The organism is Streptomyces sp. NPDC037013, from assembly GCF_055607265.1.
Genome location: NZ_JBVJRV010000003.1, coordinates 321,451 through 377,629, shown reverse-complemented (window position 1 = coordinate 377,629; position 56,179 = coordinate 321,451). Strand labels below are relative to the sequence as shown.

Sequence of the window (56,179 nt, the reverse complement as noted above, 5' to 3'; positions counted from 1 at the left end):
CATTCGGCAACGAACGCGGCAAAGCCACCGGCCCGTGGGTCGACGACAAGGGCTTCCTCGGCAAGTCCGTCGACTCCTCCACCGGCCTGACGCACATCGGCGCACGGGAATACGAGCCGGAGAACGGACGGTTCATCACAGCCGACCCCATCGTCGACTTCAACGACCCGCAGCAGATCAACGGTTACGCGTACGCGTCCAACAATCCGGTGACGCGAAGCGACCCGTCGGGGCTCAAGGACGACGGGTGCATGCTGGTCGGTGTCCAGTGCTCGGCCGGTCGCAACGGCGGTTGGGACATCAAGGTCACCAAGACGTACTACACCTACTATCAGGTGCACTCGACGCCGGCCCAGAAGAGGGCGACCGCCGCGCGCGCAGAGGCCGACGCCCGTGAAACCCGCATGAAGCGAGCGGCCAAGGAGCTCGCCGGAATTCTCGCGGACGAACTCGGCATCACCGACGCGCTGGACTGCTTCACGACCGGCAGCCTCGGCTCGTGCGGCGCGACGATCGCCAACATCGCGACCAGCATGGCCGGCGGCATCGTCGGCAAACTCGCCAAGAAGTACGGCCTGCCCTGGAACTGGAAGAAGGGCGTGGCCCTCGCCAAGAAGGTCGGCGGCCTGGTCAAGGGGCTCTTCAAGGACTTCAAGGCCTGGAGGAAGCTGGAGAAGAAGGCAGAGAGGCTGGAAGAGGCGGCCGAAGACGCCGGCAGCGCATGTAACAGCTTCATACCGGGAACACAGGTCCTGATGGGCGATGGTACGACCAAGGCCATCAAGGACATCGAGATCGGCGACAAGGTCTTGGCGACCGACCCCAAGACCGGCAAGACCGTCGTCAAGACGGTGACGGCCGAGATCAAGGGCAAGGGCGTCAAGCACCTCGTCAAGGTCACCGTCCAAACAGCGGGCAAGAAGGGGACGAAGGGCCGGTCCGCCTCGGTCACCGCGACGGACGGGCATCCGTTCTGGGTCCCGGAGTTGGGCGAGTGGATCAAGGCCACGGAGCTGACCGCGGGCGAGTGGCTGCGCACGAGCGCCGGCACGCACGTACAGATCACCGCGGTGAAGCGGTGGACCACGCAGCAGGCCGAGGTTCGCAATCTCACTGTCGCGGATGTGCATACGTACTATGTGGTGGCAGGTGCCACTCCGGTCCTGGTTCACAATTGTGGCGGTGCAGTTACAGGACACCCCGCAGCCTGTGAATGTGCCGATGGCGGCATACCGAAGGTGCGAAATGGGAAGCTGGCGGGGGATGTTCACCCGAAGACGAATGTTCCATTTGATGAGAACGGCTTTCCCGATTTCTCGGCATGGCGTCATCCGGATGTGCCTGATGTTCGGATCGAGCTTTCCGGAAGTCGCGGAACAGATTTCGCGAGATCTAATCGCGCAGCAGGGCTCAGTGAGACACCAGATGGCTATACCTGGCACCATCATCAAGAACCTGGTCTCATGCAGCTGATCGAGACAGAGGCCCATAAACGGACAGCCCACACGGGTGGATTCTCGGGAGGGAGGTAGTTATGAATGAACTTTTTGAGGATGGGGACTTCTACACGGGTCCACCGCTGAGCGCTGACATGATCAGCAGGGCTCAGCAAGCCTTGGGCGTGCAGCTTCCGTCAAGCTACGTAGCCGCACTATCGGAAAAAAATGGTGGAGTGTTGAAGCGCCGCCGTTACCCTACCGAGTTCGCTACGTCCTGGGCTGCTGACCATTTCGATATTCGTGCACTTCTCGGAATTGGAGGGAAGTGGGGGATTGATTCCCTCTCTGGCTTGGGGAGTGCTGACCTGATCGCAGAGTGGGGGTACCCGGAAATTGGCGTGGTCATCTGCGATATGCCCTCAGGTGGGCATGATGCGGTAATGCTCGACTATTCCGAGTCCGGCCCTGATGGCGAGCCTTCTGTCGCCTACATCGACGAAGACCGCGTTCCTCGTACAGTAGCTCGATCGTTCGAGGAGTTCCTGTCTCGACTGGTTCCCTGTAGTCCACCGGTTTAAGGGGCGCGTCCTCTCCGTATGGAGAGTTCAGGGTCTCGGGGACAGAAACAAGGTCCCCTCCGCGCAGTGGTGTGGAGGGGACCTTGTTTCGTTTGACGGCAACGCTGACGGCAACGTCAGCGGACGACGGCTGTGGCGGGTGGGTCGTCGGGGGTGTCAGTCGGGTTGAGGGCAGCGCCGAGGGTGTCGATGGCCTGGCGTGGAGGCGGAGTCGGACGTGGGCGTAGACGCCAGCGGTGACGCCGATGTGGGCGTGGCCGGGGAGTTCCTTGATCACGACGAGGTCGATGCCCTGTTCCAGGAGCAGGGACGCGTGAGCGTGAGGCCACGGGCACCACATGGCAGCACAGGCCTGTGGCTGGCGTGCTGCTGGGTCGGTCGTCGGGCGGGCCAGCGGGTGCGGAGTACGGGTGTGACGGTCTCGGGGGGTTTGGAGGTTCGTCCAGGGTGGGGGGTTTGGGGGCGCAGTTGCCATGGAGGTCCGGCTCAACTTTTACAAATGCCAGCCTATTGGGCCTATCTTGGCGCATATGCAGTCCTACACGATTGGGCAGGCCGCGCGTCTGCTCGGGGTCAGTCCCGATACCGCTCGCCGTTGGGCCGATGCCGGCCGGGTGGCCACGCACCGCGACGAGGGTGGGCGGCGGCTCATCGACGGGCGGGATCTCGCCGCGTTCTCCGTCGAGGTCGCGCAGAGCGGGGGTGCGGCGGAGGAAGAGGTTCCGTACACCACCGCCCGTAACGCCTTTCCCGGCATCGTCACCGCCGTGAAGCTCGGTGACGTGGCCGCCCAGGTGGAGATCCAGGCCGGCCCGCACCGGCTGGTCTCGCTGCTGACCAGGGAAGCGGTGGAGGAGCTCGGCCTAGAGGTCGGGATGCAGGCCACCGCCCGGGTGAAGTCCACCAGCGTGCACATCGACCGCGCCTGAGCCCCGATTCGGGTGTGCCGTGTGCCGTGTGCCGGCTGCCGGGTCGGGCCGGGCCCGGGTTCCGGTTTTGGGGTCCCGGTGTGTGTCGTGTCGTCCCTCGTCGTCTTTGCTTCGCCCATCGCCAGGAGTTCGTCTCATGTTCTCGAAGTTCGCCGTTCCCACGGTCCGCCGTACCGCTGCCGCCGTCGTGACCGTCGCGCTGCTCGTTCCGCTCGCCGCCGCCTGCGGCAGTGACGACGACGGCGACGGCAAGAAGGCGGGGGGCGGGAAGGACGTGAAGCTCACCGTCCTCGCCGCCTCGTCGCTCACCGACGTCTTCGCCACCGCCGAGAAGAAATACGAGAAGGAGCACCCGGGCACCGACATCACCGTCTCCGCGGCCGGGTCGCAGGAGCTCGCCGCGCAGGTCAAGCAGGGGTCGCCCGCCGACGTGCTCGTCACCGCCGACACCAGGACCATGGACGGGCTCAAGGGCGAGACCAATGCCCCCACCGTCATCGCCAAGAACCGGCTCGTCATCGCCACCCGTGCGGGCAACCCCGAGAAGGTCAAGGAGCTCAAGGATCTCGCCGACGGCAGGCTCAAGGTCGTCCTCGCCGACGACACCGTGCCCGTCGGGCGCTACAGCAAGCAGGTCCTCGACCAGCAGGGCGTCAAGGTGAAGCCGGTCTCCAAGGAGGCCAACGTCCGCTCCGTGCTCAGCAAGGTCGAGCTCGGCGAGGCCGACGCCGGCATCGTCTACCGGACCGACGCCGCCACCGCCCCGGACAAGGTCGACGCCGTGACGATCCCCGACGCGCAGAACGCCGTCGCCTCCTACCCGGCCGCCACCCTCAAGGGTTCCGGGAACGGCTCGGCCGCGGCCGCGTTCGTGAAGTGGCTCAGCACACCGGAGGCGCAGAAGATCCTCCGCGACGCGGGCTTCCAGAAGCCGTAGCCGTCACCGTCATGGTCCGCACACGCTCACGCTCCCGCGTCCGTACGCGGCCGCCGTTCACGCTTGCCGTTCCCGCGCTGCTAGCCGTCGCGTTCCTGCTGATGCCGCTCGTCGGCATCCTCGCCCGGACCGAGTGGGGCGACCTCGGCACGCATCTGACCGCTCCCGGCGTCACGCAGGCCCTGAAGCTGTCGCTCCTCGTGTCCTTCTGGGCCCTCGGGCTCTCGCTGGTGCTCGGGGTGCCACTGGCGTGGCTGCTGGCCCGGGTGGAGTTCCCGGGGAAGGCGTTCGTACGGTCCCTCGTCCTGCTGCCCATGGTGCTGCCGCCCACCGTCGGCGGTGTCGCGCTGCTGCTCGGGTTCGGGCGGCGCGGGCTGCTCGGGCCCTGGCTGGAGAGCACCTTCGGGATCGTGCTGCCCTTCCACACGTCGGGGGCGGTGGTCGCGGCGACATTCGTCGCGATGCCGTTCCTCGTCATCAGCCTGGAGGGCGCGCTGGGCGGGCTGCGGCCCGGCTTCGAGGAGACGGCGGCGTCGCTCGGGGCCTCTCCGGTACGGGTGTTCCTCACCGTCACCCTGCCGATGGTCGCCCCCGGACTCGTCGCGGGTGCCGCGCTGACCTGGGCGCGGGCGCTGGGCGAGTTCGGGGCCACGATCACCTTCGCCGGAAACCTGCCCGGTACGACGCAGACCCTGCCGCTCCAGGTGTACCTGCTCCTCCAGGACTCGCCGGAGGCCGCCACCTCGCTGTCGCTGCTCCTGCTCGCCATCGCCATGGCCGTACTGGTGGGGCTGCGGGGGCGGTGGACGGCGGGAGCCCCGGGGGCCGCGGGGGCTGCGGGAGCCGCCGGCAGCGCGGGCAGCGCGGGCAGCGCGGGCAGCGCGGGGGACGGCTCGGTGCCGGGTACGGGGGAGGGGGCGGTGGAAGGCTCCGGGGCGGGGTCCGCCGTTCCGGTCGTGAAAGCCTTCGGCCCGGACGAGAAATGGGCGCTGCACGCCGACGTCACCGGCGCCAACCACCTCACCCTCGACGCCGAACCCGGCACCACCATCGCCGTCGTCGGGCCCAACGGCGCCGGCAAGACCACCCTGTTGCGCGCCCTGCTCGGCCTGACCCCGCGCGCCCACGCGCTGCTGCGGCTCGGCGAACGCGACGTCACCGGACTGCCCCCGCACCGCCGCTCGGTCGCCTGGGTGCCCCAGGAAGGCGCCCTCTTCCCGCACTTGACCGCGCTCGGCAACACCGCGTACGGGCTGCGCGCCCAAGGCGTCCGGCGCGCCGAGGCCCGCCGCGAGGCGCAGACGTGGCTCGACCGGCTCGGCGTCGGACACCTCGCGCACCGCAGGCCCGCCCAGCTCTCCGGCGGGCAGGCCCAACGGGTGGCGCTGGCCCGCGCGTTGGCGGCGCGGCCCCGGCTGCTGCTCCTCGACGAACCGCTCGCCGCACTCGACCAGACGACCCGCGCCCACGTCCGCCACACGCTCCGCTCGCACCTCGACGGGTTCGGCGGGGTCTGCCTCATCGTCACGCACGACCCCGTGGAGGCCGTCTCGCTGGCCGACCGGGTCCTCGTACTCGACGAAGGGCGTACGTTGCAGGACGCGCCGCCCGCCGAAGTCACCCGGCACCCGCGCTCCCCCTGGGTGGCCCGCATGCTCGGCCGCAACGCCTGGCCCGGCACTGCCGGCGCCGACGGGACGCTCGCGCTGGCGGGCGCGGGCCGCCTGGTCGTCGCCGATCCACCGCCGGCGGGTGCACGGGCGCTCGCCGTCATCGCCCCGGAAGCGGTCTCCGTGCACCGCGAGAAGCCCGGGGGCAGCCCTCGCAACGTATGGCCCGGGACGGTACGGGAGATCACCACCGCCGGCAGTCGACTGCGCGTCCTGATCGCCTCCCCGGAAGCACCCGAGCTGGTCGCGGAGATCACCCCGCAAGCCGCACTCGAACTCGGACTCACGGACGGAGCCGAGGTCTGGACGAGCGTGAAGGCGACGGAGGTGTCGGTGGTGACTCTTTGACGGTCCGCGGGGCTCCGGATCGGGCTCCGGGCTCCGGGCTCCGGGGTCGGGGGGCGGGGCCAGGTCTCGGCGGCGTGGGGCACGGGCCGGGAGGCGCCGGGCCTGGCCGACGGCCGAGGACGGTGGGTGGTGAGCAGGGGGAGGGGAAGCGGAGTGCGGGGTGAAGGGCGTGGGCCTGGAGGCGTGGGGTGCGGGCACGTCAGTCGGATCAGGATGCTCAAGCGCCGGGGCACGTCCATCGGACCAAGATGCTCAAGCGCCGGATGTCCGGCCGAGCCGGCTTCAAGCTGCTGCGCGAGCGGGTACTACGTACTACTCGCGTGAGCCCGCCGGCTGAGTTCCAGCTGCATTGCGATGATGCCGGGATGACCTGCCCGCGCCGAGGCGCCGAGCAGGAACTCGCGGAGCCGCTGGATCTCCACGCGGGGGACGGCCTCCGCCAACCTCCATCACCAACACCCGTCCGCTCATGGCCTGGCCCGGAGCCTGACAAGCCGGGACCGTCACCCTCACAGCCAGGACACCTGCGCCGGCCGTGAGATCCTCTCCGTCATGTCCGAGAGCGAGCGCAGGCAGCGGGCGACAGCGGGCGTCGAGGCCCACGTCCGCGAGTTTTTCACCGGCCACATGATCACGGTCAGCGACTACGACCTGGGACCCGGACGACGTGAAGCGGTTCCCGACCTGCGGATCCTTACCGTCGGCCCGGGACCGCGCGCCGACAGCTGGGCGTACATCACCGCCGGCTGCTGGTCCACGGTCGAGACGGACGGTCACGGCCTCGAATTCGTCCTCACCGCTCCCGTCCGCGACCAACGCTTCGCCGATCTCCTGGCCATGACCGCCTGCTACCACGCCGATCACCACCTCGGTCTCGAGCACGGCCTGCCCATCGGGGAGCCGTGGCTGCCCGGGTCCCGCTGCGATCACCTGCTGGTCAGCCTCCCCTACCTCCACGGACCCGACCTCGAGCAGTGCCCACTGCCGGACGGCGATGCCCGCATCCTCTGGGTTCTGCCGGTCACCGCGGCCGAGATGGCATACCGCCGCGAGCACGGCCACGAAGCCCTTGAACAGCTTTTCGACGAGCACGGGATCGTGCCGACCGATCCAAGGCGTCCATCCGTCGTCTGACCCTGCGAGCTTCCGGGGCGCGAGCCGCGGGCCACGAAATCTCAGGGGGCGGCCATGCGGGGGGGCGGGGGTTACAGCGGGGCCTGCCAGGTGACCGTCGTGCCTGCCTTTACGCCGTCCGTGTCGCCGTCGTCGTACACCGTCAGGCGCACCCCCTCCCGGCTGTCGGGCAGGGTCGCCTTCGCGTCGATCGCCACGTCGACCCGGGTGACGCCGGTGCGGCGTGACGCGGCGGCCAGTGCCCGGCGGAGGGCCGCGAGCAGGTGGCCCGCGGTCGGTTCCGTGATGCTGTTGTCGACCGCGCCGGCGAAGTGCACCGACGGCTGGATGCCGAGTACCGCGGCCGCGCCCGCCGTCTCGCGCAGCACCTTGCCGCGGAACGTGGCCGGGGCGTCGGCGGGCGGCTGCTGGAGCGCGAAGATGGCCGTGCGGACCTCCTGAATGGTCGACTCCAGCTCGTCCACGGCATGGTCGAGAGTGGACTCGACCGTCGTCGACCTGGCCCTGCGACGGGTCGCGTCCAGCATCATGCCGGTGGCGAAGAGCCGCTGGACCACGAGGTCGTGCAGGTCGCGCGCGATGCGGTCGCGGTCCTCGAAGACCGCGAGACGCTGCCTGCTCTGCTGGGCGTCGGCCAGTACGAGGGCCAGCGCGGCCTGCGAGGCGAACTGCGTGGCGAGCAGGCGCTCGGCCGCGGTGTAGGCGGGCGCCCCGCGTCGGCGGGGCAGGGCGAGCGTCCCGATGAGCCGGCCGCCCGCCTGGAGCGGCAGCATCATGCTGGGGCCGAAACGGACCCGTACGTGCGTCGTCATGCGGGGGTCGGTCGCCGAGTCCTCGATGAAGACGGGCTCCCCGCCGAGCAGTTGCTCCAGTACCGCGCTGCCTGGCTCGATGGTGGTGCCGATGAGGTCGTTGTGACTGGAGGTCTGCGCGGGGGCCGCCACCGCCGGGACGCCCGCGTCCCCGGTGCCAGTGGCTGTACCCGTAACGCCGTGAGGCCACGATCGGGCGTCGGCCGTCGTGCCCCAGCCGTGGGGTGCGCCGTCCGTCGCGGCCGCGACGATCCGCATTCCGCCCGCCTCCGTGGGCTGCAGGATCACGCCCGCCGCCGCGCCCGCGAGGATCCGCGCCCGCTCCGCCACCGTCATCAGCGCGTCGGCCGCCGCCTCGCCGGTGAGCAGCGCCGTGGTGACCGCCGCCGCGCCCTCGATCCAGCGTTCCCGCTGCCGGGCCGCCTCGAAGAGGCGGGCGTTGCCGATCGCGATGCCTGCCTGGCTCGCCAGGACCTTGAGGAGCTGCCGGTCCTCGTCCGTGAAGGCGCCGCCCTGCGTCTTGCGGGCGAGGAGCAGATCGCCGAACAGTTCGTCGTGGACGTGGATCGGCACGTGGACGACCATGCCGTCCGAGGTGGGCCGCACGGCCGGCACCCCGTCGGGGAAGTGCCCGGGACCGCCCGCCACGAAGAGTTCGGCGTGCCCCTCGAAGCCGGGGGCGTCGACGCCGAGCGTGCCGAGCCCCGCCCCGGTGAGCCGCGCCGCGCTGTCCACGATGTGCTGGAGCGTGGCGCGGAGTTCCAGGTCCGTGCCGACGCTGAGGACCGCCTCCAGGATCGGCTGCATCGAGGGTGGCGGCGCGTCCGCTCCTTGGGGCGTCTCGGTCACGTACTACGCACTCCGTGGTCGGTGGCGGCGGGTGCCGGTGCCCTGGTCAGCCGGACAGCGGCGCCAGGGACAGCGGCTGGATCCTGCCCTCCAGCATCGCACCGAGACCCAGTACGGAGCACACATCCGGCCTTTCAGCGATATGTACGGGCATTCCGGTTGCGTCCCGCAGCATCTGGTCGAGGCCGGGGAGCCGTGCGCTGCCGCCGACCATCATGATGCCGCGGTCCGCGAGGTCGGCCACGAGATCCGGCGGGCAGTCCCGCAGCACCTTGCCGATGCCGTCGAGCACCGCGGTCAGCGGGGTGTGGATCGCGTCGCGGACCGCGGCCGTGTCCACCTGGACGGAGCGGGCCAGGCCCGTCGCGACGTCCCTGCCGTGGATCTCCGTCGACTCCGGTCCGTGCGGCGTGAGGCCGTTGCCGCTCAGGGCGAGCTGGAGCGGGCGCACCGACTGGGAGGGCAGCATCAGCTCGTGCTGGAGACGCAGGTGCTGCACGATCGCGTTGTCGATGGCCTCGCCGCCCACCGGGATCCGCTCGGCCGTCACGATCGCGCCGAGCGAGAGCACCGCGACCTGCGTGGTGGCGGCGCCGCAGACGAGGATCATCGTCGCCTCGGGGCGCTCCACGGGCAGTCCGCAGCCGACCGCCGCCGCGATGAGCGTGTCCACCAGTTCCACGCGGCGCGCGCCGAGTCCCACCATCGTCTCGACGGCGGCCCGCTGGGCGAGCGGATCCGCGTCGTGCGGGGTGCAGGCGGCGGCGCGCAGCCGGGGCTTGCGGCGCAGGGTGCGGCGGAGCTTCTCGCCGATCAGGTGGCGCAGCATCCGCTGGGCCATCTCGATGTCGACGACGGTGCCGCCGGAGACGGGGCGGACCACCCGGATGTAGCCGGGCGTACGTCCGGTCATCTGCTCGGCGAACTGGCCGACCGCGATGAGCGCGCCGGTCCGCGTGTTCACGGCGGCGGCGCTCGGCTCGTCGACGACGAGGCCCGCGCCCTTCACGAACACCCGGGTCCTCGCGGCTCCCAGGTCGACGGCGATATGGCAGCGGCGCAACTGCTCCAGACTGACGGTCATGGCAGATCCTCCCGAGAGCGCAGACCGTACGGACCGTCGGACGGCGGTCCTTTCCCGCATCGTGCGGCGGGAAAGGACCGTCCGCGCGTTGTACTGAGCCGGGCGGGGTGCCGCCGTACGGGTGGTTTGTCCGGGGACGCGGGCGGCGCGGGGAGGCCCGCCCGGGTCAGCTGCCCGGGTCCTGGTCGCCGGTCCTCGGGGGCTGCCCCTCCGGTGACCACGTGAGGCGGACCACGAAGTGGCCCTCCGCCTGTCCCTTCACGATCACCGCGCCGGTCTCCGCGGACATCCGCACCCCGAACTCGATCTCGACGGAGTCGGGCCGCAGGCTGCCGTCGCGGAACACGCGCAGCACGGACGCGGCCGCCGCCCGCGCGCCGTCGAGCGATGCCTCGAACGTACGGGCCGCCAGCGCGGGACCGTCGCCGCGCGAGACGAGACGGGAGTCGGATCCGTCGTCCACGTCGGCGACGACCACCCGTGCGCCGTCGTCGGTCGTGAACTCCACCAAGCCGCTCATGTGACGCCCCCGTTGAGCTGTGTCGATGCCCCGTGCCCGCCAACGGCATTGTGACGGAACGGACTTGGGGCTGTCAGCCGCACCGGCACTCCGGCGGGCCCCCTCGATGACGCCCGCATGGCGGAAAGGTGTCCTGGCGGCTTTCCGCCACGTCACGCCAACTCCCTTACGCCTCAAGGAAATCGACACTCTTCGGAGTGCCCGGGCGCCACCCCCGCCCCGGGTCCGACGAAGAGAGGCAGCTCCATGACCAGAGCCCCCGTGCGGCGAAGAGCTCCGCTCGTGGCCGCCGCCGGTCTCGCGTTCGCCCTGCTCCCCGCCGGGCCGTACGCCACCGCCGACGGCACCTCCGACAGCGCCTCGCCCGGTGCCGCGGCACCCGCCACCCGTACCGCGCGTGCCGACCGGATCGACCGGACCGGCCGGACCGTCACCCTGATCACCGGGGACGAGGTCACCGTCCACCGGCTCCCCGGCGGCAAGCAGTCCGTCACCGTCGAGCGGCCCCCCGGCGCGAGCGGGGCAGTGCGCAGCCGGATCTCGGACGGGCACGTCACCGTCGTACCGGACGAGGCGCGGCCGTATCTGCGCGCCGGCACCCTCGACGAGCGGCTGTTCGACGTGACGGAGCTGATCCGGCAGGGGTTCGGCACCCCCGCCCCCGCCGGGAGAGCCGCACCGACGCTGCCGCTCATCGTCACCTACGACCAGGACCGGGACCGGGACCGGGACCGAGGCCAGGACCGAGGTGAGGACGCGACCCCCTCCACACCCCGCCCGCCGCGCGGCGCGAAGGCAGTACGTCCGCTGCCCAGCGTGCGCGGTGTCGCCGTCACCGCCGAGGAACCGGGCGCGTTCTGGCGTGCCGTGCGGGACAAGGCGTCCGGCATCGACAAGGTCTGGCTCGACGGGCGCGTCGAGGCCGACATGGCGCGGAGCAACGAGCAGATCGGCACCCCCGCGGCGTGGGAGGCCGGGCTCACCGGCAAGGGCGTGAAGGTCGCCGTGCTCGACACGGGCGTCGACCTCGGCCATCCGGACCTCAAGGGGCGGGTCGGCGAGACCAGGAGCTTCGTGCCCGGTGAGGAGGTCGCCGACCGCAACGGGCACGGCACCCACGTCGCCTCGACCGTGGGCGGCAGCGGGGCCGCGTCCGAGGGCGGGAAGGAGAAGGGTGTCGCCCCGGGTGCCTCGCTCGCCGTCGGCAAGGTGCTCGGGAACGACGGTTTCGGCAGCGAGTCGGAGATCATCGCGGGCATGGAGTGGGCCGCCGAGGACGTCGGCGCCAAGGTCGTCTCGATGAGCCTCGGTTCGCAGGAGGCGAGTGACGGCACCGACCCGATGGCCGCCGCCGTGAACACCCTCACCGAGAGGACCGGCGCCCTCTTCGTCGTCGCGGCGGGCAACACCGGCGCCCCCTCGTCCATCGGCTCGCCGGGCGCCGCCGACTCCGCGCTGACGGTCGGCGCGGTCGACTCCGCCGACGCCGCCGCGTACTTCACCGGTCAGGGGCCGCGCGCCGGTGACCACGCGCTCAAGCCCGACCTGTCGGCACCCGGAGTCGGCATCCTCGCGGCCCGCTCCCAGCTGGCGGGCGGTGAAGGCGAAGGTTTCTACACCGAGATGAGCGGTACGTCGATGGCGACCCCGCACGTCGCGGGTGTCGCCGCACTGCTCGCGGAGAAGCACCCCGGCTGGACGGCAGCGCAGCTGAAGGACGGGCTGATGTCCACGTCGAGGCAACTGGACGCCCCCGCCTATGTGCTGGGCGCCGGCCGGGTCAGCGTGCCCGACGCGGTCGGCGCGCGGGTCACCGCGACCGGCAGCGCCGACTTCGGTTTCTACGGCTGGCCGTACGACGCCGAGAAGCCGGTGGCCAAGACGCTCACTTACACCAACTGGTCCGACGAGCCAGTTGAGTTGAGCTTGTCCGTGCGCGGGGGTGCCGATGGTGTGGTCACCCTCGCCGACACCACGCTCACCGTTCCCGCGCACGGCACCGCGTCGACCACCGCCACCGGCGACGGTGCGAAGGCACCCGTGGGGAACACCAGCGGTCAAGTCGTCGCGAGCGTCGGCGGCAAGGAGGTCGCGCACACCGCGTTCGGCCTGGTCAAGGAGGAGGAGCGGTACACGCTCACCGTCCACGTCAAGGACCGGGACGGTGCCGCGACGCCCGCCGACCTCGTGGTGCAGCGGCTGGCCGCAGGCACCGACCCATTCCAGGCGGCCGTCGGCGACTCCGGCACGCTGAAGCTGCGCCTGACGCCCGGCACGTACGCCCTCACGTCCTTCCTCGACGTGCGCGGCGGCCGGGGCGCGGACTCCCTCGGCCTCGGTTTCCTCGCCGACCCGCAGATCCAGCTCGATCGCGACCGTGAAGTCACCCTCGACGGGCGGAAGTTGCGGCAGGTCAGGGCCGAGGTCGGCCGGCGCACCGAGACCCGCCAGCTCCTCATGGAGTACGACAGGAAAGCCGGCGGCGCCGATCTGATGGGCGCCGTCCAGGTGCCCGTGAAGTACGACAGCGTCTTCGCCGCGCCCACCGAGAAGGTCACGGAGGGCACCTTCGAGTACCGCACCGTCTGGCGGCTCGGCAAGCCGCTGGTGGACGTGGAGGGCGTGCGGGAGGCGGTGGCCCAGCCGGGCGGGACGATCGCGGCGGGCCGGCACACGTGGAAGCTCGTGGACGCGGGCGACGGGACCCCCGCCGCGTACGAGGGCAAGGACGTGCGCGGCAGGGCGGTCGTCGTACGGCGCACGGCCGACGTCACCCCGGAGCGGCTCGGGCAGGCCGCGCAGGACGCGGGCGCCGAGGCGCTGTTCGTGACGGACGACCGGCCGGGCCGCCTCACCGCCTGGTTCGGCACCGACGACAACGGCGTCCGGCCGTTGCAGATCGCCACGGTCGACGCGGCGGACGGGGCCCGGCTCGTCGCGGTGGCGAAGGCGGGCGGCACGGTCGAGAGCACCGGCACGATCGACACCCCGTACGTGTACGACCTCTCGAAGGGGCACAAGGGGGCCGTCCCCAGGGACCTGACGTACGCGCCGGGCAAGCGTGAACTCGCCGTGCTGGACACCGCGTTCCACGCGGTGAAGCCCGCGTCCGGTGGTGAGTTTCGCTACTCGATCACCGATGCCTTCCCCGTCGGTCTCGGCTTCCAGGAGAGGATCGGCTATCCGGCGCGGCGGACGGAGTATGTCTCCGCGGGGCGCGGCCAGCTGTGGCACGAGTCGGTGTCGACCGGGCCGGGCGCGCTGGAGGAACGCGGCGGCCTCGTCGCGTACCGGGGCGGCGAGCGGTCCGAACTCCACTGGTTCAAGCCCGTGTTGCACCCCTGGCTCGGCACCGGGCTCGGCTGGGGCCAGACCCGTACCGGCAACGACCTGGAGTTCAACGTCCCCGGCTGGGGTGACTCGGGACCCGACCACACCGGCTTCGGCGACGTCTGGAACGAGGAGTCGATGACGCAGGTCAGCGAGGTCTTCGTGGACGGCGTGAGCGCCGACCGGCGCAAGAGCTCGGGCGTGTACGTGTGGGACGCGGACCCGGCCGAGCGCACGTACAAGGTGGTGACCGACACGACGCTCGACCCGCGGCGGTGGGTGCTCGCCACGAAGGGGCACGCCGAGTGGAGCTTCAGGTCGAAGGAGACGGCGGCGGGCGTGAAGACGTTCCTGCCGCTGATCAACCTCGGCTTCGACGTCGATACGTCACTGGCGGGGAACGTCAGGGGCGGGCGGACCGTACCGGTCGGGATCTTCGCCGAGTACGTCAAGGGGGCGGCGGACACCGGCGCCATCAGGGGCGGCGCGCTCTCCGTGTCGTACGACGAGGGCGCGTCCTGGCAGCCGGTCGCTCTGGACCGGAAGGGCGGGAAGGCCTCCTGGGAGGGCGAGTTGAGGGTGCCCGCGGGCGCCGGGTCCGTGTCGCTGCGGGCCTCGGCGCGCGACGACCGGGGAGGCACCATCTCGCAGGAGATCATCCGGGCGGTGGGGGTGAGGTAGCCGCAGCACCCGCCCCGGGCAGGGCCCCGCGTCTACTGCCGACGCGGGGCCCTCGATCAGCTCTGCCCCTCAGGTGCTGGAGGCGCCGGAGCCGTCCGAGCCCAGCGCCCGCTTCATGATCTTGCCCATGTCGTTCCGGGGCAGCGCCTCCAGGTACCGCACCACCCGCGGCCGCTTGTGCGGTGCCAGGCGTGCCGCGACATGCGCCGCGAGGTCCTCCAGTGAGGGCCGTACCGCCGCGTCCGCCGGGACGATCCACGCCACGATCCGCTCGCCCAGGTCCGGGTCGGGCTCCCCGGTGACCGCGGCCTCCCGTACCCCCTCGTGTTCCAGGAGCGCGTTCTCGATCTCGCCCGCGCCGATCTTGTAGCCGCCGCTCTTGATGAGGTCGGTGGCCTTGCGGCCGACGATGCGGACGTAGCCGTCGGGGTCGCGCACGGCCATGTCGCCGGTGCGGAACCAGCCGCCCTCCGCGAAGGCCTGGGCCGTCGCGTCGGGGCGGTTCAGGTACTCGGCGAAGAGGTTCGGGCCGCGCACCTGGATCTCGCCGACCGCCTCGGGGCCGCCGTCCGCCGCGAGCTCCCCGCCCCGCTCGTCGACCAGGCGCAGCTCGACCCCGGGCAGCGGCACGCCGACCGTGCCCGCGCGGGGCTCGCCGTCCGCGCGGACGCTGGTGTTCATCAGGGTCTCCGTCATGCCGTACCGCTCGATGACCGGGCGCCCGGTGGCGGCGGTGATGCGCTCGTGGTCGTGCACCGGGAGCGCCGCCGAGCCGGAGACCAGGAGCCGCGCCCCGGCCAGCGCCTTCGCCAGCGCCGGGTCGTCCGGCAGCGCCTCGGCGATCCGGTGGTACATCGTCGGCACCCCGAACAGCATGGTCGCCCCGGCCCCGAGCTCCCGGGCCACGCCCTCCGTGGTGAACCGGCCCAGGTGCCGCACGGAGCCGCCGCGCCGCAGCGGGCCGAGCGTGCCGAGGATCAGGCCGTGCACGTGGAAGAGCGGCAGTCCGTGCACGAGGACGTCGTCGCCGGTCCACTGCCAGGCGTCCTCCAGGGCGTCCAGCGTCGCGGCGATGGCGCGGCGCGGCAGGACGGCGCCCTTGGGCGGACCCGTGGTGCCGGAGGTGTAGACGATCAGGGCGGGGGAGGCGGGGTCGGGCTCGGCGGGAAGGGTGGTGGTCCCGGCCGCGCCGTCGATCGGTGCCTCCTGCCGTACGTCGACGTCGTGCCGGTCGAGGGCGGCCAGGGCGGGCGGCAGTACGGCGCCGGGCTCGGCGAGCACCAGGGAGGGGGCGCTGTCGCGGAGGATGTGCGTCAGTTCGGAGTCACCCGACTTCGGGTTGAGCGGCACCGCCGGCACCCCGGCGAGCAGCGCGGCGACCACGGCGACGGCGGTCTCCAGGGACGGGGTGGCCCAGACGGCGACCCGTCCCGCGCCGTCCAGGCGCGCCGCCAACGCACCGGCGTTCGCCGCGAGTCCGGCGTACGAGAGGGAGCGCTCGCCGAAGCGGAGCGCCTCGCCGCGCGGGGCCGTCAGAGCCGGGAAGAGGGGATCCACGTGTCGTACTCCTCGCAGTCTGCTGTCCGGTCTGTTCTCTCCGGTCCGTTCGATGCACTGGTCGTGAGGGTACTTCGCCGCCGATGGCATGCGCCGCCGGGACCGCACACGGCGGCGCCGCCTCCTGTGGGACAGGGGAGGCGGCGCCGCTGCGGACTGCCGGGTGACGTCAGACGAGCCAGCCCAGGAAGTGGGCGAGACCGGCGACGACGTCAGTGATGAGGTTCATGGTGGTGCTTCTCCTTGTGGGACTTTCAGGAAGGCCGGACCCGTCGGGCGGGGCCGGATCCCCGGACCTGTATGGGACATGGGCCGGGGGCTCGGTGACGGTCTGCAGCCCGTCGCTCGCGCACCGTAAGCATCGTCAATCACGGGCGTCGCGCGCAATCCCTGGCGTGACGATCACCTGTTCCAGGGAACAACTGCCCGGCCGTTCGCATCGGTTGTTCGCATCTTCGTCGTCCGGTGCTGCGCGTCGCGCTGCCCCGCCGGTAGTGCCTCAGTACGTCAGCACCACGCCCACGTACGAGATCCCAGCGATCACGCCCCAGGAGAGGAGCCCGAGCGCCGCCACCCGGCCCCCGGTGCGGGTCAGGGACGGCAGGTCCACCGCGCTGCCCAGGCCGAACAGGGCGGCGGCAAGCAGGAGTTCCTGCACCGTCTGCGCCGCGTCGATCGCCGTGCCGGGCAGCAGACCGGTGGTGCGCAGGGCCACCATGGCGAGGAAGCCGACGACGAAGAGCGGCACCAGGGGCGGCCGTTTGGTGGTAGCGGCCCCCTCGGCCGTCCCGTGCGCCCGCCGCCGCGCCCGAACCGAGAGCGCCACCGCGGCGACCAGCGGCGCGAGCAGCGCGACCCGCATCAGCTTCACCAGGACCGCGTCGCCGAGCGCCCCCGGGCCCGCGGTCTGCGCGGTCGCCACGACCTGGCCGACGTCGTGCACGCTCGCCCCCACCCAGCGCCCGAACTCCGCGTCGCCGAGCCCCAACGGGTGCTGCAGCAGCGGCAGTACGGCGATGGCGAGGGTGCCGCACAGGGTCACCAGCGCCACCGAGGTGGCGGTGTCGCGCTCGTCGCTCTCGGAGACCTCGCTGACCGCGCCGATCGCGGAGGCGCCGCAGATCGAGTAGCCGGTGGCGATCAGCAGCGGCTGGTCGCCGCGCAGCCCCATGCGGCGGCCGAGCCACCAGGTGCCGGAGAAGGTGACGCCCACCACGCACAGGACCATCGCGACCGAGGCCCAGCCGAGCCCCAGTACGTCGTCCAGGCCCAGCTTCAGGCCGAGCAGCACGACGCCGGCCCGCATCAGCCGCTTCCCGGCGAACGTCAGGCCTGTCCTGGCGGGCCCGCGCACGAACGTCCGCGCGGCGCCCGGCAGATGGGCCGCCACGATGCCGAGCACCACGGCGGCGGTGAGCATCGGCACACCGGGCACGAGCCGGTGCACGCCCCAGGCGACGGCGACGCCGGACCCGGCGAGCACCAGGCCGGGCACCTTGCCCGGCGGACGGACGGCAGGCGAAGTCGCCTGCCGCGTACGGGCCTTGGGGCGTTCCCCGAGCAGCGCCATTACCGATCGGCCGGGAGTTCGTACACGCGGCGGACGCTGCTGCCCAGGCGGGCTATGTCCGCGCCGTAGATGTGGAGGGATATCGCGCGGGTGCCGCACGCGTTCCACACCCGGTGGATGTCGCCGGGCGGCGCGAACCCGCAGACCGAGCCCTGCGGGTTGACGACGTCCTCCGTGGCGACGAGCCGGGCGGTGCCCCCGGGCCCGGCGGCGGGCACGAGACGGTAGCGGCGCTCCTGCTCCTCGCCCTCGTGCACCCCGGTCACACACCACGACACGTGGTCGTGGACGGAGGTGCGCTGCCCCGGCAGCCACACGAGCGCCACGATCGAGAAACTGCCGTCCTGCTCGGCGTGGAGGACGTGCTGGCGGTAGCGGTCGGGGTCGCCCTCGCACTGCTCGTCGGTGAGCAGATCGGCGGAGCCGAGGTGCGGGGCGAGCCGCTCACCGACCAGATACGCGGTCAGGTCGGGAGGCAGGCCGCGCCCCACCGCCTCGCGCACGTCGGCGACGAGGGTGTCGAGGCGCTCTGTGGTCCGGGCGGCCCGGTACGCGGTCGGAGTGCTCATGACCGCAGCGTCGCGCCGCCCGATCCATCACGTCCAACGACAGTTCTTTGGCCTCCCCCCAAATCCCGCTTATGGACGGTACGGGGCGGGCGCTCAGCAGCCGACGCGGTTGGCGGCCACCGTCCGCAGTTCGTCCAGGACCAGGGCGGTGGCCGGGATCCGCAGATGGTCCTTGAGGACGTACGCCGACACCTGGCGCCGCGACGCCGGGTCCAGGGCGCGGCCCGTCACCTTGCGGTGGCAGAGGAAGTTCAGGACGAGCCCCGGCATCATCGCGATGCCCAGCCCCTCTGCGACCAGACTCTGCACCACCAGATTGTCGTCCGTGGTGAAGGCGATCTCCGGCGCGAAGCCGAGCTCGGCGCATTCGTGCAGGAAATTGGCGCGGCAGCGCGGGCAGCCCGCGATCCACCGCTCCTCGGCAAGCTCGGCGAGTTTCACCGACCGCTGGCGCGCCATCCGGTGGCCGGAGGGCAGCAGCACGGTCAGCTGGTCCTCCATCAGCCGGATCTCCGCCAGCTCCTCCGGCACCTCGTCGTGCAGGCCGGGATAGGTGAAGGCGAGCGTGATGTCGCACTCGCCGCGCACCACCCGCCGCAGCGACTCGGGCGGCTCGTCCTCCAGGAGCTCCACGCGCACCCCCGGATGGCCGGAGGCGAGCCGGGCCAGGGCCTCCGGGATGAGGGTCGCGTTGGCGCTGGGGAACGCGCAGAGCCGTACCCGGCCCGAGCGCAGCCGGGTGATGGCGTTCATCTGCTGCTGGGCGGCGGAGATGTCGTCCAGGATGATCCCCGCGTGCCGGGACAGCGCCTCGCCGGCCTCGGTCAGCCGCATGCGGCGGCCGACGCGGGTGAACAGCGGAGTGCCCACGGACCGTTCGAGGGCCTTCATCTGCTGGGTGATCGCCGGCTGTGTATAGCCGAGGGAGCGGGCGGCCGCCGAGTACGAACCGGCGCGGACCACCTCGTGGAACGTCTTGATGTGCCGTGAATCGAACACCGCTGAATCATAAGCAGATGTTGGAGGCCGCGAACAAGACCGGGTCCGGGCTTTTGCCTCCGGGGCACGGCGGGAGGCCCGCACCGCCCGTGACCGGAACGCCCAAGGCCGGTTGTTAGCCTGCGGGGGCCCTGACCGCGCACGGAAGAAGGAATCCCTGTGGCACGCCCCCGCATCGCGCTGGTCACCCGGCGGCCGAGGCCGGAGCACGACACCGACCTGCCCGCCCTCGCGCGGGCCCTCGACGAGGCGGGCGCCGAGGCCCGCGTCGTCGGCTGGGACGACCCGGATGCCGACTGGTCCGGTTACGACCTGGCGGTGATCAGGTCGACGTGGGACTACAGCTGGCGTGCCGGGGAGTACGTGGCGTGGGCCGAGCGGTGCGCCCGGCTCACCCGGCTCGCCAACCCCGTCGACGTGATCCGCTGGAACACCGACAAGCGCTATCTGGGCGAGCTGGCCGCGGCCGGCGTGCCGGTCGTGCCGACGCACTACAGCGCGCCGGGCGGCCGCTCCGAACTCCCGGCGTTCGACGGCGAGTTCGTCGTCAAGCCGACCTCCGGCGCCGGGTCGCGGAACGTCGGCCGCCACCGTGCCGACGAGCGGGAAGCGGCGACGGCACACATCGCGCACCTGCACGAGGAGGGCCTCACCGCCATGGTGCAGCCCTACATGGAGCACATAGACGTCACCGGCGAGCGTGCCCTCGTCTTCTTCGGCGGACAATTCCTGCACGCCATCCGCAAGGGTGCCGTCCTCGCGCCCGGCGCGGCGTACGACGCCGAAAGGACGGCGCACCCCGACCCGCGCCCCTGGCACCCCACCGACGCCGAACTGGCCGTAGCCGAGCAGGCGTTGGCCGCCGTGCCGGGCGCGCCCGATCTGCTGTACGCGCGCGTGGACCTGGTCGACGGGCCCGACGGCGAGCCCCGCGTCATGGAACTCGAACTCGTCGAACCCAACCTCTTCCTCGGCCCGCACCCCGGCTCACCCGCCCGCGTCGCCGAACTCATCCTCAAAGCCGTGCGCTAGCCCCGACCCAGGGAGTCCCGCAGGCCCACCCGTTGCAGCAGTCCCCAGGTGAACTCCGCCACGCAGGGCCGCCGTTCACCCGCCGCGTCCGGCGCATCGAACGCCAGGCCCCACCGCGTCGGCGCCGTCCCCTCCATGGGCCGCACCGGGGCGAAGGCGCGCGCCACCTCGTCGACCGTGGCCGACCACGGGACGAGGTCGTCGAGCGTGCGCAGGTCGGGCCCTGGTGCCCCGGGCGCGCGCACCAGCCACTCGTTCCACACTCCGCCACCCGGCGCGAGCAGCACCTCGAAGCGCAGCCCGGGCCAGAGCGGCACGGGCCAGAGCAGCGCCTCGCACTCCATGTCGCCGATGGTGCGGCGGGCGGTCGTCTCCGGCGGCCCGAGGACGGAGCGGTAGCGGGCGGCGGCACCCCGTGAGCGCGGCGAGCGCGTCATCGCCTGCCAGCGGCGGTTGGCCTCGCGCATCCCGGCGGTGGAGACGCCCAGCTCGCGGCGGGCGCCGTCCACCAGGTCGGGCTGGTGGTCGGCCATCCTGCGCAGCAGGACGAGCTGGAAGTCGAGCGCGGTGAACGGGCCGGGGGAGGAGGCCGGGCTAGCGGGCATGCACCCCATCGTCGCGCACCGCGGGCGCTCCGGGGCGGCGGCCGTCGGGGAGGAACAGCACCGAGTTGACGTACCGCGGGCGTCCCGGCGTGAGCACCCGGCGCAGCAGGCCCTGCGAGACCACGTACGACGTGTCGGCCTGGTGCGCCTCCAGGTCGAAGGAGGACAGGGGCAGCCAGGTGTCGTGCGGCAGGACCCAGCCCCGGTAGCCGTGGCCGGTCAGGAGCTCCACGATCGGGGCGATCGGCTGGATGCGGGACTCCAGCTCGACGAAGAGCGCCGGGCGGTCGCGGGCGATCAGCTCGCGCGCGCCGTGCAGCACCCGCATCTCGTTGCCGTCCACGTCGATCTTGATGAAGTCGACGTCCCGCAGGCCGAGCCCGTCCAGGGTCAGACACGGCACGTCGACGGCGGTGGCGTGGATGTCGCGGCGGACCAGCGACGACACGCCCCGCTCGCCGCGGTCGCCCGGCGGCAGCCAGAGCCGGGCCGTACCGGGGCGGTCCGTCGCCGCGGCCTGGACCACCCGGACGTTGCCGGGGGTGCCGGCGGCGAGCAGCCGCGCCAGGTGCGGCACCGGCTCGACGGCCACTACACGCCGCGCGCGCGAGGCGAGCCGGCGTGACCACGGGCCGTACCAGCCGCCGACGTCCACGGCGGTGCCGCAGCCCGGCGGGCAGAGGTCGCCGAGGCGGGCCAGCTCGGGCTCGAAGCGGGGGTAGACGAGCCGGGCCAGGGCGGCGATCAGCCGGTCGGGGAGGTGGGGCGCCACGCGGGCGGCGAGCGTCATGGGCATTCCCTCGTCGTCATGGGCCTCACCCGTCACGGGGACATTCGCTTGAGGAGCTGCTCGTGCTCGTCCTCGGGGACCTGTTCCCCGGAGGACGGCAGCAGCTGCGGTATGCCGTCGATCACCGGATAGCGGCGGCGCAGCCGCGGGTTGTACAGGGACTCCTCCGGTACGAGGGGCTCCTCCGGGGCCAGCAGGTGCAGCGGCCCCTTGTCGAGCGGGCAGGCGAGGATCTTCAGCAGCGGGTCGTCGGGGTTCATCCGCTGGTCAACTCCTTGGGTGTGGGGGCGGGGGCGGGCGCGGTCCCGTCGTGCTTCGGCATGGCGATCAGGACACCGACGGCCAGGACCGTGCCCGCGATCCGCAGGCCGAGCCGGACCGGCTCGTGCGGCAGCGCCTCGCCGAACGCCAGCGTGCCGAGGACCGCCGTGAACAGTGACGTCACCGTCGTGCACACCGGCACGATCAGGGAGGCCCGGCAGCGCTGCAGGGCCGCCTGCGACATGACCAGGCCGAACGCGCCGGTGAACAGCAGCAGGTACGGGTAGGGGGAGCGCAGCAGATGGCCGAGGGCGCCGCCGATGTCCCGCGTCGTCAGGTAGCTGGAGACGCCCTTGATGGCCAGCGAGCTGACCCCGTAGAGCAGGCCCACCGCGACGCCGTACTCGACGCCCGCCGTCGGCATGCGGTGCCGGTGCCTGGAGCGGCGCTCCGCGGAGCCGTACAGCCAGACGCCCGCGGCGAGCGAGGGCAGGCAGACCGTGAGGATCAGCGGCACGGGCGCGCCGTGGCCGACCGTGTCGCTGTCCTCGCTGAGCGAGAGGACCACCATGAGCAGCGCGACCAGGATCGCCCCGACCGCGTACCGCTCGCGGCCCGTGGTCCGCTCGCCGAGCAGCACCGAGGAGAGCAGCAGGAGCAGCACCAGACCGGAGACGAAGATGCCCTGCGCGGCGGCGATCGGCAGCGTGCGGTAGACGGCCAGCTGGGCGGCGAAGCCCGCCGCGAGGGAGAGCGAGCCGCCGATCCACAGCGGGCTGCCGATGACCTGCCGCAGGAGCCGGGCGGGGTTGCGGACACTGACCGACGGCATGGCGGTCAACGCCCGTTTCTCCAGCACGAATCCGGTGCTGTAGAGCAGGTTCGCGAAGAGCGCCGCGGCCACGCCCCACCACACGGGGCTCAGACCTTTCGGGCGTGCAGCAGGAGGATCGAGGCGGCGGCCGGCACGGCGCACGCCAGCCGGTCCAGGGCGCGCAGCGGACGCGGCACGCCGTGGAAGGGCGCGCCGGACAGGCCCACCACCTCGAAGCCGGCGGCGGCCACGAACTCCCGCAGCGCGCGGGCCGTGTAGAGCCGCAGGTGCCCGACGACCTCCTTGCCGGGGCGGCCGTGGACGGCGCGCAGGCTCACCTCGGAGAAGACGGGCTGCACACCGGCGAGGAGCAGACCGCGGTTGTACCAGGCGGCGAGGTTGGGGGTGGAGATCATCAGGTGGCCGCCGGGCGCGAGGACCCGCCGCAGCTCGTCGAGGGCGCTGTCCGGGTCGACGAGGTGCTCGATGACCTCGCTGAACAGCACGGCGTCGGCGGCGCCTTCGGCGAACGGCAGCCCGCCGTCGGTGAGTTCGCCCCGCACGACGTACGGGAGGCGGGTGTGGGCGCGCCGCAGGGCGTCCTGCGACCAGTCCACGCCGACGACGCGGTGGCCCGCGAGGAGCGGTGCCGCGGTCGCCGCGGCCGTGCCGTCGCCGCAGCCGATGTCGAGGACCGTCGCGGTGCGGGTGGTGGCGGGGCCGAGGGCGGCGGCGAGGATCCGGGCCTGGCGGAGGCTGCGGGCGTCGCCCGAGGCGACCGGGACGGCCGGGTTCTCGTAGAAGTCCCGCAGCCCCGCGGGGCGTTCGGGCCTGGTGGTCGCGGTGGTCACTTGGGCCCCCCGTGGGTCTGGTGGGGTTCGGTGTGTTCCGTCGCATGGAGGTACTGCTCGAACAGGTCGCGCAGATGGGCCCCGTCGCCGTGGCTGAGCAGCGTCTTCGACCAGCGCAGGGCCAGGTGGAGGCGGCTCGCCGTGGACGCGGTGGTCACGGTGAGGCCGCGGGGCAGGCGGGCGGGCGCGGAGAACCAGACGGCGTGCGCGCGCCCCGCGTCGCCGAAGTCCAGTGCGTAGGGAATGCGGCCGATGTTGCTCAGGAGCGTGGTCGACGTCCAGGGCGCGGCGGCCCTGCGCAGGCCGCGGGTGACGGCGGCCCGCAGGGTGACGGGCAGGACGGGCGCGGTCAGGAGGGCGGCCCCGTGACCGAGCTGGGGGCGGGAGAGCGCCTTCAGGGTGCGGGTGCGGTCACAGGTGCGGCGCAGCAGGTCGTGGATCTGCTCCGGGCTCCACTCCTCGCGCCCCAACTCATCTGCGCTGAAAGGGACTTCGACGAGTCGCGTGCCGTTGCCGATCGGCATGCTCGCGTCGCGCGGGCGGTCGTCCACCGGCATCGTGATGCGGAACGGGCGGGGCCGGGCGCCGTGTTCCCGGTTCCAGTGGGCGATCATCAGCGCGGTCGCCACCATCAGCTGGTCGTTGACGGTGAACGGGGAGCCCTTGGGGCGGCGCGGGACCGGCAGCTCCGCCACGAGCATGCCGTTGCCGGGGGAGGGCTCGGGCGCGCCCTTCGCGACCCGGGCCGGAGGCGCCCAGCCGGAGGGGGCCTCGGGCACGGGCTCGGGCGCGGCCCCGGGCGCGGCGGGGGCACGGGAGGGGGGCGCCGCAGGGGAGTTGTCCCGGCCGCCGTAGAGCTCGGCGGCCGTGGCGAGGACGCGGAGGCAGGCGGGGCCGTCCAGCGCGGTGTGGTTGATGGTGAGGAAGAGGACGCAGCCGTCACCGCCGGCCGGCGGATCCTGCGCCACCACCTCGAGGCGGATGGGCGGGGACGCCGTGAGCGGCGGCGCGTCGGACAGCGCCCGCTCACGGGCCCGTTCGAGGGCGTCCGGTTCCGGCGCGGGGAACGACACGACGTCCACGTCGGGCTCCGCCGTCAGCTCCCACTCGTAGCGGCGCCGGTACCAGGGGCCCCGCGCCTCCCGCATCAGGATGCGGGGGTGGCGGCGCAGGGCCTCGCCGAACGCGGCGCGCAGCCGCTCCCGGTCCGGGGTGCCCGGCAGATGCACCTCGATGTGCACGGTCTCCGGCTCCTCCTCCTGGAGGCAGTGCCGGGAGACCTCGTCGACGACGGGGAACGGTACGCGGGCGGGCGGCCGCCCGGGACCGTCCGCGCGGCGTGCCGGGTGTTCCAGTGCGGTCATCGCTGGGCGCCCTCTCCTGTCGTGGCCGTACGCCCGCGTCGCGCGAAGCGCGCCGCTCCGCGTCCCGGCGGCGGGGGTTCGGGCTGCGCCGACGCCGGGCCGCGGGCCGAGACGGTCGGGCCCGCGTCGCGGGGCGGCGCCTTGGGCGGGAGCCCCGGCTCCGGGCCGCGCGTGCGGCGGGGCAGCGGCGGTGTCGCCGGGTCGTGGCCCGGCGGGGGCGTGTGCGGCGGGAGCGGGCCGTACTCCAACGTGTCCCCGGCACGCGGCGGTGTCTCCCGTACCGACACCAGAGCCGCGAACAGCGCGATGAGGGCGAGGAGTTGGGCCGGACGCCCGAACGCCCCCTCGTCCGCCGTCAGGGACTCGCCCGCACCCGTCGCCGCCGCGATGCCCGCCCCCGCCATCGCCAGGAACGCGATCGGCACCAGCAGCGCGTGCCGCCGCCGGGCGAGCAGCGCGAGCACGGGCACCAGCAGCGCGAAGAGACCCGCGATCACGGCGGCCACCAGGGTGAGCGCCACCGTGCCGAGGACGAAGCCCGGGGCGGGCGGCGCGGGGGCCGGGGCGTCCGGGTCCGTCTCGCGCCGCCACAGCACGGCGAGCGCGATCAGGGCCAGTACCCCGACGCCGGCCAGGATCAGCCCGATCTCGTAGATCTGCGACGGCTCGTAGGACAGCTTGACCGTGCCGCCCTCGCCCGCCGGCACCAGCCAGCCCTGCTGCCAGCCGTCGAGCCGCACCGAGGTCAGCTCCTTGCCGTTCAGCGTGGCCTTCCACCCGTCGTTCACGTTCTCGTACGTCGTCAGGTACGAGGCCGCGCCCGCGCCGACCGACACCTCGCGGCGGTCGCCCAGCCAGTCCCTGACCTTCAGCTCACGGGAGGCCTTGTCGACCGTGCCCGCGTCGCCGGTGGTCAGCGACGCGTCCATGACGGCGAGCGGGCCCGCGTCACCCGTCTCCACGTGGTGCGCGCCCGCCTCGAGGCGGACGTCGGGCGCCTTCTCGCCGCGCAGGCAGAGCGTGATGTCGACCGGGCGCCGCTCGGTGAGGTCACGCACCCTGCCCTTGGCGCTCGTCTCGAACAGCTCGCCGTCGATCGACATCGTCGGGCCCTGCCCGCACGGCAGCGTAAAGCGCTCCGAGGCGGCGGGCCGCGGAGTGCGGTACTTGTCGAGCGCCGGGATGTAGGCCTCGGTCAGGCCCACGGGGAGCCGCAGGTCGCTGTCGGCCACCGGGTTGTGCACCGTCAGCGGCGCCGTCTCCGTGATGGTGATGTCCATCTCGTCGGTGGTGATCGGGGCGAAGCGGGCGTTGCCGTTCTCGTCGACGCCCGCGGTCGCCGCGCCGTCCGGCGAACTGATCTCGATCTTCACGGGGCGGGTCGAAAGACCGCCCGCCGGGGGCAGCACGATCTCGCCGACCGGCTGCTTGTCCGGCCACTTGAGGTGGATCACCGGCCGGTCGGTGGAGCCCGCGATCCACGCCGTCGTCAGATCGCCGTCCGTGAGGTTGCGCGGCGAGAGACCGCTGCCGAGCTTCGCGGTGGAGTCCGCCGTGGCGATGATCTGCTGCTCCTGCTCGGGCGCCACCTTGTAGAGCAGCTCGTCCAGTTCGGCGCCCGGCACGGCCACCGCGCTCGCCTTGAAGGTGTACGTGCCGGCCCCCGGCGTCGTGAAGCGGCGGTGCAGCCCCGACTCGGTGTTCACCGGCGAGAGGGCGCCCGGGTCGGAGGAGCGGTGCATCGAGTACGTCCTGGCCCGGGCGTCCGTCGACTTCTCCGCGTCCGTGGGGAGCTGGAGCAGCCGGGTGACGCGCACGTCCGGGAGGCTGATCTCCGAGAAGCCCGCGCCCGTCAGGCCGGGGCGCGCCTCCTGGGTGTCCAGGATGGTGATCTTGATCCAGGAGGTGGGGCCGGCGGGGCCCTTGATCCGCTGGGCCAGACCGTTCGGCTGGAGATCGCTCGTCGCGCTGCCCCGCTCCGTCTCCACCCGCACCCGGGTCGGCGCGGACCGCACGCCGTCCTGCGGCAGCGGCGTCACGCGGAAGGCGGCCGGGACGGAGATCTTGGCGTTGAACTCGGCCTTGATCCATTCGCCGTCCGCCGAACCGGCGTTGCCCTCCGCCCACGCCGTGGCCGGGTTCCCGTCGAAGGCGTTCACCGGGTCGTACTGCGGCAGGTGGAAGAGCCAGTTGCCGTAACTGGACGCGGAGACCGACCTGGCGCCGCGCAGCTCCGCCGTCGTCTGGTGCCCGATGCCCTTGGTCGGCAGGATCTGGTGCGGCTTCTTGCCGGCGTCCTGCTCGGCGTCGACCGCGTTCCGCTCGTCCCGCGTGTACGTGTAGGAGGTGTTGGTGTTGACCAGGCCGAAGCGGGTGTCGGCGCGGCGCAGCCCGTCACCGACCACCTGGAGGCCCGGCGTGCCGAGCCCCGGGTGGTTGTCGCCGGTCAGGACGGTCGGGCGGTCCCGCAGCGACGGATCGGCGGAGAGCGGCAGCAGCGACTCGGGGCCACCGCTGACGACCGCCGTGTTCGAGACCGGCTTCAGGCCCGCCTGGCCGGGACGCTCCGCGCCCTTGCCGGGCGCGTAGATCTCCACCGCGCGCTGGCGCGGGTAGAGCCCCTCGACCTGGAGCGGGGTGTCGTCGGGGATCTTCCCGTCCGTCGTCACCGGGCCGAGCCCCGTCACCCGGCTGAAGCCGGACTCCTCCAGCGTCCGCTTCACGGTCGCCGAAGGGACGTGCCCGACCTGGTCGGGGTCGAGGTCGTTGCGTACGACGACGTAGTAGAGCCCGGCGCGCGTCAAGTAGTCGCGCAGGCCCGGCACTTCACCGCCGGTCATCAGCGCCTGCTCGACCGCGTCCATCGCCCGCCGGTTGCCCGGCGCGCCGAACGGCACGTAGTCGCGCTGCGCCCAGCGCGACTCGGCGAGCACGTCCAGCGGCTGGTCGATGGGGGAGCCCCAGGTGTAGATGCCGTGCGCGGTCGCCGGGACGACGAGGGCACGGGAGTCGGGGGAGTACTTCTCCAGCCAGTCCGCCGTCGCCTGCCAGTACGTCGGCAGCTTCTGGAACGAACCCGGCTGCAGGATCGACCCGTTGAGGTACGGCCAGGCGAGACCGGGAAGCACGAGGACCGCGGCGATCAGCGGCGCGTACCGCCGGCCGCGCACCGGCCGTGCGCCGCGCGCCTGGGCGGCCACGCCCACCAGGTGCGTCAGACCGAGCACCAGTGCGAGGGCCAGGCCCGCCTGGAACTTGTAGATGTTGCGGAACGGTACGAGCCCGCCGTTCAGCCAGGACTGCACCGTCCCGTGGAAGGGCGCCCCGAACGCCCCGCCGTACCCGGCCAGCGTCACCAGGGCGACCGAGAGGACCGTGAGGACCAGCCAGCGGCGCTCCGGCAGATCGCGCCGGGCCAGCCCCGCGAGGCCGAGGGCGGCGGCCAGCGCCGAGCAGACGATCGTGACGACGGCCGTCGCCACCGTCCACCCCGCGGGCAGCCAGGCCTCGCCGAAGTGCAGGTACGCGACCCAGTTGCCGGCGCCGCGCAGCGTCTCCGTCGCCGACATCGTGCCCGTCGTGGTGGCCGAAGTCTCCACGTACGGCAGGAAGTTCTCGCCGTAGATGCCGAGCATCAGCAGCGGGACGACCCACCAGGCGGTGGCCAGGATGACGCCCGGCACCCACCAGACGATCAGCTTGCGCTTGCGCGGGCCGTTCGGCCGGGAGAGCAGGTACAGGCCCACGGGCAGCAGCGAGGCGAGCGTCGCCGCCGCGTTCACGCCGCCCATGAACGGGATGATCAGCGCCGAACGACACGCGGCGAGACGCGCGCTGATCCGCTCGTCGGTGAGCGGGAGCAGCACCCACGGCAGCACCGCGCCGGGCAGCGCGGCCGCCGACGTCGACCCCACCACCACGGTGAACGTGGGCCACAGCGCGTACACCACCGCGCCCAGCAGCCGGCTCGGCCGGCTGCCGACCCCGAGCCGCTCGGCCAGGCGCAGGGCACCCCAGAACGCCGCCGCCACGATCAGCGAGAGCCACAGCCGCTCGGCCAGCCACACCGGCAGCTGCACGAGCTTCGCCAGCCCGTAGAACGGCAGCATCGGGAACGCGTAGCCCACGTACTGGTCCTGGATCCCGCCGAAGCCGCCCCGGTCGTGCCACAGCTGGCCCAGGTCGGAGAGGAACTGCCAGGGGTCGACGGCGACACCGAGCTTGGTGTCGAACGTCATCCGCCCCGGCCGCACCGCAAGGAACGCCACGAACACCACGGCCCAGAACCCCAGCAACCAGCGCCGCGAACGCGGCCCCCGCGCGGGTTCAGGGGCACCGGTCGTGGGTCTTGCGGCCGCCGGGGGTGGGGCCTGGACCGTGGTCATGGACACCGCCTGAGGATGAGGAGGAGATTCCAGGTCGCGACCTCGCGCACACCCGGCACCTTGGTGATCGCCCCGGCCAGGAACGGCCAGTAGCGGGAGCGCGCCGACACGACCTCCACGTCGGTGCGCTCCCGCACCTGGCGCAGCGTCGTGCCGACGTGGTGCGCGAAGAGGTTCTCGCCGAGGGCGTGCTTCGCGGCCCTTCCGGTACGCCGTTCATAGCGCGCGCGGGCCCGGTCGGCGCCCAGGTAGTGCCAGGGCGCCCACTCGTGACCGCCCCACGGGGAGAGCCAGTTGGTGAACGAGACGTAGATCAGTCCGCCCGGCCGGGTGACGCGGACCAGCTCGCTCAGGAACGTCTGCGGATCGTCGACGTGCTCCAGGACGTTCGAGGAGAACGTGACGTCGGCGACGCCGTCCCCGAGCGGCAGCAGATACCCGTCGGCCACCACCGCCCCCTCGGGCGGCTTAGCCCCCAACTCGGCCGGATCCGGCTCGAAGAGGAAGCACTGCGCGCCGCGCCGCCGGAACTCCTCGGTGAAGTACCCGCCCCCGCCGCCGACATCGACGACGGTGCGGCCCTCGACCGGGCCGTACGCCTCGACCTGGTCGGCGGCGTCCCGGGCGAGGAGGGTGTAGCACCGCTCCGGCTCCCGCTGCTCGCGCAGGAAGGCCCGGAAGAGGGTGGCGGAACGGCGCAGCGACGGGTCCTTCACGCAGACCCCTGGGATATCGGGGGCCCCGAGGGCGCCGGGGTCCCTGCGTGGGCCGCGGCGGCCTCGGCCGCCACCGCCTGGAACTGCCGCACCGTGTTGCCCCAGCGGAACTGGGTGGCCCGCTCACCGGCCGCCTTGCCCAGCGCCCTGCGGCGCTCGGCGCTCAGCGCCAGCGTGCACCAGGCGGCGGCGAAGGAACTCTCGCCCCGCGCGAGCAGCCCCGTCACGCCGTCCTCGATGGAGTCGCGTACCCCGGGGACGTCGAAACCGATCGACGGCGTGGAACGCGTCGCCGCCTCGGTGATGACGAGCCCCCACCCCTCCACGGCCGACGGATGGAGCAGCATCCAGGCCTCACAGAGCAGCCGGTGCTTCTCCGCCTCGGGAACATGGCCCCTGAACTCCACCCCGGGACCGGCGAGTTGCTCGAGACGCTGTCGCTCGGGGCCGTCGCCGACGATCACCAGCCGGCCGCCCGTGACGGGTCTGACGCGCTCCCACAGCCGCAGCAGCAGATCGATCCGCTTGTACTCGACGAGCCGGCCCATCGCCAGGAACAGCGGCTCGTCGGAGCGGGCGTGCAGCGGACCCGGCTCCTCCACACCGTTGTGCACGATCCGGATGCGCTCGCGCTCGACGCCGATCGCCCGCAGCGCCGTGGCCGTCGACGGCGACACGGCCACGAGCAGATTGCCGCGCTGGGCGCCCGAGAGGGCCCAGTGCTCGAGTCTGCGTCCCAGGCGGGCGGCGGGGGCCAGCGCGCCCTGGAAGCGCATCCCCCACAGGTCGGTGTGGACGTGGTTGACCAGGCAGAGGGTGGGCCCGCGGTGCCAGAGCGGCGCCAGATACGGCATGCCGTTGCAGACCTCGACGAGCAGGTCGCAGTCGCCGATCTGCCGGGCGAACGCGGAACGCGCCCGCAGGTAGTGGCCCTTGTCGCTGCCCGCGGAGACCACGCGGTAGTCGCGGTACGCGGCCGGGCCACCGCATAACAGGGTGACCTGATGGCCGAGCTTGCTGAGCCCGTCGGCCAGCCGGTCGACGAGGAGTTCGGAGCCACCCGCGGCCGGATTGCCGAGGTCGCGGTGGGCGAGGAAGACGATCCGGCGCGGGTGTGGGGGCGGCGCCGGAAGGTGCTCCGCACGGCGTGGGGCGGCCGCGCGCAGCGAGGACGGTACGTGCTGGGGCATGCGTGCTCCAACTCGTCTCAGGGTGCGGAACTGTGGGGGGTCCGGTCGGTGGGGCTTTTGTGGGGGTGGTGCGGGGTGGGGATGTTGGTGGGGCTGGTGCTGTGGGGCGGGGCTCGTGCCGGGTGGGCGGGGTCGTGCCGTGTGGTGCGGGGCTGTGCCGGGTGGGGCGGGGCGGCCGCGGAGGTGTGGGGGTCTCGCGCGGACGTGCGGTGCGGGGGTGCGCTGTGGTGCGGGGGGTGCGCGGGTGGTGCTGGGTCCGTGCCGACGGTGCGGGGACTGTGCGCGGAGCATGCGGGGCTGTGCGCGGGTGGGGTGGATAGTTTTCGCCCACCCGTACCGCGCGGCTACTCACCGAAGTGACAATTTCCGGGCTTTCCTGAGCTGACGCCTCATCACATCGTGGTCGGCTGCAGGGCCGTCGGTGGCGTACCAGCATTCGGACTCCCCGGCTCCGCCGAACCGCCGCCATGCCTCCCGGGACCGTGTGCCCCATCCTCGCGACGCCCTCGCACGACGAGTACGATTCCGGCCACCGCGAGCACTCCGCCCACCGCCGCCGCGCCGATCGGCAACGTCTCGCCGACCAGCTTCAGCCGGCTGCTGTCGTCGTCGGCGAGCGCCACCTGCGCTTTCTGCGTCGCCGGGGTGAAGGCGATGCGTTCGCTGTCGAGCAGGACCGTCGCGTCCTTGTCCGAGCCCGGCGCGCGCAGCGTCTTGCGCGGCCCGATCGCGGCGTAGATGATCCGGCCGGTGCGCTGGTCGGCGACGAGCTCGATGCCGTGGTTGGCGTAGTACTCGTCGGCGATCACCTGGCTCTTCTTCGGCTGCCCGACCATCCGCCCCGGCACCTGCCGGGTGCCCGTCTTCGTCGCCTTCACCGTCGCCGTGAAGCGGTAGCCCTCGTACCCCTGGATCTTCTTCGTGCCCCGGTAGGTGAGCGGCACGGTCGCCCCAAGCGTGTTGTCCCACCAGCGGTAGGAGCGCTTCTCCACGTCGAAGGGGAACTTCAGGTACGCCTCGCCCTCGAAGTACGGCTCCTCGCCGCAGCAGTGCACCGGCGCGTTCGTCTTCCGGTCGGTGACCCAGCGCTCCTTCGTCCACTGGAGCGAGTCGTGCGGGTCGGCCGCGGGCAGCGACTTGTCCGGATCCACCGACGTGGAAACGTCCCACACGGCCCGCCCGCTCTCCTCGCTGTCCGCGACGTCACCGCGCACCTGCCGGGTGATGGTGAGGTTCTTGTCGTGGACGGTCTTGATCTTCTCGGTGTCGAAGTAACTTCCCTTGCCCTTGAAGACGGTGATGGTGTCGATGTCGACCGGTGTGCGTTTCGCGTGGGGTTCGACGTACCACGCCAGCATCGGCGCCAGGACCAGAAGAAACGCGCCGAGCCCGAGAAGGATCAGCGACAGGGGAGAGGCGGTGCGGCGCATGAGGTCACTCCTGGGCTGAGGCGGAGAGTGTTACCGAGCCGTATGGGCCGGGAACCGTAGGCGCACCCTTGACGAAGTGTCAATGCATTGCAGAGACTGGGCACTTGCCGGACGGGGCCGGCAGGAGCTGTGCGACCAGGACCGCGCGACAGAGCGACCGCAGGACTGCGCGGCCGGTGCGCGACAAGGGTGGGGATGACCTCCGACAGAGAGGCTGACCCTCGCATGCACCGATTGCTCGCCGCTTCACTCACTGTCGCCGCCGCGGCGCTCCTCGCCGTCGGCGCCGCCCTCGGCATCGTCGCACTCCTCGACGCCACCCCGGATCAGCCCAATACGCCGCTGGTGCATTACGAGGCGCCGGCGCAGGGGCAGTGAGCGGCCGTGGCCGCGACCCCTGCCCAGGCCTCCGAGGACCGGATGATGGCCGCCGAGGAATCGCCGGACGAGAGGTTGTCCGGGGGGCGGTTGTCCGAGGAGCAGTTGTCTGACGGGTACTTGTCTGACGACCGGTTGTCTGACGACCGGTTGTCTGAGGAGCAGTTGTCTGACGAGTGCTTGTCTGAGGACCGGATGTCTGAGGACCGGCTGCCCGAGAGGCAGTTGTCTGACGATCAGTTGTCTGATGAGTGCTGGTCTGAGGACCAGCCGCCCGTACCTCTCACACCATCCGAACCCCTCACCCCACCCACCCGCTCCGCCTGGCGCGACGTGCCGCCCCGGCAAGTGCGGCAGTTCGCCGCGCTCGCGTTGGAAGAGGTGCCCGCGCTCGCCCAGGACATCCTGCGGGAGATCCGCGCCGAGTACCCCGGGCTGCCCGTCGTCCCCGACGAATCGGGTGAGCCGATGGCGCTCGTCGGCATCCGCCGCGCCCTTGAGGGCTTCGTCCAGCAGTTGGCGTCGCAGGAGGGGCGGCCGCGCTATCACCTGGAGGTCTTCCAGGAGTTCGGCCGCGGCGAGGGTCTGCACGGCCGCAGTCTCGACTCGCTCCAGGCCATCTACCGCCTCGGTGTCCGGCTTGCCTGGCGGCGTCTCGCCGAGATCGGGCAGCAGATCGAGATCCCGCCCCCGGCCATGTACGAGCTCGCCGAGTCCGGCTTCGAGTATCTGGACGGCCTCGTCGACCAGTCCGTACGCGGATACGCCGAGGCCGCTGCGCGCGAGGCGGGCGAACGGCTGCGTCTGCAGCGGAAGTTGATGGACCTGCTGCTCACCGAGCGGCGTCCCGACACCGCCGGATCCTCCCCGCACGGCGCCAGGCGAGGCTCGGGGCTGGCCTCCGGCACCGCGTCCGCGTCCGCGTCCCCCGGCAACGGTCTGGGCGAGCGCGCCGCCCGCGTCGGCTGGCAGCTGCCCGAACGCGTCGCCGTCGGCGTCCTGCTGCGCCCCGCCCGGGAAGCCGTCGCGCCCGCCGTCGGGCAGGGCGTCCTGCTCGACATGGAGGCCGAGCAGCCCCGCATGGTGGTGCCCGACCCCGAGGCGGCCGGCCGGCCCGAGCTGCTGCGCCGCGCCATGGCCGGCTGGTCGGGCGCCATCGGCCCGCCCGTCGCCCTGGCCGACGCCGCCAAGTCGCTGCGCTGGGCCGAGGCGGCGGTGCGCCTGATGGAGCGCGGGCTGCTCCCCGCGGGCGAGGTCCTGCACTGCACGGAGCACACCGAGGCCCTCGTGCTCCTGCAGCCCGAAGAGCTGATCGAGGATCTGGCCCGGCGCTGCCTGGCACCCCTCGACCACTGCGGCCCCGCCCACGGCCGCCGCCTCGCCGAGACCCTTCTGGCCTGGCTGGAGACCCGCGGCGGCGCCCCCGAGGTGGCGGCGCGGCTGGGTGTCCACCCGCAGACGGTGAGGTACCGCCTCCGCCAGATCAGGGAACTCTGGGGTGACGAGATTGACGACCCGGACCGCCGGTTCGAACTGGAACTGGTTCTGCGGGCCCGCCGGTTGAGGGGGTTACTGGGCAGGATATGACGCCCGGCGCCACCGGACTTTTCGATTCCGCACACAACTTTCACAGCCGCGGCTTCCGTTGCCACCGACGCGGCACCTAGCCTCCATGCCTCATGGACTACTGCCACCCGTGCCGCAGGCACCTCAACGGCGCCCTCGCCTGCCCGGGGTGCGGAACCCCGGCCGAAGCCTGCCGGGAGTACGCGCGGTCCGTCGACGTGGCCCAGGGGGAACCCGACGCCCACGACGACGCGTACGAGGAGTCGTCCCCGCGCACCCGCGGCCGCCGCAGGGAGCGCAGCCGCAGGGCGCATCGGCGCAGGCGCCGCAAGGTCCTCTACGTCACGGCGGGCCTCGCCCTGGCCGCCGCCGGCCTGAGCCTCGCCGAGCTGGGCACGGAGGGCGCCTCGGAGGAGCCCGCCGCGGCGACCGCGCCGGACGGCGGGTCCGCGGACGGCTCCGTGCCCACCGAGTCCGCGCGCCCGGGTGACGGTGCCGTCGGCGGCACCACGGCCGAGGACGCGGCGGCCACGTCGGCCGCGCCGTCCGGGAGCGCGGCGGAGGAGGCCGAGCGGCGGGCCCGTAAGAAGAAGGAGCGGGAGCGGGAGAAGAAGCGGAGGGAGAGCGGGGGCGGGGAGGGGCGGCAGGGGGACCAGGGGCAGAAAGACTCCGGCGACGGCGGAGGAAACCCCGCACCCCCGGCCTCGGACGCCCCCGGAGCCCCGGGCGACACCCCCGCGACCTCCCGGCCGACGCCCCCGCCCACCACGGGAAAGCCGAGACCGACCGACCCCCCGGACCCGACCCCCACGAAGACGTGCGACCGCTTCCTGTGGTGGTGCACGTAACCACCTCACGGGCACGCCGGTCACCCCGACCATGCCCGGACAGGGCCGACCGAGGCCCCCGCATGCGCCGGAAGCCCCCGCAGGGGCCCAAACCCCCCGCCTACTCCCCCAGCATCCTGCGCAGCAGCCCCCGCAGTGAGACCCGCTCGTCGTGCGAGAGCTCGGCCAGCGGTTCGCGGGCGAAGTCCAGGGACTCCCGCAGGCTGCGGGCGACCTCCACGCCCTCCGCCGTCGGGGCCGCCAGTTTCACGCGCCGGTCGGTCGCGTCGGGCCGCCGCTCGACGAGGCCGCGTGCCTCAAGGCGGTCGACGATCCCGGTGATGTTCGACGGCTCGCACTTCAACTTCTGCGCGATACGACGCATGGGCATAGGTTCCAGGGAGAGCAGTCCCAGTACGCGCGCCTGCGCCCCGGTCAGGGCGTGCTCGGCGGCGGCCTCCTCGTACTCCTCGTGGTAGCGCGCCACGACCGAGCCGATGAGCTCGACGACTTCGAGCGTCAGCGGGTCGGCTCGGGGGGTGTGGGCACGGGAGGTGTTGGGGGCCATGGAGACCAGGGTACTCGTTTACTTGACATCATGAAATATTCAGGAGCATGGTTGTTTCATAACCTGAAGCATTTCGGCAGAACCACAAGCCGGTCGTAGGACCCCAAGCCGGCCGTACAACCACGAGCCGGTCGTACAACCCCAAGCCGGCCGTAGCCCCACTAGGAGGACGCCCCCCATGCCCGTCACCCCCGACTCGCTCCCCTCCGTCAGCCGCGAATGGCACCTCGTCCGGCGTCCGTCCGGCTGGCCCGTCCCGGAGGACTTCGCGCTGCGCGAGGCCCCCGTGGAGGCCCCGGCCGAGGGCCGCGTCCTGGTCCGCAACCTCCACTTCTCCGTGGACCCGTACATGCGGGGGCGGATGAATGACGTGAAGTCGTACGTCCCGCCGTTCCAGCTCGACCGTCCGATGGAGGGCGGCGCGGTGGGCGAGGTCATCGCCTCCAACGCCGAGGGCTTCGCGGTGGGCGACCACGTCCTGCACTTCGCGGGCTGGCGGGAGTACGCCTCCGTGCCCGCCCAGCACGCCACCAAGGTCGACGCGCAGGCCGCGCCGCTCTCCGCGTACCTCGGCGTGCTCGGCATGACGGGCCTGACCGCGTACGCCGGTCTTCTCGAAGTGGCCTCCTTCAAGGAGGGCGACGCCGTCTTCGTCTCCGGCGCGGCCGGTGCCGTCGGCGGCCAGGTCGGCCAGATCGCCAAGCTGAAGGGCGCCTCGCGCGTCATCGGCTCGGCGGGCTCGGACGAGAAGGTGAAGCTGCTCGTCGAGGAGTACGGCTTCGACGCGGCCTTCAACTACAAGGACGACAAGCCGGTCGCCGAGCAGCTCAAGGAGGCCGCCCCCGACGGCATCGACGTCTACTTCGACAACGTCGGCGGCGAGCACCTGGAGGCCGCGATCAGCCGCCTGAACGTGCACGGCCGCGTCACCATCTGCGGCATGATCGCCGGCTACAACGACACCGAGCCGACCCCGGCCCCGCGCAACCTCGCCCTGGTCATCGGCAAGCGCCTGCGTCTGCAGGGCATGCTGGTGCAGGACCACAGCGCGCTGCAGCCCGAGTTCGTGCGCGAGGTCGGCGCCTGGGTCCGCTCCGGCGAGCTCAAGTACAGCGAGACGGTCGTCGAGGGCGTGGAGAACGGCGTGGACGCCTTCCTCGGCATGCTCCGCGGCGAGAACACCGGAAAGATGATCGTCTCCCTCGGCTGACCGGCGGCAGCACCGCCGGGGCCGGTGACGCGCTTCCGGTATCCGATAACCTGATTCCACAAACCGTGGTTGTGGGCGCGCACCACGTCACATCTCAGGAGGAACAGACACCTATGTCCATCCAGAAGATCGACGTCAAGTACACCGCCGTCGCCACTGCGGAGAACGGCCGCGACGGCCGCGTGGCCAGCGACGACGGCAAGCTCGACGTCGTCGTGAACCCGCCGAAGGAGATGGGCGGCAGCGGCGCGGGCACCAACCCCGAGCAGCTCTTCGCGGCCGGCTACAGCGCCTGCTTCCAGGGCGCCCTCGGCGTGGTCGCCCGCAAGGAGAACGCCGACATCTCCGGCTCGACCGTGACCGCCCACGTCGGCATCGGCCAGAACGAGTCCGGCGGCTTCGGCCTGGAGGTGCGGATCACCGCCTCCATCCCGAACGTGGACGCGGCCACCGCGCAGTCCCTGGTCGAGAAGGCCCACCAGGTGTGCCCGTACTCGAACGCCACGCGCGGCAACATCAAGGTCGAGGTCTCGGCCGCCTGACCCGCCCGCCGTACGCACGCGAGGGCCGCACCCCGGACCAAAGGGGTGCGGCCCTCCGTCGTACGCGGCCCCGGCCTCAGCCCGCCGCGAGCGCCGCCTCGTGCACCGCCCGCGCCAGGCGCTCGTTCTCCGGCGCGGCGCCGCCCGGGCACGCGAACCGACGCCGCGTGTACCCGTACGCGAGGGCGCGGCCCGGATCGGCGAACGCCTGCGAGCCGGCCGCGCCGCTGTGCCCGATCGAACCCGCGCCGAGGAACGGGTACGCGACCTCCGCCGTCGCCTGGAAGCCGACCGCGAAGACCCGGTGCCCCCGCGACACCAGGTCGTACCCGACCGACTGGACCTGCCCGAACTCGGCGACCGTGTCCGCCGTCAGGAGCGGCTCGCGCCCCTCGATGCCGGTGACCGCCGCCGCGTACATCCCGGCGAGACCGCGCGCGGAGGCGACACCGCCGGCCGACGCCTGGCCCGCGGCGCGCACCGCGCGGAGGTTGGGCAGCGTCTGGATGTCGGTGGGCTCGGCCGCGTTGCGGTTGAAGGCGATGGCGTTGAGGCTGCGCGGGCCTGTCTCCGACGCGGTGAGGAGCGCCTGCTGCTCCGGTGTGGGGAGCATCGGCAGGACGGTGCGGAAGCGGCCCTCGTGCTCCTCGGGCAGTCCGAGGTGGAAGTCGAGGCCGTACGGGGCGCGCACCCGCTCCTCGTACACCTCCTGAAGGGTGCGTCCGGTGGCGCGGAGGACCACCTCGCCGCTGAGCGCCCCGATGACCAGGGCGTGGTAGCCGAAGGCGGTGCCGGGCCGCCAGTACGGGCGCTGCGCGGCGAGGCGCGCGGCGATCGCCCGGTCGTCGGCGACCTCCTCCGGGGAGAGCCCCAGGTCGGTGCCGACGACGCCGGCGCGGTGCGCGAGCAGCTCGCGCAGGGTGACGGAACCCTTGCCGTGGGCGGCGAACTCCGGCCAGTAGTACGCCACTTCGCGGTCCAGGTCGAGCGTGCCGTCCTGGACGAGGAGGGCGACGACGAGATGGGCCGCGCCCTTGGTGGACGAGTACACCCCGTACAGGGTGTCGCCGTCGGTGTCGGGTCCCACCCACAGGTCGACGACCTTGCGGCCCCCGACGTAGGCGGCCAGCTGACCGGCGTAGTGGGGGTCCTCGGCCGCGAGGACCGCGGTGAACTCCTCCCGCACCGCCTCGTAACCGTCGGCGACAGTGCCCTGCACTCTGATCTCACGGGTCATGCGGAATGGCCTCCGGGGCGCATCGGTGGGACGGTCGATGTCAAGCGTCAAGATCAACCGTCCCACCCCGTCACCTATTTCCCGCGCGGCTCACCCCCAGCAGAGCCCGCCCGAGCTGCGCGAAGACCCCCTTCGGGTGGTCGCGGAAGAGCGGCTCCGTACCGAAGAGCACCACGTGCGTGCCCCGGGCCGATCCGCTGACGACCGAGGCGTGCCCGGCGGCGTCCGCGGGCCCTCCCGTGCCGTCCTCCAGCGCCCGCCAGTGCCCGGACACGAGCGGGTTCCCGGCCCCGTACGCCTGCTCCACGCGCACCCGCGGCCCGAGGTCGGTGAACCACATCGGCGCGTAGACGAAGGTGTGGTCCGGGGCGCCGCCGGTGAGGGCGCCGCCCGCGTTGCGCACGCGGACCACGCCGTTGGCGTCGCCGTTGCCCTCGACGGGCTTGACGGTGAGCAGCCGCGCGTCGGCGTTGAGCGCGGCGCCGGCCGCGCCTCGCCCGACCACTCCGCCGCCCCGGGCGGGAAACCGGTCGAGTCCAGCCTTCGCCGCGTCGTTCAGTTTGTCGCGGTCGAGCCCGGCCGAGACGAAGAGCACGTCCGTCTTCTTCCAGTCGAAGCCGGAGTTGAGCGCCGCGGTCGACACGGGCACCACGTCGAAGTTCATCTCCCGCAGCGCGAACAGCTCGCCCGCCGTGACGGCGGCCGCCACCCGCGTCCGGTGCAGCAGGGCGCCGCCCTTGGCCCCGGTGGCGTCGAAGACCACGTCGTACGTCCGCGCGGCGACGGCCGCGGCGCGGCGCGCGGACGACGGCACGAGTGCGTTCCCTTCGCGGTCGCGCCGTACCGGAACGCCCTGCCGGAGAAGGGAGTTGAGCGCGGCGATCTCGCGCGGGTCGTCGAGCCGCAGGCGCAGGTCGCCGTGGGGCGCCACCTGTCCGACGCGGGTCGCCGCACGCACCGGTCGCGCGTGCACGCCGCCGAGGCCGCCCCCGCGAACGGCGTCGACGCTCGCGCCCCACAGCCGTCCGAGGCTCCACCCCGAGATGTCGTACATGGTCGACACCTTGCCGCTGATGTCCCGCCCATCGGCCAGCATCACGTTGGCGAGACCCCGCTTGGGCTGGTGCATGTCGACGACGTACGAGCCCTTCGGGTACGTCCGCCCGGCCAGCCGGAACGGGTGGTCCGCCCGCGCCACGCGCACGTCGTTGGCGATGAGGTGGTCCACCAGCCGCGCCGCGGCGGTCGCCGAGCGCTGCGCGCGCCCGCTCGCCGGGATCACGTACGCGCGGGGGAACTCGGTCGTGTAGACGTCCTCGGGTCCGATCCCCGGCACCCCGGGGACCGTCTCCGGTGACACCGGCACCTGCTCGGCGCCGGCGGCGCCCCGCCGGAAGACCTCGATCTGGTCGGCGATCACCGAACGGCGGTGGCTCTCGGTGTAGTCGAGGGTGGCGCGCATCGCGGCGCCCGCGATGTCGACGTTGATGGCGGCCCTGCGCCGCAGCTCCGCGACGGGCTGCGTCTCGTACTCCTCGTTGTTCACCTGCATCGGGAACTCGATGGTGTGCGTGGCGACCGCGCCGTGGAACGGCAGGTACTGCGGGGTGAAGATCGGCGGCCAGTCGTCCCAGCCCTCCGCCTGGTCGCGGAAGGGGATGATGGGCGGCTTCACGCCGTCCTTCTCCTCGGTGTATCCGAGGCCCTTGATGGCGGCCTCCATGCCGAGGGCGTTGGCGTAGGAGTTCTTGAGGAAGAGGTCGTACTCGTAGTTCTCGCCGTGCGGGGGAGTGGTCGGCTCGATCAGCGTGCCGTTGACGTACCCGTGCAGGTCGATCATGACCGCGGGCTGGGTGGTGACGGCGATCCGGCGGATGGCGCGGGCCTCGGGCTGCGAGGCGGTGATGAAGTCGCGGTTGAGGTCGAAGCCGCCCGCGTTCGCGCGGGTGCCCGCGATGCGGCCGTCGGGGTTGGCGGTGATGTTGAAGTAGAGGCGGTTGTGGCGCAGCAGCGAGCGGCTCCCGGCGTCGTCGGCCTTCGCCAGCCGCTCGATGAGCTTCAGGGCGGCGTCGGTGCCCTCCCACTCGTTGCCGTGGATGTTGTTGTTGATGAAGACGGGCGTCTTGTACGAGGCCTTGATCGCCTTGTCCCCGGCGGCCGCATCCGGCGCGTTCTCGATGCGCTCGCGCATCCTCTCCTGGCGGGCCGTCTCGCGCGCGGACTCCGGGGCGGTGACGGTCACGAGGTAGAGCTCGTGGCCGCCCGCGGAGCGGCCCGCGATCTCCACGCTCACGCGGTCGCCGAGGCGCTGCAGGGCGTTCAGCTTCGGGGCTATGCCGTGGTACGGCGTGAGCCCCAGCTTGATCGACTTGTCGGCCGGGTCGGCCGGAGGTTCGGTGAGCCTGCGCTCGCGCGGGTATCCGCGGCCTTTGCCGGCGCCGGGCGGTGCCGGGGCCCCGGCGTCCTTCAGCGCCCGCTCGGCGGCGTCCGCCGGAGCCGCGGCGGCCCGCCCGGGACCGGTCGGCGAGCCCTCGCGGACGACCGGGCGCGGCGTCGGACCGGCGGTGGCGCTGCCCGGGGCGAGCGCGGTGAGGACCAGCGCGCCCGCGGCGACGGCGGTGAGCAGGACGGGTCTTGGTGGCCGGGACATGCCCATGCGTACCTCCAGAGATCGGTGAGCGAGGTCTTACCGGCTCAACTCCCGTACAACAAGAGGGCCTTGTGTCCGGGCCGGGACAGAGCCGGCGCCCGCCGCGCGCGGACCCCCGCCCACCTGCGGCTAAGGTGTGGCGCATGCGTGATCTGGGTGTGGGCTTCGGCTACTTGGTGAAAGGGCAGCGCTGGGTCGCCCGGCACGGCAGGCAGTACGGGTGGGGGCTGCTGCCCGGCCTGATCACCCTCGTGCTCTACGTGGCCGCGCTCGTCTGCCTCGCCCTGTGGGGCGCCGACCTCGTCGGCTGGGCCACCCCGTTCGCCGACGACTGGTCCTCGCCCTGGGCCGGCCTCTTCCGCGGCTTCCTGACGGGCCTGCTCTTCGCGCTGGCGCTGCTGCTCTCCGTCCTCACCTTCACCGCGATGACGCTCCTGATCGGCCAGCCGTTCTACGAGTCGCTCTCCGAGAAGGTCGACATCGCCGAGTCCGGCCACGCCCCCACGTCGGGTCTGCCGCTCTGGCGCGAGCTGTGGATCTCGGCCAGGGACAGTCTCCGCGTCGTGGTGCGGGCGGCGCTCTGGGGCGTACTGCTCTTCGCCCTCGGCTTCGTCCCGGTCGCCGGTCAGACCGTGGTCCCGGTGATCGGCTTCTGCGTGACCGGCTTCTTCCTCGTCGAGGAGCTCACCGCGGTCGCCCTGCAGCGCCGCGGCGTGGAACTCCGCGACCGCCTCACCCTGCTGCGCTCCCGCAAACAGCTCGCCTGGGGCTTCGGGGCGCCGCTCGCCGTCGCCTTCCTGGTGCCGTTCGTCGCGGTGTTCCTGATGCCGGGCGCGGTCGCGGGCGCGACGCTGATGGCCCGCGACCTGCTCGGCGAGGACGGCGCGACCGACGGCGCGGGTCAGGACGACGACACGGCGACCCGGAGTATCCCCCGCACCTGAGCGATGATGTCGAGCCGGTTGCGCACGAACTCGGGATCGGTGACCTCGCCCGTCGCCGGATCGGTGTTGCCCGCGCCGAACTGCAGGACGGGCGTGTGCACATGGCCGCCGGGCAGCCGGTCGTGCAGGCCGAGCCGGTCCCGCAGGAGCGTCGCGCGGTAGGCGATCTCGTTCGACAGGTAGTTACCGCCGCCGCCCTCGCGCGCCGTCGACCCCGGGGTCGGCCCGTCGGGCCGGACCACGGGTCCGCTGCCGCCCGCCGGGATCTCGGTCACCGACGTGTTGTCGTACACCGGGAAGCGGCCGGTGTCGGCGGCCACGATCTTCTGGTACGGGAGGGTCGTCGACGTCCACTGGGGCTGCGAGGCCGGATCGCTCACCGGCACGGTCTCGGTGCGCGACAGGTTCTCGTTGTCGGGGAAGCCGCCGCGCCAGGCGCCGTTGGTCCGCTCGACGTCGAACCGGCCGACGCGTCCCTGGCTGATCGTGGTGAAGAGGTCGACGTGCGGCAGGTGCGGCCGCAGCGCCCGCTCCACCGTCCCGTCGCCGAAGTCCTGCCAGCGCACCGGGAAGACGACGGTCTCGACGCGCGCGGGCCCCTCCGGCGTCCGGATCGTGGTGCCGTCCAGGGCGAGGGCCGCGGCCCCCGACGGATTGCTGATGCGCACGTCCCGGTCGAGGGTGAACGGGTCGAAACCGGTGACGAGGACGCGCTTGACGTGCCGGCCCTTGCCGGACCGGAGGTCGACGCTGTCCTGACCCCGCGACGACCTTTCCAACTGTCCCAGCAGACGGGCGCGTTGCGCCTCGCTCAGCGTGAAGCGGGCGGGCTCCCACCGCCGCAGTTCCCGGGTCATCCCGAGCCGCGCCCAGTACAGCGGCCGGTCGTCATCCCGGCTGAGCCCCGCCCGCGCCCCGACGGGCCCGTGCCCCTGCGCCCGCTCGACGGCCCGCCGCCACAGCGCCCTGCCTTCGCGTACGACGAGCCGCCGCGCCCCGTCGTACGAGCGCGCCCCGTCCAGCGCCCGCGCCAGCTCGGGTGCCACGGAGTCGAAGCCGCTGCGCCGCAATATCTCCTGAGGGGCGGCCCGGTCGAGCCGCGCCTCCTCGACGGTGGGGGCGGCGCGGCCTGAAGGGGCGGCGGAGGCGGCGGAGGCGGGCGCCGGGGCGGCGAGCCCGGCCAGGAGAGCGGCGACGCCGAGAGCGCCGAGTCGTGAGAACACGCGAATCCTTCCGTAACCGGTGAGGTGGCGGAAGTATCCCGGGGCGGATGGGGCGAGCGCTACGGTGCGTTCCGGGACACCGGCGACACCGGCCCCCGACCGCCCCCCTCCGCAGGGCCGTCGTACCGCGGCGGGATAAATCAGTTGCCCGTTCCGCCGTGTCCCCGCGAGGCTCGGCCCATGACCACGAGAACGGCTCACGCCGCCCTGCCGCTGTCCGCCTCCGCCGCTCGTCCGGCGCGGGTCCAGCAGCAGCCCGGCCGACCGTGGAGGCCGATTCCCGCGCACGCGTGAGCGCGGTCCTGGTCGCGGGGGTCCTCGCCGGGTACGGCATCGCCATGCCGGTCGGCGGCGTCGCGACCTACCTGGTCGCCCTCACCGCCCGCACCTCCCTGCGGACCGGCGCCTGCGCCGCCCTCGGCGTCGCCACCGCCGACGGCCTCTACGCCCTCCTCGCCGCGGTCGGCGGCGCCTCCCTCACCGGCCTCGTCGAACCGGTCCTGACACCGTTGCGCTGGGCCTCGGTCCTTGTCCTGCTCGCCCTCGCCGCACGCGGTGCCGTGACGGCCCTCCGCCAGTACCGGGGGCGCGACACGGCCACCACGAGGAGCGGCGCCCCGCCCGGCCCCGCCCGCGCCTACGCGGCCCTGCTCGGCATCACGCTCCTCAACCCCGCCACGGTGATCTACTTCGCCGCGCTCGTCCTCGGCAGCCCGGCCACGGCGACGCTGACGCCCCTGGAACAGGGGGTGTTCGCGCTGGCCGCGTTCGTGGCGTCGGCGAGCTGGCAGCTGCTCCTCGCGGGTGGCGGGGCGCTGCTCGGCCGGGTGCTGACCGGGCGCCGCGGCCGGCTGATCACGGCGCTCACCTCCAGCGCTCTCATCACCGCCCTGGCGCTCCACCTCCTGGTGAGCACGGCATGAGCCCGGCTCGACGCGGGCGGGCCACCGGGCCGCCCGCGTCAGTGCCCGCCCGCGTCAGGCCCGGCCCGTCAGCCGGTCGATGACGAGGTGGGCGGTGCGGGCCATCACCGGGTTCGTCCTGCGGTAGTACGCGAGCTCCATCAGGGCGATCGTCAGGGCCCAGCCCCGCCCGCGCGCCCACATGGCGTCGTCGGCCGCCGGGCCGAGCGCGGCGCGGAAGGCCGTACGGGCGTCGGCGTCCATGAGGTACCAGGCGGAGATCAGGTCGACCGCGGGGTCGCCCGTGCCCATGCATCCGAAGTCGATGACCGCGCCGAGCCGGCCGCGGTCCACCAGGACGTTGCCCGGCTGCAGGTCACCGTGGACCCACACGGCGGGCCGCCCCCACGCCGGGGCGTCGAGCGCGGCCTCCCACACGGCGGTCGCGGCCCGCTCGTCGACGAGCCCGCGCACCCCGGCGAGCACCGCGCGCGTCTCCTCGTCCCGCTCCGCCAGCGGATCGCTGCGGTAGGCGGCGGGCGCACCGGCCGGGTCCACCTCCCGCAGGGCGGTCAGGAACGCGGCCATGTCCTTGGCGAACAGCGCGGGTTCGGCCGGGGGCCTGGCCGGGTCGGGCGTCGCGCCGTCCAGCCACCGGAAGACCGACCACGGGTACGGGTATCCCTCGCCGGGGCGGCCCTTGCCGAGCGGCACGGGAATCGCGACGGGCAGCGCGGGCGCGAGCCGCGGCAGCCAACGGAGCTCCCGCTCCACGTCCCGCGCGGACCCCGCCACCCGGGGCAGCCGCACCACCATGTCCGCGCCGAGCCGGTACATCGCGTTGGACGTCCCCGCGGAGTCCACCCGTTCCACGGGCAGCCCGGCCCACGCCGGGAACTGGGCGCCGACCAGCCGGCGCACCAGCGCCTCGTCGATGTCTGCCTCGTCCGCGTGCATCTTGCCCGCGGCCGCGTTTCCGGTGTCCGTGTTCGCCGTACTCATGTTTCCCCCTGGTCGACCGGATCCGAGGGAACCCGACGACGCTGCCCCGGTCAACCGAATTGAACCCGTCGCGAGCGGACCGGAGGCCGTACGCTCGTGCCGACCGCGACCGCGACCGCGACCCCCGGTCGGTACGAGCGAACCTGGAGTGGTGACCATGCGGATGCCCGACGAGGCGGGGCCGCACGAGCTGACGTACATGTCCTGGCCGACCCGCCGCATCTGGAAGTCGTACGTCCACGCCGTCCGGGAGGACATCGCGCGCATCGCCCGCGCGCTCGCCGAGTTCGAACCGGTGACGGTGCTGGCCTGCGAACGGGACGCGGCCGGCGCCCGGCGCGCCTGCGGCCCGGACGTGGACGTCCTGCCCGTGCCGGTGGACGACCTGTGGATCCGGGACACCGGCCCGAACTTCGTGGTGGGCCCGGACGGCATCGCGGGAGTCGACCTCAACTTCAACGGCTGGGGCGGCAAACAGGAGCACCGCCACGACGCCGGGGTGGCCCGCGCCGTCCTCGCGGAGCGCGGCATCGAGCGGATCGGGGCGCCGATCGTCGGCGAGGGCGGCGCGATCGAGGTGGACGGCGCGGGGACACTGCTCGCGACGGAGAGCTCGCTGGTCAACGACAACCGCAACCCCGGCATGTCCCGCGCCGACATCGAGCGGGCCCTGAAGAGCCTCTTCGGTGTCACCGAGGTCCTCTGGGTGGACGGCGTCCGCGGCCAGGACATCACGGACCACCACATCGACGCGCTGGCCCGGTTCACCGAACCCGGCGTCGTCCTCATGAGCACCCCGGCGCCCGAAGCGCCCGAGGACGTCTGGACCCGGGCCTACGAGCAGGCGTACGCCACCCTGACCGAGGCGACGGACGCCCGCGGCAAGCGGCTGGACCTCGTCTCCCTGCCCGAGCCGTCCGACATCGGCGGTCGGGGCGATGACTTCCTCGCGAGTTACGTGAACTACTCGGTGGCCAACGGCGGTGTGGTCATGCCCCGTTTCGGCGACCGGAAGGCCGACGACGCCGCTGCGGCGATCGTGCGGGAGCTGTACCCGGGCCGGAAGGTCGTCCAGGTGCCGGTGGACGCCCTCGGCGAGGGCGGCGGCGGAATCCACTGCGCGACCCGGCACCTGCCCGCGACGGAGTGAGCCGCCGCGACCCATGGCCCCCAGCCCCCGGCGGCAGCCCCATGATCCGGCCGACGTAAGGTCGTCGGATGACCGAGGCCCCGCACGCCGAACTCCTGCCCGTCGCCGACGGGTTGGTACTCCGCCCCTGGCAGCCGCACGATGTCCCGGCCCTCCTCGCCGCCCACCGCGACCCGACCCTGCGCCGCTGGCTCGTGACGGAGCTGGCGAACGAGGCCGACGCCCGCCGCTGGATCGACGAGCAAGCCGAGGAGTGGGCCGCAGGCACCCGCTTCAGCTTCGCCGTCACCGGGGCCGGGGGTGCGGCGGCACCCGTCGGGCACGTCACGCTCAAGGTGGAGCCCGACGCCTCCCGCCCCGGCGCCGGCTCGGAAGTGGGCTACTGGACCGCGCCCGCGGCTCGCGGCAAGGGGGTGGCCCCACGCGCCCTGGAGGCCGTCACCCGCTGGGCGTTCACCTCCCGGCACCTGATGCCGCCGGGCCGCCTCGAACTCCTGCACGCCGCCGCCAACCTCGGCTCCTGCCGCGTCGCCGAGAAATGCGGATACGTCCTCCACTCCGTCCTGCCGCCCTTCCCGCCGGACCATCCGGGTGAGGGGCACCTCCACATCCGCGAGACGGACGCGACGGACGCGACGGCACGGGACTAGCTAGCCCGCCCGCAGGTCCAGCGCGGCTTCCCTGAGCGCCGCCAGGAACGGGTGCGTGGCGGGTGCCGGGGTCAGGTCCCGGGGTGTCGCCGCGTACACCGCGCGTCCGGGCATCGCCTCGTCCCGCAGGGGGACAAGGGCGATGTCCGGACGTACGCCCTCCGCGGCGAGTTCGGGGACGAGGGTCACGCCGAGCCCCGCCGCCACGTATCCCTGCTTCGCCGTCCACTCCGCGACGACGTGGGCGACGCGCGGCCGGAAGCCGTGGCGGAGCGCCGGGCCGAGGAGGGTTCCCTCGCCGCCGGTGCCGCCCGCGATCCACGCCTCGGCGGCGAGCTGGGGCAGGCGCAGCTCGGGCTCGGCCGCCAGCGCGTGCCCGGCGGGCAGCGCGACGTACAGCGCCTCGTCCAGCAGGTGGTGCAGCTCGTACGCCGCGTCGGGCGGTGTTCCGCCCGTCGACGAGACCACCGCCAGGTCGAGTTCGCCCTGCGCGAGGCGGGACAGGAGCGCGGGCGTCAGGCCCTCCTCGCGGGTGAGGCTCACCCCGGGGTGGCGGGCACGGAAGGCCGCGATGGCACGCGGCACGAGCCCCGCGTCGGCGGTCGCGAACGCCCCGACCCGCAGTGACCCGCCGGCCGCCTCGCCCAGCGCCGCCAACTCCCGCCCCATGGCGCACAGTCGGCCGAGCAGCTCCTGTGCGTGCGGCAGCAGCGTCCGGCCCTGCGCGGTGGGGCGCACCCCGCGCGGCAACCGGTCGAAGAGCGGCGCCCCGCCGAGCGCCGTCTCCAGTGCGGAGATCTGCCGCGACACGGCGGACTGCGTCCACCCCAGCTCGCGCGCGGCCACGGTGAAGGAGCCGTGCCGGGCCACTTCCAGGAAGGTGCGGAGCCAGACGGTGGACAGTTCCGGGGGCGCGGGAGGGGAGGGGTGCGCGCCGGGTGAGGCATGCGGGTTCGGCATGGGTCGCATGCTAGACATTCGCTTGTCGCATCCCGCACCCGGGCCTAGCGTCGGACCCATGGAAAAGATCGCATTTCTCGGCCTCGGCCACATGGGCGAGCCGATGGCCCGTCAACTCCTCGCCGCAGGCCACCCGTTGACCGTGTGGAACCGCACCGCCGAGAAGGCCGGGCCGCTCGTCGCGGCGGGCGCCACGGCCGCCCCGGATCCGGCCGGAGCCGTGCGCGGGGCCGACGTCGTCATCACCATGCTGGCCGGGCCGGGCGCCGTGCGCGAGGTCGCCGACGCCGTGCTCCCCGAGCTGCGCGCCGGTATGCACTGGGTGGAGATGTCGACCGTCGGGCCCGACGCCGTGAGGGAGTTGGCGGACCGCGTCCCGGTCGGCGTCACCCTCGTCGACGCCCCCGTCATGGGCAGCACCGACAAGGCCGCCGAAGGCCGGCTCGGCATCCTGGCGGGCGGCGACGCGGCGGGCGTCGAGCACATCCTGGCCCGCTTCGGCCCGGTCACCCGCACCGGCGCCCTCGGCTCGGGCGCCGCGCTCAAGCTCGTCGTCAATACCGCCGTCATCGGCGGCGTGGGCCTGGTCGCGGAGGCCATGAGGCTCGCCGACGCGCTGGGTCTCGACGAGGGCATCGCCAAGGACGCCCTCGCCGCCGGCCCGCTCGGCGGCGCCGTCGCCCGCGCGTTCGCGACCGGCGTCCACTTCGGCAGCGACCTCGCCGTCAAGGACATCGCCCTCGCCACGGCCTCGGCCCGGCTGCCGGTGATGGAGGCGGTGTCGGGCCACTTCGAGGCGGCCGCCGCAGACCCGGACGTCGTCCACGAGGACATCGCCCGCGCCGTCACCCACATCCGCACCCGCCCCACCGGCCGGTGACCCAGCCGACCGGCCCCCACCCCCACCCTCACCCAGCTTCCCGGCAAGGAGTGCGCACCATGGAGATCACCCTTGACGATCCCGCCGCGGGACCGCGGCCGCAGGGCCCCTACTCGCAGGTCGCCCGGGTCCAGCACGCCGACGGCGGCGTCCTGCTGTACACCTCGGGGCAGTGCGCCGAGGGCGACGGCATGGCCGCCCAGACGCGCGCCGTCTTCGAGGCGCTGCGGGCCCTGCTCAAGGCCCACGGCGCGGGACTCGACGACATCATCAACATCCGTACGTACCTGACCGACATGGACGCCGTCGCCGACTACGTGGCCGTGCGCCGGGAGTTCTTGACCGGCACCCCGCCCACCAGCACCACCGTCGCGGTCCCGCGCCTCGTCCCGCCGGGCGCGCTAGTCGAGGTCGAGGTGGTGGCCGCCGTCGCCGGCGCCTCGGGCACCGTCCCCGCCACCCCCGCCCAGTAGCGCGAGGAAGTCCCGGAACGCCCCCGGCATGTCCACCGATCCGGGGTCGAGCAGCCACTGGTACTGCAGGCCGTCCATGACCGCCACCAGCAGCGGGGCGGCGGCCTCCGGGGTGAGTCCGCCCGGCAGCCGCTCCCTGTACTCGGCGCGCAGCACCGCCGCGAAGTTCTCGCGCACCGTCTCGTAGCGCCCGGTGAAGAAGGCGCGTGCCGGGTGGCCGTCGGTGACGCTCTCGCCGAGCAGGGCGGCGAAGGTCTGCACGATGCCGCGGCGCATCGCGTTGTACTCGACGAGCGAGCCGAGCAGATCGAGCCGCCACGTGCCGTGCGGCACCGCGTCCCACTGGTCGCGGGCCTCGAGGACGGCGACCAGCAGGGCCTCCTTGGTGGGGAAGTGGTGCAGCAGGCCCTGCTGGGTCAGCCCGACCCGCTCGGCCACCGCGCCGAGGGTCGCGCCCCGGTACCCGCGCTCGGCGATCACCTCGAACGCCGCCCGGAGGATCTCCGCGCGCCGCTCCTCGCTCCTGGCCCTGGCCGCCATGGCCCGCACCCCTTCCGTACGTCCTGCTCGGAGGACCGTACGACATTCACAGATAACGAGAATATAACGAAACCTACCTCTCTACAGGTAAGCGATGCACGATGGGGGCACAGGCAGGCACGGACGCCCGGCCCACAGGGGGCCGACACCACGGATGGATCCACGGACGAATCGAGGCGACGCCATGGCGGCAGAGGACCGGCAGGGACCGGAGAGCGAGCGCGCGCGGGAGGCGGCCGTCGAAGCCGCCCTCGGCAAGCTCGACCTGGACGCGAAGGCGCGCCTGCTCGGCGGCGCCTCCATGTGGGCGCTGCACGCCCTGCCCGAGATCGGCCTGCGCTCGCTCGTGATGTCCGACGGACCGGTCGGCGTGCGCGGCGTCCGCTGGACCGCCGACGACCCGTCCGTCGCGCTGCCGTCCCCGACCGCGCTCGCCGCCACCTGGGACCCCGACCTAGCCCGTCGCGCGGGCGCGCTGCTCGCGCAGGAGGCCCGCCGCAAGGGCGTCCACGTCCTCCTCGCGCCGACCGTCAACCTCCACCGCTCCCCGCTCGGCGGCCGCCACTTCGAGGCGTACAGCGAGGACCCGTACCTCACCGGTGTCATCGGCGCCGGTTACGTGCGGGGCGTGCAGTCCGGCGGCGTCGGCACCACTGTCAAGCACTTCGTCGCCAACGACGCCGAGACCGACCGTTTCACCGTCGACAACAAGGTGTCCGCGCGCGCCCTGCGCGAGCTGTACCTGGCGCCCTTCGAGAGGATCGTCACGCAGGCCCGCCCCTGGGGCGTCATGACCGCGTACAACCAGGTCAACGGCGTCACGATGACCGAACACCGCCACCTCGTCGAGGACGTCCTGCGCGGCGCCTGGGGCTTCGACGGCTTCAACGTCTCCGACTGGATGGCCGCCCGCTCCACCGCCGGCGCCATCGAGGGCGGCCTCGACGTGGCCATGCCGGGACCGCGCACCGTGTACGGGGAGCCGCTCGCCGCGGCCGTCCGCGCGGGCGAGGTCGCGGAGGAGACCGTCGACGCGGCCGTCCGCAACGTCCTGCGCCTGGCCGCCCGCGTCGGCGCGCTCGAAGGCGCCGAGCCCGCCGTCGCTCCGCGCGACCTCCCCGCCGAGATCGACGGCGAGGCCCTCGCCCGTGAGATCGCCCGCCGCGCCTTCGTCCTCGTCCGCAACGAGCGCCGCACCCTTCCGCTGAGCGGCACCGGCACGGTCGCCCTCAGCGGCGCCGCCGCGCGCGACGCCCGCATCCTCGGCGGGGGCTCCGCCACCGTCTTCCCCGCCCACGTCGTCTCCCCGCTCGACGGCCTCACCGCGGCCCTGCCCGAGGGCGCCCTCTCGTACGCCGTCGGCGCCGACCCCACCGACGAACTCGCCCCCGCCGACCAGGGGTTCGAGCTCCGGGCGGTCTGCCGCGACGCCGCGGGCGCCGTCCTCGGCGAGGCCGGCCTCCCCACCGGCCAGGTCCAGTGGATCGGCGACGACCTGCCCGAAGGCGTCACCCACGAGACGCTGGCGAGCGTCGAGGTGACCGGCACCTTCACGCCGCGCGAGAGCGGCGAGCACGCCTTCGGCACGCGCGGTCTCGGCGCCTTCACCCTCACCGTCGACGGTGAAGTGCTCTACGACGACGTCCAGTCGGCGGGCTCCGAGTCCGACCCGTTCGAGGCGTTCTTCGGCGCACCGGCCGAGCGCGGCAAGGTCGAACTCACCGCAGGCGAACCGGTCCGGGTCTCCCTGCGCCACACGATCGGCGAGACGTCCGCGGCCCCGCTGCCCGGCGTCCTGTTCTCCCTGGTCCACCTCGGCCCCCGGCGCGCCGCCGACGAGCTGATCGCCGAGGCCGTCGAGGCGGCGCGCGCCGCCGACACCGCCGTCGTGGTCGTCTCCACCACCGAACGCGTCGAGTCCGAGGGCTTCGACCGCCGCGACCTGAGGCTGCCGGGGCGCCAGGACGACCTGGTCCGCGCCGTGGCCGCCGCCAACCCGAACACGGTGGTCGTCGTCAACTCCGGCTCCCCGGTGGAACTTCCCTGGCGCGACGACGTGGCCGCCGTCCTGCTCACGTGGTTCCCCGGCCAGGAAGGCGGGGCCGCACTCGCCGACGTCCTCCTCGGCACCGAGGAACCGGGCGGCCGGCTCCCCACCACCTGGGGCGACCTCGCCGCGGCCCCCGTCACCCGGGTCACCCCCGAGCAGGGCGAACTCGCCTACACCGAGGACGTGTTCATCGGCTACCGGGCCTGGGAGAAGTCCGGCGCCACCCCGTCGTACGCCTTCGGCCACGGCCTCGGCTACACCGACTGGACGTACGAGTCACTTACCGTCGAGGGCACGACGGCCCGGGTCACCGTCCGCAACACCGGCGAACGCGCGGGCCGCGAGGTCGTCCAGCTCTACCTCGCCCCGCTGGAGAACGACGGCACCCGCCCGATCCGCTGGCTGGCCGGCTTCGCGACCGCCGAGGCGGCCCCCGGCGAGACGGCCGAGGTGACGGTGGAACTCCCGCGCCGCGCCTTCGAGACCTGGAACACCACCACCGCCACCTGGACCCACCACCCCGGCCCCTACCACCTCCAGGCATCCCACTCCCTGACAACCCCCCACTTGACCAAAACCCTGACCGCCTAGGGGCGCGAGGAACTGCGCGCCCAGCCCAAGGCACCCCCGCAGACGAGACCCAACCTGAGGCGCCCCCAAAGGGGCGCGGGGAACTGCGCGACGAGCCCAAACATCCCCGCAGACGAGACCCAACCTGAGGCCCCCTAAGGGGCGCGGGGAACTGCGCGCCCAGCCCAAGCACACCCGCAGACAAAAACCCACCCCCCCCCCGGCCCCCCAGCGGAGCGTCACCGCACAGAGAACCCATACACCGTCTCCGACCGATAAACCCCACCCGGCCGCAGCACAGCAGAGGGAAACTCCCCCCGGTTGGGGGAGTCGGGAAAGTGCTGGGTCTCCAGCGCGATCCCGTCCCCCGGCGCGAACGGCAGCCCCGGCGCGAAGTGGTCCGCCGTGTAGAGCTGGAGCCCCGGCTCCGTCGTCGCCACCGTCAGGACCCGGCCGGACTCCGGCTCGCTCAGCTCGGCCACCTCGACCGGTTCCGCCGTGATCCCCTTGTCAAGCACGTAGTTGTGGTCGAAGCCCGGCCCGGCCGCGCCCCCCGCGCGGAAGTCGAACCGCGTCCCGGTCACGTCCTCGTACGCCCCGGTCGGAATCCCGTCGCCGTCCGTCGGGGTGATCCGTGACGCGGCGATCCGCACCCCGTGCCCGAGCGCACCGCCCACGCCACCCGCACCATCGCCCACGCCCGCCAAGTTCCAGTACGTGTGCTGGGTGAGGTTCACGACGGTCGGCGCGTCGGTGGTCGCCTCGTAGGCGATCCGCAGCGCGCCCGCAGCGTCCAGCGTGTACGTCGCCGACACCGCGAGCCGGCCGGGGAACCCCTCCTCGCCGTCGGGGGAGACCCGCGAGAGCCGCACCCCGTGCTCCACGGCCTCCGCGTCCCACACGTGCTTGTCGAAGCCGCGCTCACCGCCGTGCAGGGAGTTGGGGCCGTTGTTGCGCGCGAGCCGGTACGTACGCCCGTCGAGGGAGAAGGCGCCGCCGGCGATCCGGTTCGCGTACCGCCCCACCAGCGCGCCGAAGTAGGGCCCCGGATGCGCCAGATACCCGTCCAGGCCGGCGAACCCCAGCGCCACCGGCGCCGTCCGCCCCGCCCGGTCGGGCGCCTCCGCCGACTGCACGATCCCGCCGTACGTCAGGACGCGCACCCGCGTCCCGCCCCTCTCCAGGGTCCAGCGGTGGACGGGCGTACCGTCGGGAAGCGTCCCGAAGTCCTCACAGCGCATGATCGTGACCCTACGCCGGACCGCCCCGGCCGCGCGGGCCTCCGTACCGGAGCCCTATGACACCGGCTTCCGTGACGTCACCTGCCGGTAGGCGATCTCGGCGAGGTGCGCCTGGCCGTTCTTGCTGGGGTGGAACCAGTCCCAGTGGCTCAACTGGTCGCCGTCGAAGCGGTAGTCGAAGACCGCCCCGCCGTCGTACCGGCAGCGCCGGTCCTTCGCGCACTCCTCTTCGAGGACCTCGTTGTACGCGACGACCCGGTCCCGCACCGTGGCGCGCCGCTGTGTCGCCCTGGTGTCGAGCGCGTCCGGGTCGGCCAGCATCGACGCGCAGATGCCGAGCTTCCACACCTGCTTGCCGAGCGCGTTGGTCCGCCCCTGGGACCAGAGCCGCTTCAGGTCCGGCACGGACGCCACGTAGACCTGCGCCTTCGGCAGCTCGCGGCGCAGGGTGCGCAGCGCCTCGCGGAAGTCGGCGCGGAACTGGGAGACCGGCGTCATCGAGGCGACCGAGGGACGGCAGGCGTCGTTGGCGCCCGTCATCACCGTCACCAGCTCCGGGCGCTCGGCCGCGGCCTGCTCGATCTGGCCGGTCAGATCCGCCATGCGGGCGCCGGTCTTCGCGTGGTTCCAACTGTGCGAGGCGGCCCGCCCCTTCCCGAGCAGCCGCGTCGCCAGGCTGTCGACCTCCGGGTCGGTGCCGGTCGCCCAGGACGCCTCGGGGCAGTCGGAGAGCACCGAGCAGGCGTCGAAGCCGCGTGTGATGGAGTCGCCGACGGCGGCCAGCGAACGGGGCGAGGTGTCCCAGAGGGGGGTCGGCGTGGGGGACGGCCTGGCGTGGCCGGAGGGGCCGGGCGCCGGGGAGTCGCCACCCTGCGCGTCACACGCGGTGAGTGCCCCGCCGCACAAGAGGGCCGCCGTCGCGAGAGCGGCGGCGGCACGCGGGCGGCGCCTGCGGCTGTGCATCCCTGCTCCCCTCTGTCGTTCAACGTGACGTCGTGCGCGCGGCCGGGGTTGCGCCCCGCCGGGTGAAAGGTCGGAGTTTCCTGGCCTCTGGACCGACGGTACGTCACACTCCTTGCGCCGCCGCACGGTAGCCTCGGCCCGTAGCGGCCGGGCCACTGCTGTCACGGCGGCGACAGGGCGGGTGATCCACCCGGTGGCGCCCCCGCTGCAGTGGTTCCGCTAAATTACATCACGTCACATCTGTCCCCTTTTCCCAGGTTTATCTAGTATTTGGGGAAAACTGCTCGGCACGGGCGCGAGGCCGCTGGGGAAGGCGACCCTCGACCCACACTGGAGGTCCCGGTGACGACACGTGGAGTTCTGTACGTGCACTCCGCTCCGCGCGCGCTGTGCCCACACGTCGAGTGGGCCGTCGCGGGCGTGCTCGGTGCGCGCGTGAGCCTCGACTGGATCAGGCAGCCCGCCGCGCCGGGCACCTGGAGATCCGAATTCTCCTGGCAGGGCTCGGTGGGCACCGCGTCCAAGCTCGCCTCCGCCCTGCGCGGCTGGGATCTGCTGCGCTTCGAGGTCACGGCGGAGCCCTGCGCGAGCGCCGAGGGCGAGCGCTACAGCGCCACGCCCGAGCTCGGCATCTACCACGCCGTCACCGGCATCCACGGCGACATCCTGATCCCCGAGGACCGGCTCCGCGCCGCGCTGGCCCGCTCACAGCGCGGCGAGAGCGACCTGGAGGCCGAGCTCGCCAAGCTCCTCGGCAAGCCCTGGGACGACGAGCTCGAGCCCTTCCGGTACGCGGGCGAGGGCGCGCCGGTGCGCTGGCTCCACCAGGTGGTGTGACACACCACGAAAGGGGCCCCCACCAGGCTGGTGGGGGCCCCTTTCGACTACCTGCGGGCAGTCCGTGACGTACGGCCGGCTCAGACGGTCCGGAACGCCAGGACGACGTTGTGGCCGCCGAAGCCGAACGAGTCGTTCAGCGCCGCGATCCGTCCCTCGGGCAGCGGACGGGCCTCGTCACGGACGACGTCCGCGTCGACCTCGGGGTCGAGGTTCACGATGTTGATCGTCGGCGGGGCGACGCGGTGCTTGAGCGCGAGGACCGTGGCCACGGTCTCCACGCCGCCCGCGCCACCGAGCAGGTGACCGGTCATCGACTTGGTGCTGGAGATCGCCATGTGGTCGACGTCGTCGCCGAAGGCCTTGCGCAGC

Annotated in this window: 48 protein-coding genes and 1 pseudogene (2 of these 49 running past the window's edge); 21 read left to right on the top strand and 28 right to left on the bottom strand. The window is 73.0% G+C overall.

Annotated elements, in window-relative coordinates:
* On the top strand, positions 1–1,532 hold the 3' portion of the coding sequence (locus ACZ7DY_RS11615) for a polymorphic toxin-type HINT domain-containing protein (RefSeq protein WP_471133178.1). The gene continues 5,335 nt to the left of window position 1, outside the view; only the last 1,532 of its 6,867 coding nucleotides appear in the window; its start codon lies off the left edge, out of view; it ends in the stop codon at positions 1,530–1,532.
* 2 nt (positions 1,533–1,534) lie between these two features.
* Positions 1,535–2,017, top strand: coding sequence for an SMI1/KNR4 family protein (locus ACZ7DY_RS11610; RefSeq protein ID WP_471133176.1), 483 nt, complete (start codon positions 1,535–1,537; stop codon positions 2,015–2,017).
* A gap of 116 nt (positions 2,018–2,133) precedes the next feature.
* Here ACZ7DY_RS11610 and ACZ7DY_RS11605 read toward each other — a convergent pair.
* Positions 2,134–2,339, bottom strand: a pseudogene (locus tag ACZ7DY_RS11605) (site-specific integrase); the annotation flags it as partial.
* A 208-nt stretch (positions 2,340–2,547) separates the two neighbouring features.
* Between ACZ7DY_RS11605 and ACZ7DY_RS11600 the strand changes: the two are divergent.
* From ACZ7DY_RS11600 to ACZ7DY_RS11585, 4 genes are all read left to right on the top strand, one after another.
* Complete coding sequence (locus tag ACZ7DY_RS11600; RefSeq protein ID WP_471133175.1) at positions 2,548–2,946, top strand: TOBE domain-containing protein; 399 nt, start codon at positions 2,548–2,550, stop codon at positions 2,944–2,946.
* Positions 2,947–3,082: 136 nt separating this feature from the next.
* Positions 3,083–3,883 carry a molybdate ABC transporter substrate-binding protein gene (gene modA / locus ACZ7DY_RS11595; protein ID WP_471133173.1) on the top strand — a complete coding sequence of 267 codons (801 nt, stop codon included), beginning with the start codon at positions 3,083–3,085 and terminating at the stop codon, positions 3,881–3,883.
* A gap of 11 nt (positions 3,884–3,894) precedes the next feature.
* The gene (locus ACZ7DY_RS11590) at positions 3,895–5,901 is read left to right on the top strand and encodes an ABC transporter permease (protein WP_471133171.1); all 2,007 of its coding nucleotides are present in this window, start codon (positions 3,895–3,897) and stop codon (positions 5,899–5,901) included.
* A gap of 552 nt (positions 5,902–6,453) precedes the next feature.
* Positions 6,454–7,035, top strand: a complete 582-nt coding sequence (locus ACZ7DY_RS11585) for a suppressor of fused domain protein (protein WP_471133169.1) — start codon at positions 6,454–6,456, stop codon at positions 7,033–7,035.
* A gap of 71 nt (positions 7,036–7,106) precedes the next feature.
* On the opposite strand, the gene ACZ7DY_RS11580 is transcribed toward ACZ7DY_RS11585, so the two are convergent.
* The 3 genes from ACZ7DY_RS11580 to ACZ7DY_RS11570 all read right to left on the bottom strand — a co-directional run bounded on the left by ACZ7DY_RS11580 (position 7,107) and on the right by ACZ7DY_RS11570 (position 10,300).
* Positions 7,107–8,654, bottom strand: coding sequence for a GAF domain-containing protein (locus tag ACZ7DY_RS11580; RefSeq protein WP_471134512.1), 1,548 nt, complete (start codon positions 8,652–8,654; stop codon positions 7,107–7,109).
* Between the two features lie 88 nt (positions 8,655–8,742).
* Complete coding sequence (locus ACZ7DY_RS11575) at positions 8,743–9,780, bottom strand: rod shape-determining protein (protein ID WP_471133166.1); 1,038 nt, start codon at positions 9,778–9,780, stop codon at positions 8,743–8,745.
* A 166-nt stretch (positions 9,781–9,946) separates the two neighbouring features.
* Positions 9,947–10,300, bottom strand: coding sequence for a CU044_2847 family protein (locus ACZ7DY_RS11570; RefSeq protein WP_471133164.1), 354 nt, complete (start codon positions 10,298–10,300; stop codon positions 9,947–9,949).
* A gap of 246 nt (positions 10,301–10,546) precedes the next feature.
* Here ACZ7DY_RS11570 and ACZ7DY_RS11565 point away from each other — a divergent pair, with 246 nt between their 5' ends.
* On the top strand, positions 10,547–14,311 hold the full coding sequence (locus tag ACZ7DY_RS11565) for a S8 family serine peptidase (protein ID WP_471133161.1): 3,765 nt from the start codon (positions 10,547–10,549) through the stop codon (positions 14,309–14,311).
* Between the two features lie 69 nt (positions 14,312–14,380).
* Here the strand turns inward: ACZ7DY_RS11565 and ACZ7DY_RS11560 are convergent, their stop codons facing one another.
* The 4 genes from ACZ7DY_RS11560 to ACZ7DY_RS11545 form a co-directional block, all read right to left on the bottom strand.
* The gene (locus ACZ7DY_RS11560; RefSeq protein ID WP_471133160.1) at positions 14,381–15,868 is read right to left on the bottom strand and encodes an acyl-CoA synthetase; all 1,488 of its coding nucleotides are present in this window, start codon (positions 15,866–15,868) and stop codon (positions 14,381–14,383) included.
* Between the two features lie 499 nt (positions 15,869–16,367).
* Positions 16,368–17,438: a YeiH family protein gene (locus ACZ7DY_RS11555; RefSeq protein WP_471133157.1), complete on the bottom strand. Its 1,071-nt coding sequence runs from the start codon at positions 17,436–17,438 to the stop codon at positions 16,368–16,370.
* Positions 17,438–18,007, bottom strand: a complete 570-nt coding sequence (locus ACZ7DY_RS11550) for a cysteine dioxygenase family protein (RefSeq protein WP_471133155.1) — start codon at positions 18,005–18,007, stop codon at positions 17,438–17,440. Before ACZ7DY_RS11550 ends, ACZ7DY_RS11555 begins: the two co-directional genes overlap by 1 nt.
* 93 nt (positions 18,008–18,100) lie before the next feature.
* Complete coding sequence (locus ACZ7DY_RS11545; protein ID WP_471133154.1) at positions 18,101–19,006, bottom strand: LysR family transcriptional regulator; 906 nt, start codon at positions 19,004–19,006, stop codon at positions 18,101–18,103.
* Between the two features lie 159 nt (positions 19,007–19,165).
* On the opposite strand from ACZ7DY_RS11545, the gene ACZ7DY_RS11540 reads away from it, so the two are divergent.
* A complete protein-coding gene (locus tag ACZ7DY_RS11540; protein ID WP_471133151.1) occupies positions 19,166–20,038 on the top strand; it encodes an ATP-grasp domain-containing protein in 873 nt (290 codons plus the stop codon).
* Here ACZ7DY_RS11540 and ACZ7DY_RS11535 read toward each other — a convergent pair.
* From ACZ7DY_RS11535 to pgfA, 10 genes are all read right to left on the bottom strand, one after another.
* Positions 20,035–20,652, bottom strand: coding sequence for a hypothetical protein (locus tag ACZ7DY_RS11535; RefSeq protein ID WP_471133148.1), 618 nt, complete (start codon positions 20,650–20,652; stop codon positions 20,035–20,037). The genes ACZ7DY_RS11540 and ACZ7DY_RS11535 overlap by 4 nt on opposite strands.
* Entirely contained in the window at positions 20,633–21,439 is an 807-nt protein-coding gene (locus tag ACZ7DY_RS11530; RefSeq protein ID WP_471134509.1) for an FkbM family methyltransferase, read from the bottom strand. Before ACZ7DY_RS11530 ends, ACZ7DY_RS11535 begins: the two co-directional genes overlap by 20 nt.
* A 26-nt stretch (positions 21,440–21,465) precedes the next feature.
* Entirely contained in the window at positions 21,466–21,693 is a 228-nt protein-coding gene (locus tag ACZ7DY_RS11525) for a Trm112 family protein (RefSeq protein WP_471133146.1), read from the bottom strand.
* Complete coding sequence (locus ACZ7DY_RS11520; RefSeq protein ID WP_471134506.1) at positions 21,690–22,598, bottom strand: hypothetical protein; 909 nt, start codon at positions 22,596–22,598, stop codon at positions 21,690–21,692. The genes ACZ7DY_RS11525 and ACZ7DY_RS11520 overlap by 4 nt, the downstream gene beginning before the upstream one ends.
* Positions 22,599–22,615: 17 nt before the next feature.
* Positions 22,616–23,359, bottom strand: a complete 744-nt coding sequence (locus ACZ7DY_RS11515; RefSeq protein WP_471133144.1) for a class I SAM-dependent methyltransferase — start codon at positions 23,357–23,359, stop codon at positions 22,616–22,618.
* The gene (locus tag ACZ7DY_RS11510) at positions 23,356–24,723 is read right to left on the bottom strand and encodes a condensation protein (RefSeq protein ID WP_471133142.1); all 1,368 of its coding nucleotides are present in this window, start codon (positions 24,721–24,723) and stop codon (positions 23,356–23,358) included. The genes ACZ7DY_RS11515 and ACZ7DY_RS11510 overlap by 4 nt, the downstream gene beginning before the upstream one ends.
* Positions 24,720–29,108 (bottom strand): DUF3367 domain-containing protein, encoded by a 4,389-nt coding sequence (locus tag ACZ7DY_RS11505; protein ID WP_471134504.1) that lies wholly within the window; start codon positions 29,106–29,108, stop codon positions 24,720–24,722. Before ACZ7DY_RS11505 ends, ACZ7DY_RS11510 begins: the two co-directional genes overlap by 4 nt.
* On the bottom strand, positions 29,105–29,824 hold the full coding sequence (locus tag ACZ7DY_RS11500; RefSeq protein WP_471133140.1) for a class I SAM-dependent methyltransferase: 720 nt from the start codon (positions 29,822–29,824) through the stop codon (positions 29,105–29,107). The genes ACZ7DY_RS11505 and ACZ7DY_RS11500 overlap by 4 nt, the downstream gene beginning before the upstream one ends.
* Positions 29,821–31,014 (bottom strand): glycosyltransferase family 4 protein, encoded by a 1,194-nt coding sequence (locus tag ACZ7DY_RS11495; RefSeq protein ID WP_471133138.1) that lies wholly within the window; start codon positions 31,012–31,014, stop codon positions 29,821–29,823. Before ACZ7DY_RS11495 ends, ACZ7DY_RS11500 begins: the two co-directional genes overlap by 4 nt.
* Before the next feature lie 392 nt (positions 31,015–31,406).
* Positions 31,407–32,444 (bottom strand): cell envelope lipid trafficking protein PgfA, encoded by a 1,038-nt coding sequence (gene pgfA, locus ACZ7DY_RS11490; RefSeq protein WP_471133136.1) that lies wholly within the window; start codon positions 32,442–32,444, stop codon positions 31,407–31,409.
* Positions 32,445–32,669: 225 nt separating this feature from the next.
* On the opposite strand from pgfA, the gene ACZ7DY_RS11485 reads away from it, so the two are divergent.
* The 3 genes from ACZ7DY_RS11485 to ACZ7DY_RS11475 all read left to right on the top strand — a co-directional run bounded on the left by ACZ7DY_RS11485 (position 32,670) and on the right by ACZ7DY_RS11475 (position 35,236).
* Positions 32,670–32,822 (top strand): hypothetical protein, encoded by a 153-nt coding sequence (locus ACZ7DY_RS11485; RefSeq protein WP_165283971.1) that lies wholly within the window; start codon positions 32,670–32,672, stop codon positions 32,820–32,822.
* Positions 32,823–32,828: 6 nt separating this feature from the next.
* Complete coding sequence (locus ACZ7DY_RS11480) at positions 32,829–34,409, top strand: PucR-like N-terminal domain-containing protein (protein ID WP_471133132.1); 1,581 nt, start codon at positions 32,829–32,831, stop codon at positions 34,407–34,409.
* 92 nt (positions 34,410–34,501) lie between these two features.
* A complete protein-coding gene (locus ACZ7DY_RS11475) occupies positions 34,502–35,236 on the top strand; it encodes an SCO2400 family protein (protein ID WP_471133130.1) in 735 nt (244 codons plus the stop codon).
* Between the two features lie 100 nt (positions 35,237–35,336).
* Here the strand turns inward: ACZ7DY_RS11475 and ACZ7DY_RS11470 are convergent, their stop codons facing one another.
* Complete coding sequence (locus tag ACZ7DY_RS11470) at positions 35,337–35,783, bottom strand: MarR family winged helix-turn-helix transcriptional regulator (protein WP_471133127.1); 447 nt, start codon at positions 35,781–35,783, stop codon at positions 35,337–35,339.
* Between the two features lie 178 nt (positions 35,784–35,961).
* Here ACZ7DY_RS11470 and ACZ7DY_RS11465 point away from each other — a divergent pair, with 178 nt between their 5' ends.
* Positions 35,962–36,993: an NADP-dependent oxidoreductase gene (locus tag ACZ7DY_RS11465; protein WP_471133125.1), complete on the top strand. Its 1,032-nt coding sequence runs from the start codon at positions 35,962–35,964 to the stop codon at positions 36,991–36,993.
* A 113-nt stretch (positions 36,994–37,106) separates the two neighbouring features.
* On the top strand, positions 37,107–37,535 hold the full coding sequence (locus tag ACZ7DY_RS11460; RefSeq protein WP_471133123.1) for an organic hydroperoxide resistance protein: 429 nt from the start codon (positions 37,107–37,109) through the stop codon (positions 37,533–37,535).
* 76 nt (positions 37,536–37,611) lie between these two features.
* Here ACZ7DY_RS11460 and ACZ7DY_RS11455 read toward each other — a convergent pair whose 3' ends face one another.
* Both ACZ7DY_RS11455 and ACZ7DY_RS11450 read right to left on the bottom strand, forming a co-directional pair.
* On the bottom strand, positions 37,612–38,772 hold the full coding sequence (locus ACZ7DY_RS11455) for a serine hydrolase domain-containing protein (protein WP_471133120.1): 1,161 nt from the start codon (positions 38,770–38,772) through the stop codon (positions 37,612–37,614).
* Between the two features lie 70 nt (positions 38,773–38,842).
* Complete coding sequence (locus tag ACZ7DY_RS11450; protein ID WP_471133117.1) at positions 38,843–41,428, bottom strand: M14 family zinc carboxypeptidase; 2,586 nt, start codon at positions 41,426–41,428, stop codon at positions 38,843–38,845.
* A 137-nt stretch (positions 41,429–41,565) separates the two neighbouring features.
* Between ACZ7DY_RS11450 and ACZ7DY_RS11445 the strand changes: the two genes are divergently transcribed.
* Complete coding sequence (locus tag ACZ7DY_RS11445) at positions 41,566–42,366, top strand: EI24 domain-containing protein (RefSeq protein ID WP_471133114.1); 801 nt, start codon at positions 41,566–41,568, stop codon at positions 42,364–42,366.
* On the opposite strand, the gene ACZ7DY_RS11440 is transcribed toward ACZ7DY_RS11445, so the two are convergent.
* The gene (locus ACZ7DY_RS11440) at positions 42,324–43,589 is read right to left on the bottom strand and encodes a pyroglutamyl-peptidase I (RefSeq protein ID WP_471133111.1); all 1,266 of its coding nucleotides are present in this window, start codon (positions 43,587–43,589) and stop codon (positions 42,324–42,326) included. The genes ACZ7DY_RS11445 and ACZ7DY_RS11440 overlap by 43 nt on opposite strands.
* A gap of 290 nt (positions 43,590–43,879) precedes the next feature.
* Here ACZ7DY_RS11440 and ACZ7DY_RS11435 point away from each other — a divergent pair, with 290 nt between their 5' ends.
* Entirely contained in the window at positions 43,880–44,512 is a 633-nt protein-coding gene (locus ACZ7DY_RS11435) for a LysE family transporter (protein WP_471134501.1), read from the top strand.
* 54 nt (positions 44,513–44,566) lie between these two features.
* On the opposite strand, the gene ACZ7DY_RS11430 is transcribed toward ACZ7DY_RS11435, so the two are convergent.
* A complete protein-coding gene (locus ACZ7DY_RS11430) occupies positions 44,567–45,493 on the bottom strand; it encodes an aminoglycoside phosphotransferase family protein (protein WP_471133109.1) in 927 nt (308 codons plus the stop codon).
* Between the two features lie 157 nt (positions 45,494–45,650).
* Here ACZ7DY_RS11430 and ACZ7DY_RS11425 point away from each other — a divergent pair, with 157 nt between their 5' ends.
* Positions 45,651–46,643 carry an agmatine deiminase family protein gene (locus tag ACZ7DY_RS11425; RefSeq protein WP_471134499.1) on the top strand — a complete coding sequence of 331 codons (993 nt, stop codon included), beginning with the start codon at positions 45,651–45,653 and terminating at the stop codon, positions 46,641–46,643.
* Positions 46,644–46,711: 68 nt separating this feature from the next.
* A complete protein-coding gene (locus ACZ7DY_RS11420) occupies positions 46,712–47,293 on the top strand; it encodes a GNAT family N-acetyltransferase (RefSeq protein WP_471133107.1) in 582 nt (193 codons plus the stop codon).
* Here the strand turns inward: ACZ7DY_RS11420 and ACZ7DY_RS11415 are convergent, their stop codons facing one another.
* Positions 47,294–48,253: a LysR family transcriptional regulator gene (locus ACZ7DY_RS11415; RefSeq protein WP_471133104.1), complete on the bottom strand. Its 960-nt coding sequence runs from the start codon at positions 48,251–48,253 to the stop codon at positions 47,294–47,296.
* Between the two features lie 58 nt (positions 48,254–48,311).
* Here ACZ7DY_RS11415 and ACZ7DY_RS11410 point away from each other — a divergent pair, with 58 nt between their 5' ends.
* Both ACZ7DY_RS11410 and ACZ7DY_RS11405 read left to right on the top strand, forming a co-directional pair.
* On the top strand, positions 48,312–49,133 hold the full coding sequence (locus tag ACZ7DY_RS11410; RefSeq protein ID WP_471133101.1) for an NAD(P)-dependent oxidoreductase: 822 nt from the start codon (positions 48,312–48,314) through the stop codon (positions 49,131–49,133).
* 59 nt (positions 49,134–49,192) lie between these two features.
* Complete coding sequence (locus tag ACZ7DY_RS11405; protein ID WP_471133099.1) at positions 49,193–49,606, top strand: RidA family protein; 414 nt, start codon at positions 49,193–49,195, stop codon at positions 49,604–49,606.
* Here ACZ7DY_RS11405 and ACZ7DY_RS11400 read toward each other — a convergent pair.
* On the bottom strand, positions 49,535–50,146 hold the full coding sequence (locus ACZ7DY_RS11400) for a TetR family transcriptional regulator (RefSeq protein ID WP_471133096.1): 612 nt from the start codon (positions 50,144–50,146) through the stop codon (positions 49,535–49,537). The two genes, ACZ7DY_RS11405 and ACZ7DY_RS11400, sit on opposite strands and share 72 nt — an antisense overlap.
* 184 nt (positions 50,147–50,330) lie before the next feature.
* Between ACZ7DY_RS11400 and ACZ7DY_RS11395 the strand changes: the two genes are divergently transcribed.
* Positions 50,331–52,787 (top strand): glycoside hydrolase family 3 protein, encoded by a 2,457-nt coding sequence (locus ACZ7DY_RS11395; protein WP_471133095.1) that lies wholly within the window; start codon positions 50,331–50,333, stop codon positions 52,785–52,787.
* 218 nt (positions 52,788–53,005) lie between these two features.
* Here the strand turns inward: ACZ7DY_RS11395 and ACZ7DY_RS11390 are convergent, their stop codons facing one another.
* Together ACZ7DY_RS11390 and ACZ7DY_RS11385 are read right to left on the bottom strand one after the other, a co-directional pair.
* On the bottom strand, positions 53,006–54,007 hold the full coding sequence (locus ACZ7DY_RS11390) for an aldose epimerase family protein (RefSeq protein WP_471133092.1): 1,002 nt from the start codon (positions 54,005–54,007) through the stop codon (positions 53,006–53,008).
* A gap of 54 nt (positions 54,008–54,061) precedes the next feature.
* Positions 54,062–54,970 carry an SGNH/GDSL hydrolase family protein gene (locus ACZ7DY_RS11385; protein WP_471133089.1) on the bottom strand — a complete coding sequence of 303 codons (909 nt, stop codon included), beginning with the start codon at positions 54,968–54,970 and terminating at the stop codon, positions 54,062–54,064.
* 342 nt (positions 54,971–55,312) lie between these two features.
* Here ACZ7DY_RS11385 and ACZ7DY_RS11380 point away from each other — a divergent pair, with 342 nt between their 5' ends.
* The gene (locus ACZ7DY_RS11380) at positions 55,313–55,807 is read left to right on the top strand and encodes a DUF3145 domain-containing protein (RefSeq protein ID WP_055564346.1); all 495 of its coding nucleotides are present in this window, start codon (positions 55,313–55,315) and stop codon (positions 55,805–55,807) included.
* A gap of 80 nt (positions 55,808–55,887) precedes the next feature.
* On the opposite strand, the gene fabF is transcribed toward ACZ7DY_RS11380, so the two are convergent.
* Positions 55,888–56,179: the 3' portion of a beta-ketoacyl-ACP synthase II gene (gene fabF / locus ACZ7DY_RS11375; protein ID WP_471133087.1), read on the bottom strand. 971 nt of this gene lie beyond the right edge of the window; the window shows 292 of its 1,263 coding nt (coding positions 972–1,263); the start codon falls outside the window, past its right edge; it ends in the stop codon at positions 55,888–55,890.

What these genes read in the sequence shown, in the direction of transcription:
- ACZ7DY_RS11610 (WP_471133176.1), top strand. Translation starts at nt 1,535, where the DNA reads ATGAATGAACTTTTTGAGGATGGGGACTTCTACACGGGTCCACCGCTG.
- ACZ7DY_RS11600 (WP_471133175.1), top strand. Translation starts at nt 2,548, where the DNA reads ATGCAGTCCTACACGATTGGGCAGGCCGCGCGTCTGCTCGGGGTCAGT.
- modA (WP_471133173.1), top strand. Translation starts at nt 3,083, where the DNA reads ATGTTCTCGAAGTTCGCCGTTCCCACGGTCCGCCGTACCGCTGCCGCC.
- ACZ7DY_RS11590 (WP_471133171.1), top strand. Translation starts at nt 3,895, where the DNA reads ATGGTCCGCACACGCTCACGCTCCCGCGTCCGTACGCGGCCGCCGTTC.
- ACZ7DY_RS11585 (WP_471133169.1), top strand. Translation starts at nt 6,454, where the DNA reads ATGTCCGAGAGCGAGCGCAGGCAGCGGGCGACAGCGGGCGTCGAGGCC.
- ACZ7DY_RS11580 (WP_471134512.1), bottom strand. Translation starts at nt 8,654, where the DNA reads ATGCAGCCGATCCTGGAGGCGGTCCTCAGCGTCGGCACGGACCTGGAA.
- ACZ7DY_RS11575 (WP_471133166.1), bottom strand. Translation starts at nt 9,780, where the DNA reads ATGACCGTCAGTCTGGAGCAGTTGCGCCGCTGCCATATCGCCGTCGAC.
- ACZ7DY_RS11570 (WP_471133164.1), bottom strand. Translation starts at nt 10,300, where the DNA reads ATGAGCGGCTTGGTGGAGTTCACGACCGACGACGGCGCACGGGTGGTC.
- ACZ7DY_RS11565 (WP_471133161.1), top strand. Translation starts at nt 10,547, where the DNA reads ATGACCAGAGCCCCCGTGCGGCGAAGAGCTCCGCTCGTGGCCGCCGCC.
- ACZ7DY_RS11555 (WP_471133157.1), bottom strand. Translation starts at nt 17,438, where the DNA reads ATGGCGCTGCTCGGGGAACGCCCCAAGGCCCGTACGCGGCAGGCGACT.
- ACZ7DY_RS11550 (WP_471133155.1), bottom strand. Translation starts at nt 18,007, where the DNA reads ATGAGCACTCCGACCGCGTACCGGGCCGCCCGGACCACAGAGCGCCTC.
- ACZ7DY_RS11535 (WP_471133148.1), bottom strand. Translation starts at nt 20,652, where the DNA reads ATGGGGTGCATGCCCGCTAGCCCGGCCTCCTCCCCCGGCCCGTTCACC.
- ACZ7DY_RS11530 (WP_471134509.1), bottom strand. Translation starts at nt 21,439, where the DNA reads ATGCCCATGACGCTCGCCGCCCGCGTGGCGCCCCACCTCCCCGACCGG.
- ACZ7DY_RS11525 (WP_471133146.1), bottom strand. Translation starts at nt 21,693, where the DNA reads ATGAACCCCGACGACCCGCTGCTGAAGATCCTCGCCTGCCCGCTCGAC.
- ACZ7DY_RS11510 (WP_471133142.1), bottom strand. Translation starts at nt 24,723, where the DNA reads ATGACCGCACTGGAACACCCGGCACGCCGCGCGGACGGTCCCGGGCGG.
- ACZ7DY_RS11505 (WP_471134504.1), bottom strand. Translation starts at nt 29,108, where the DNA reads ATGACCACGGTCCAGGCCCCACCCCCGGCGGCCGCAAGACCCACGACC.
- ACZ7DY_RS11495 (WP_471133138.1), bottom strand. Translation starts at nt 31,014, where the DNA reads ATGCCCCAGCACGTACCGTCCTCGCTGCGCGCGGCCGCCCCACGCCGT.
- pgfA (WP_471133136.1), bottom strand. Translation starts at nt 32,444, where the DNA reads ATGCGCCGCACCGCCTCTCCCCTGTCGCTGATCCTTCTCGGGCTCGGC.
- ACZ7DY_RS11485 (WP_165283971.1), top strand. Translation starts at nt 32,670, where the DNA reads ATGCACCGATTGCTCGCCGCTTCACTCACTGTCGCCGCCGCGGCGCTC.
- ACZ7DY_RS11475 (WP_471133130.1), top strand. Translation starts at nt 34,502, where the DNA reads ATGGACTACTGCCACCCGTGCCGCAGGCACCTCAACGGCGCCCTCGCC.
- ACZ7DY_RS11470 (WP_471133127.1), bottom strand. Translation starts at nt 35,783, where the DNA reads ATGGCCCCCAACACCTCCCGTGCCCACACCCCCCGAGCCGACCCGCTG.
- ACZ7DY_RS11465 (WP_471133125.1), top strand. Translation starts at nt 35,962, where the DNA reads ATGCCCGTCACCCCCGACTCGCTCCCCTCCGTCAGCCGCGAATGGCAC.
- ACZ7DY_RS11460 (WP_471133123.1), top strand. Translation starts at nt 37,107, where the DNA reads ATGTCCATCCAGAAGATCGACGTCAAGTACACCGCCGTCGCCACTGCG.
- ACZ7DY_RS11455 (WP_471133120.1), bottom strand. Translation starts at nt 38,772, where the DNA reads ATGACCCGTGAGATCAGAGTGCAGGGCACTGTCGCCGACGGTTACGAG.
- ACZ7DY_RS11450 (WP_471133117.1), bottom strand. Translation starts at nt 41,428, where the DNA reads ATGGGCATGTCCCGGCCACCAAGACCCGTCCTGCTCACCGCCGTCGCC.
- ACZ7DY_RS11445 (WP_471133114.1), top strand. Translation starts at nt 41,566, where the DNA reads ATGCGTGATCTGGGTGTGGGCTTCGGCTACTTGGTGAAAGGGCAGCGC.
- ACZ7DY_RS11430 (WP_471133109.1), bottom strand. Translation starts at nt 45,493, where the DNA reads ATGAGTACGGCGAACACGGACACCGGAAACGCGGCCGCGGGCAAGATG.
- ACZ7DY_RS11425 (WP_471134499.1), top strand. Translation starts at nt 45,651, where the DNA reads ATGCGGATGCCCGACGAGGCGGGGCCGCACGAGCTGACGTACATGTCC.
- ACZ7DY_RS11420 (WP_471133107.1), top strand. Translation starts at nt 46,712, where the DNA reads ATGACCGAGGCCCCGCACGCCGAACTCCTGCCCGTCGCCGACGGGTTG.
- ACZ7DY_RS11415 (WP_471133104.1), bottom strand. Translation starts at nt 48,253, where the DNA reads ATGCCGAACCCGCATGCCTCACCCGGCGCGCACCCCTCCCCTCCCGCG.
- ACZ7DY_RS11410 (WP_471133101.1), top strand. Translation starts at nt 48,312, where the DNA reads ATGGAAAAGATCGCATTTCTCGGCCTCGGCCACATGGGCGAGCCGATG.
- ACZ7DY_RS11405 (WP_471133099.1), top strand. Translation starts at nt 49,193, where the DNA reads ATGGAGATCACCCTTGACGATCCCGCCGCGGGACCGCGGCCGCAGGGC.
- ACZ7DY_RS11400 (WP_471133096.1), bottom strand. Translation starts at nt 50,146, where the DNA reads ATGGCGGCCAGGGCCAGGAGCGAGGAGCGGCGCGCGGAGATCCTCCGG.
- ACZ7DY_RS11395 (WP_471133095.1), top strand. Translation starts at nt 50,331, where the DNA reads ATGGCGGCAGAGGACCGGCAGGGACCGGAGAGCGAGCGCGCGCGGGAG.
- ACZ7DY_RS11390 (WP_471133092.1), bottom strand. Translation starts at nt 54,007, where the DNA reads ATGCGCTGTGAGGACTTCGGGACGCTTCCCGACGGTACGCCCGTCCAC.
- ACZ7DY_RS11385 (WP_471133089.1), bottom strand. Translation starts at nt 54,970, where the DNA reads ATGCACAGCCGCAGGCGCCGCCCGCGTGCCGCCGCCGCTCTCGCGACG.